The sequence below is a fragment of the Sporosarcina sp. P17b genome (assembly GCF_002743115.1).
Classification (GTDB): Bacteria; Bacillota; Bacilli; order Bacillales_A; family Planococcaceae; genus Sporosarcina; species Sporosarcina ureae_C.
Genome location: NZ_PDYP01000003.1, coordinates 171,572 through 229,242, shown reverse-complemented (window position 1 = coordinate 229,242; position 57,671 = coordinate 171,572). Strand labels below are relative to the sequence as shown.

Here is a 57,671-nt window from a genome sequence, read left to right as displayed (position 1 = left end):
CGTGCGAAGATCCAAGGAACGATCGATGTGTTTGTTGCACTAGCGGGTACAGTCGGTGGCTTGGTTTCGGGAATTATCGTTGCGTTCTCGGGCTTTTCCATGCTGAGCTTCCTAGGAACATATATCTCGTTACTGCTCATCCCACTTATTATTTGGATGCGTTACAAACAAAGAAACTCTTCAGCGCAAACCGCCTGACAAAAACGGATTGTTTCCTCGGAAATAATCCGTTTTTCTATCGTAAACGACATACGTAGTAGAGAAACACTTTCCCACTCTTTGGCATAGATTGATAGCGAAGAAGAAATGGGAGGGATCATCAATTGAATCAGCAAAATGAATATTGGATGAATCACTGGCAACATCCTCAATACCGTAGAATTTCCATGGAGCAGGCGAATGAAATTGCATTGCAAAGAGTACCGGGGCAAGTGGTGAAATCTGAGCTAGAGTTTGATGATGGTATATTAATCTATGAAGTAGATATCCGCACTATGGAAGGGCATAAGTATGAAGTTAAAATAGATGCCGTAACCGGAGAGGTATTGAAGGTGAAACTAGATTGATAAGAAGTATGTAATAAAGTTCGATTACTTTTCCCACAACGTAATTCTGTGTATGATAAAAGGTAGATCTATACACAGAAAGCAGGGAATCATATGTACACACCTATTGACTATTCCAACAATCTACAAGAGAAATATAAACAGCTTTCCACGCAATTAGACGCATTAGTGTCTGGAGAGCCAAATATGTACGCAAATTTAAGCAATGCATCTGCGCTACTTAATCAATTCTTTGATCGGATTAACTGGGTAGGTTTTTATTTGATGGATGGCGATGAACTAGTGCTGGGGCCATTCCAAGGCTTGCCTGCATGTATCCGCATTCCACTGGGCCGCGGAGTTTGCGGAACGGTTGCGAAGACGAAAGAAGGCCTTGTTGTAGCCGACGTCAACGCATTCCCGGGCCATATTGCATGCGACGCGGCATCCCGTTCCGAAGTTGTCGTGCCTATGATTAAAGATGGAGAAGTAATAGGTGTGCTCGATATCGACAGCCCTGAACTGGATCGTTTTTCTGAAGATGATTTGGCAGGACTAACGCTAGTGGTAGAAGCTCTTATGAAACATATCTGAGCTTGCTAAACACGATTGGCGTGAGTGAAGCGTTCCACTGTATTCCGGTCGGATGCGTTTGTTCCAAACTAGAACTTTTCTGACGTCACAGGCTCATTGATTCTCTCTGAGCGCTCTATCAGGAACTTTAAGTGCTCTATGACAGCTGTTGACCGCTCTATCGAGTACCGTCTCTGCTCATAGACACTGGATATCCGCTCATAGGCACCTTAAAACTGCTCATAGCCCACTGGCTTTCATAAGTATACACAAACTAAAAGCACGCCGGAGAGTTTCTCCAGCGTGCTTTTTACATGCCTAAAATCCAAGTGAAGAATATGATTACAATTGCAATCGGGGCGAAGTAGCGGACGATCACTTTCCAAAACGTGTGAAGAGCGCGATTCATGCCTAACTCTTCCGCCGTATCCTCTTTCGTCAGCACAAAGCCAGCAAATAAAGACACAGCCAACGCACCAAGCGGCATCGCAATTCTACTCGTCAGCAAATCAGCGAAGTCAAAAATGGAGTTACCGAAGATGCTCACGTCGGATAGTAAACCAAATGATAATGCGCTTGGGATTCCTACTAAAAAGATTAGTCCTCCGAATACCCAGGAAGCACGTTTTCGTCTGTCATGCTTTTTACGGATGCCTGTAGACACTACGATCTCGAGCATCGCAATGGCGGAAGTCAATGTCGCAAACAGCATGAGGAAAAAGAAGATAATCAAGAATACGCCACCGAACGGAATTTCATTGAAAATAGCCGGTAGGATGACGAAGATCAAACCAGGGCCTGCCTCAGGTGAGTGTCCTAACGCGAATACGGCTGGGAAAATCACAAGTCCTGCTAGTATAGAAATCGCGATATTTAGTATTGAGACATTAAATGCAGACTGTCCAAGCTTTTCCTCTTTTGAAAGGTAGGAAGCATACGTCATCATAGCCGTTACACCGACACTGAGGGAAAAGAATGCTTGTCCTAACGCAACAAGGAATGTTTTTCCGTTGAGATAACTCCAATCTGGCACGAATAAGAACCGAACACCTTCCATTGCGCCATCCAGTGTTAACGAACGAATCGCCAATACAATGAAAGACAAGAATAGTAGCGGCATAATCCAGCGACTTGCTCGCTCAATTCCACCACGAATTCCGCTTTGAACGATGAAGATCGTCAATGCCATAAACAAAGCTTGCGCTAGTAATACTTCCCACGGGTTGGCAATCGTAGTATTGAATAAATCACCATAATCTATTCCGCCTAGTTTAAATGTAAACGCTCGTGCTAAATAGGATAGAATCCATCCACCCACGACACTATAAAACGATAAGATGATGAAAGACGATGCAAGTCCCATCCATCCAACCCATCCCCAACTCCGTCCTGTTGAAAGTTTTTTCAAAGAAGTCACGGCATCTGCCTGTCCTCTTCGTCCAATGACAAACTCAGCCAATAAAATCGGTAGTCCGATCAATAATGTACAAATGATAAATAACAGCACAAACACGCTGCCGCCGTTTGTTCCGGCCATATAAGGAAACTTCCAGATTGCACCTAATCCGATAGCACTGCCAGCAGCAGCTAAGATAAAACCAATCTTGGATGTCCATTGTTCACGCTGTTTCATAGAAGTCCTCGTTTCTTATACTAAATCACAAAGTCAATAAATCTTATCATAATTTTACGAAAGAATCGATAGTTAGCGGGTTAACAGATAGTTTAGAAAATTCATTTGCGTTTTTAGTATGTGTGGTGTAATATTACACCAATAGATATTAAATGTAACTATGGGGTGATCTCGTGAATCAACAACAATTAATAGAACTGATTTCGTTAAAGTTACGAGTAGTCCGATTGGAGAGGGAATACTCCCAACAAAAGATGGCTGATGTACTAGGACTTTCAAAAAAGACATTAATTCAAATTGAAAAGGGTAGGGCAGCTGCCAGTTGGACTGCAGTGATAGGTGTTTGTGCATTGTTTCGAGAAAGTGATGTACTGCAGGCAGTAGTTGGCGGAGACCCGTTGGAAGTGCTTGAAACGATTGCCCATGATGGCATAGATCGCCGAATGGACCAGTCAATGGGTGGGAAAGTATGGTGGCGCGAGTTAGAAACGAAAGGCCGTTTCCGTTTACAGCAAAACTTGATCAGTCAACATTTCCGTATCTTGGATGAAGAACATTATCGCTGGTATAGTTCCTTTGATGAGGATGAGGCGTGGCATCGTTTGGATGAGTTGAGTGGCAAATAAAAGGAGGGAATGGTTATGATTGCACCCATGGCATTTTCGGTACTACTATTGATTGGTTTTCTATTTTTCACAGGCGTAGGTTTATTATATTTACTGTTTATGGGATTGATTCATTATATTCCGTTAGTCGTGATTGGTGTGGTTGTTCTATACATTTGGATTGTCATGATGATATTCCATTACTTCAATACGAAAAAACGGAAGAAGTGGTTCGGCATTATTGCAGGTATATTCGTGATGGGAGCTGCGGTATGGCCCATCATGCATCTGTATAAAGAAAGTATCTCGACTGTGGATGCAGAAGTAGATGTATTTTACTATGAGCCATTTTCTATGGGTCGAGAAACAAAGTTAGTGTCATTAGATGAAGCGGCTACATTAACGTTGGAAGACAATCTGCCGCGTATCGATGGGGCAACTGCATTATATCCCTTGTATGCTGCATTCGTTCATGCTGTCTATCCGGAAAAGGAATATAATCCGTACGATAGCGAAGTGATGGTCAATACTACGCCAGTTGCTTATGATAATTTGTTTAGCGGAGAAGTGGATATGATACTCGCGGCTGGACCTTCCGATGCACAATTGAAAACAGCTAAACAAAAGGGACTTGAGTTGAAATTAACACCGGTTGGTCGGGAAGCATTTGTTTTCTTCGTTAATCAAAAGAATCCCGTTACTAGTTTAGAGTTAAAGCAGATTCAAGATATCTATGCAGGTAAAATAACGGATTGGAAAGAGGTGGGCGGTAATAACGAACCGATTCGTGCATTCCAGCGACCGGAAGACAGTGGTAGTCAAACGGCTTTGGAAAGGTTGATGGGGGATATTCCGATTATGGATGCTCCGGAAGAAAATGTGCCTGAGGGTATGGGCGGGATAATTTCTGAAGTATCGAAGTATCGCAACTATAAAAATGCCATTGGCTATACGTTCCGCTATTACTCAACAGAAATGGTAGGGAATGATGAAATTAAATTGCTCGCAATCAATGGGGTCGAACCAAACAAAGAGACCATACGCAATGAGGAGTATCCAATTTCATCTGAATTTTACGTTGTGACGGCTGGTACGGAAAATCCGAATGTAGAGAAATTTATAGAATGGATGCTGTCACCTCAAGGGCAAGAGTTGGTTGAGAAAGTTGGATATGTACCGGTAAAAAAACCGTAGAACGTGTATGATTATCTATAGAATAGAAAGGGGATACGTGTGATGCAGGGAGAAAAGAAACAACTATTGTATACGATGCTCGCGTTTGTATGCGCTTCGGGTGTATTTTTAATGAGTATTTTATTTCAAAAAATGGCGTACTGGGGTGGAGGGTTAACCTGGTATTGGGTAGGGGTTGCAATTACTTTTGCAGTAGGAATCGCCGGTACTGCGTTCATTCTTCAAACATTAAAGATAAAAGGGCCTGAAGAAAAAACATTACTTACTACTTTACTTATTTCACTAAGAGCACTTGCGATTTTAGCCATTGGACTTGGGTTTTTATGGACTACATTCGTAATATCAGCAGGAATGTCGGGCTTTTAATAGTGAAGGTATGAAGCGGATTTATTGGTATGGTTAAGAGGGAGATAATGTTATGAACAAGCGACACATAAAGATCCTATGGTTTGTTACGAGTTTGATACCGGCACCGTTCTTCTTTCATTTTTATGAATATGGTCAGTATGTAAAGCGCGAAGAAGCCACTTATCTACTATTGGCTTGTATCGTATTCATTATTATAACTGGTATATTATCAAGTACAGTAAAAATCCGTCACGTATTGTTAATCAATATCATTACAGCTGTAATTTCGCTCGTGTTAGCTATGAACTTCATCAACGAAGACGGAGGATGGTTCAAGCCATTTGGTCGGGATATCGTTATACTTCTAACGGCTATTCTGTTTTTCATCGGCCAAGTGCTAGTAAGGATGATAGCTAAGCCCATTTTCATTCGAGAGAAAAAACGTCATGCTTAATTCGGTATGTCCACTTTACTGATTACTATCTTTATAATCTTAAAGCGGCACACCTCTAAATAGAGATGTACCGCTTTTACTTATTTCTTCAAATGATGTTTCTTGCCTGCCTGATCCGTCACAACTAGCTGCGTAGCCGTAACTTCCATGTCTTTCGCTAGTACATTTGAAACTTTACTAGTCTTCTTATCCAACAAATTATACTTATAAACACCTGTTTTATTGAAATAATACATTGTAGATAAATCATATGCTACTGATTTATTGTTTTGGCTGACTTGATTACTTTTCGAATTAGCCTCTACTTCATCGAATATCACACGAGCATCGAAGTTCAACAACGTTTTCTTGTTTTTGCCGTCCATAGTGACCGAATACAATGTCAACGGATCATCCATTGGCTTAGTAGGATAGAACTTGGAATCAAAAACACGATCCTTGTTCTTTTCAAGAGTATAGTAGATACGGTCATTCAAGATGAACATGTTACGAAACTTCTGGTCAAGTGGAATACTACCAATTGTGTAGCTCCAGTCATTCACGTTTAATTTTACTACATTGTAACCAGCAGGCATTTTACTACTTGCATTGATTAGGTTCCAATAGGGAATGAAGATTTCGTCATTATATAGAACCATCTGGTAACCGGACATTAAGAGCTCGCGATTTATACCGTTATCCGGCATTGTCGCACTATCCAAAATGGCTGAACGTGTTCCAGCCTTTTTGTTTTCTTTAAATAGCTTCGTAGACTCCTTGTCTTTGGCAATTGTATATAAGAAGCCATTCTGTTCAACTGTCTTTCCTTTAACACTAACATACGAATGGTAGTCTTTGAGTTTCATCGAGTCATCCAAAGCACGTACTAAAAATGCAGCAAATTGGGATCTTGTGACCGAGTCTGCAGGCATGTATTTACCTTCAGAACCGCCCGTAATTCCTTTTTTTGCAATTCCATTAATATCAGGGAATGACCAATGCGTTGGCGATACGTCAACAAATGTTGCTTGGTTGTCTGTGGGTATTTTAAACGAACGGCGTATAATCGCGGCCATGTGCGCGCGTGAAGTATCTTCACCAGGACGCATGAAACCATTGTCACCCTTCATAATTCCTTTTTCACTCACCGTTGCAAGGATCTGATAATATGCGGACTTTTTCGAGACGTCCTTAAACTGGCCAGTAGGATTTTTCACCAGAGGAATTTTCAATGCTTTAATGAGCATGGAAGATGCCTGAGCGCGTGTAATAGGATCATTTGGCTTAAACGTGCCATCTGGAAAACCGCCTATAATATTACGGTCAGCTAGATACATAATTTCTGTTTTCGCCCAATGCTTATCTACGTCAGAGAACTGTGTGGCAGCCTGCGCATGAAATGGTGTTGCTGCAAAAACTAATAAAACTGCTAGCAACCCAACTAATTTATTCTTCATATAGGTAGACCTCCTTTTAAATACTCTATTCATTATACAGGATTATTAATGGGAAAATAAGGTCCTTTAACCATCAAAACCGACAAAAGAGAGAACTCTCTTGTCGTTTCATTGGCACTTACTTAGTGGCAATCTTGTATGTTTTCACTACTTCAATACAACCATTTACAGATTGTAACATGGAGCAATTCTTCTCTGTAAGCTCCATGATCCGTGGCATTTTTTCTTCGGTAATAGTTGATCCGGTGATTGTGAAATGAAGATGAATCTTCAATAGACGACTTGCATCATCTTGTGAACGTACGACTTCTTTCACTTCCACGGCGATATCATCTGCAGGCAGACGCATTTTATCAAGAATCTTTCGCATAACGCCACCACCGCAAGCGGCAATCGACGCGACCATCAGCTGGTATGGGCGAAACCCTTTTTCTTCATTGGATGAAATGTGTAAAGTACCAAATTCGGTTTCGGTGTCAAAACCGTGCTCTGTCATATGGAATTTCATGTGATCAGCTCCTTATGCAGTTAGTATACGTGGTTTTAGTGAGAAAACCAAAGAACGATAACTGAATGCTGTGTTTAATTTCGTCTAATCGTGGCAGACTGAAAGTAAGACGGAAAGGAGTGTTGAGACTTGAGTGAGAACAAACAGCCCCATAAAACACTAACAGATAAGAATAATGGCCTTTCATCCGCACAGGAAGTATTGTACGCCAAAGAGTATAAACGAGCAGATAAGGCTACCGAGCAAGATAACAAAAAGAAGTAAAAGAAAAAATAGTGAACTAGAGGTGCCCCAGTAGTTGTTGTCCAACTACTGGGGCTTTTCTCATGAAATTGCTATAACGTAATTATAGATTTCACTGTATAATAAGAGAAAATGCTTAGACAAAGAGAACGAGGACATAGAGATGAGAAAAATAAGATGGAAAAAGGTTGTCTTTTTACTAGTGGCTATCTTTATTGTATTTCAGATAGCAGGAAGTCTTTTCTTCTATGACTTGGCTATCAAGCGTGGACCGAAGGATTTTTTGACAGGCAATGCGGATTTGAAAGTATCCGCTGAGACCATGGAAGTTTTTTTAAATGGAGATTGGCTTGACTGGGTAGATCAACAGGAATTTGAAGAAATTCATATGACATCAAAAGATGATCTGGACTTGATGGGTTATTTCTTGCCGGCAAAAAAACCGACTAACAAATTGGTGATTTTAACACACGGTTATTTAGGGAACGCAAAACAGATGGGGTTGTATGGTCAATTTTATTATGAGGAACTTGGCTATAATATTTTCATGCCAAATGCTAGGGGACATGGAAAAAGCGGTGGTGACTATTACGGTTTCGGTTGGCCAGATCGTTTAGATTTGATTGATTGGACAAAGTTGCTCAGCGAAAAGCTGGGGGCGGATACAGAAGTGATCTATCATGGGTTATCGATGGGTGCGGCTACAGTTTTAATGGCGAGTGGTGAGCAACTTCCCGAACAAGTGAAAGCAATTATTGCAGATAGTCCGTATCAATCCGTTTATCAATTATTTGCCTATCAACTGGACAGAATGTTTCATTTACCTGCATTTCCATTACTCGATAATATGAGTTTGTTGACGAATGCTAGAGCGGGGTATTCACTAAAAGAAGCAGACGCGTTGAGTGCAGTTAAACGCGCGACTGTACCAATCCTGTACATTCATGGCAAGGCAGATACATTCGTGCCAACAGAAATGACAAAAGAACTTTATGAAGAGACAAAGAGTGATGCGGCATTATTTTTAGTGGATGACGCAAATCACGGTGAAGCGTTTGTGATGGATCAGGAAGTATATAAAATGAAAATAAAAACCTTTCTTGAAAAGTATTGAGTAACATTGAACCTACAGATTGACCTCTCTCATTAACCGTCTTATACTAATTTTACACAATAGGGGAAGCGGTATTCTTCTCATTAAAGGTCGTGGTGCATTGGTAAAATCAACAGTAGAAAAACTTTGTAAACAGCATACTGAACTGACAGATCAAGACGTGAAAATTTTGGAGGAAATGGCGTTTAGCCTGCAGACGTATGCCGATTTGTCAGACTCCTATATGTTTATCGATTGCAAATTAAAACCAAGTAATCAGGCGATTGTTGTAGCGGAAGCTTTTCCAGTCGGTAGTACACCGCTATATAATAATTCGGTTGTTGGAAAGATTGTTTTTGAATCTTTTGAACCGGGTGTGTTTTATTCCTATCGCAATGGAAAGAAATCCATCATAAGACAAGCTATGACACAAGAAGGTATCGTAGTGGATCAGACCGTAGTGCCCATTAAGAATACAAATCATCAAGTGATTGGCGTACTTATCTCAGAGAAGCAGGTAGCGTCATCCACTTCAACAGATAATGCAAAGAGATTTTCGGTCATAACAGAAACAGCGGAGGACCAGATGACAAATTCAGGACTCGGCGTTGTTTCAGATTTACTGATGGAAATGCTTATTTTGACAGACGAAAGTAATCGGTTAGTCTATGCAAATCCTTCAGGCTTAAAACTAATTACGGAAATAAGTAACCAAGATGATGTGCTAAATCGTGATTTATTGGAATTATTACCTTTTTTACAAACAGTTTATACACAAGAAGATGATGTGTTCGTCTTTGAACTAACCATTGAGCGCAAAAACTTGATAGTGAAAAAGATAAGAATGCGTGAAAAAAATAAATCTCAAGAGACGTTATTAATTGTTCAAGATATTACCGAACTTCGCACAAAAGAAAAAGAGTTAATGATGAAATCGGTCGTAATCAAGGAAATACATCATCGCGTGAAAAACAATTTGCAAACAGTCGCAAGCCTTATAAGACTACAAATGCGTAGTGGAATGCCTGCGGAAAGTCGCTCCACTTTTGAAGAAACCCTTAATCGTATATATAGTATTTCATCGGTTTATGAAATTATTCTTACAAAGGAACATGCGGACGATGATGATGTAAATATCATAAATTTGACGAGAAAAATATGCTCAACCATGGTGCTAAATGAATATAATTTGAAAGTAGACTTGATTATTGAGCCGAATGGCAATAAAATAGTAACAACCTCTAAGAAAGCGGTTTCAATTGCGCTTATCATAAATGAGCTTATTCAAAACTCTTTAAAACATGCATTTCAAGGCAAAGAAGAGGGGATTATTGATGTGGAATTTACCGTAGATCAAGACTTTGTAGAACTTCACGTGTCCGACAACGGCGTTGGAATGAAGAATCCGCAAACATCACTTGGTACGGAAATCATCCACAATTTGGTGACCAATGACTTGAATGGTGAGTTTCTATATGTGCCCAGGGAAATCGGGACTCATGCAGTAGTCAACTTTCCAGTGGGTGCGGAGGTGGAAATTTTTGATGAGTAAACGAATCTTGATAGCCGAAGATGAATCGATCATTCGCATGGACCTAAAAATGACCTTGCAAGACCACGGCTATGAAGTAGTTGGAGAAGCGGGGGACGGAGACAGAGCGATTGAGATGGCCTTCTTGCATAAACCCGATTTGATTTTGATGGATATCAAAATGCCAAAGATGAATGGCCTGAAAGCAAGTCGCATCATTGGGGAACAGCTAGATATACCCATCCTCATTATAACCGCGTACAGCCAAAAGGAATTCGTAGAAAAAGCGCAACAAGATAATATAGTTGGCTATTTGGTCAAACCTATATCGGAATCTAATTTAATACCCGCTATTGAAGTAGCTCTTCACCAATCAAGTAAAGCCAAACGTCTGAAAAAAGACGTTCAACAGGCTAAGCAAGAAGTGGAAAAGCGAAAAGTCGTGGAGAAGGCAAAAGGCATTCTGATGAATATGGAACAATTAACGGAGCAACAAGCATTTAAAAAAATGCGTGATACGAGTATGTCACGGCAAATGACAATGGAGTCACTTGCCTTGGAAATTATAGATTCGCACAAGTAAATAGATCTAAGCAAAGACGCTTAAAGAGATACATTCTTTAAGCGTCTTTTTGTTTTAAATTTTCGCGGATTGGACATGAATTAAATCAAAGGGTGGTGTCTTGTTGGCTGGCGCGTAAGAAACAATATTACAATTAAATAGTAATAGGAGGAAACCTAAATGGAAATGATCGGTACAGTAATTGTATATATTATTATGGCCTGTGCAGTGGCAGGGGCATTTGCATCAATAAAGAATCCTGAAGAGGGATTAGGTAAAGAATTTATGTCTGGATTACACGCAGTAGGACATATCTTCGTTCCAGCAGCAGGAATCATGGCATCTATACCCTACTTAACATGGTTCATCAGTAAATTTATCGGACCGATCTTCAACTCAATCGGAGCAGATCCTGCAATTGCCGCAACTACTATACTGGCTTCGGATATGGGTGGTTATCAGTTAGCGGAAGCACTAAAAGTAACAAATGAAGGATGGATTATGGCGTTAATCGTCGGTTTCATGTCAGGAGCAACGATTGTTTTCTCTATTCCGATGGGACTTGCGATGCTTGATAAGCGAGATCATAAATACATGGCGCTTGGTATTATGTCGGGTGTTTTGACAATTCCGATTGGCGCATTTATTGCTTCTGTTTTAGTAGTAATATTCAACACGGACGTGCGTGATGTGATTAGCACGACAGCTACATCTAATTATGAATTTGCAATTAGTTATTTACAGATTTTCATCAATTTATTGCCATTATTAATTTTTGTAGTATTGATTGCGGTCGGACTGAAGTTCGTTCCTCGCATTATGATTAACGGTTTTATGATTTTTGGACGCGTGATGGACGCTGCCATTAAATTAGTGTTAGTGTTCTCTATCGTTGAAGTATTTACAGGTATTTTCACTAAGATATTTGGCGCGTGGGGCTTCGATCCAATTATGGCGGATGAAATAGACCAATTCCGTGCACTTGAAACAGCGGGATACATTGGTATTATGCTAGCGGGTGCGTTCCCGATGATTTATTTGATTAGAAAGTATATGGGCAAACCTTTAGAATCTGCTGGGAAAAAAATTGGACTTTCACCTGAAGGAAGTGCGGGTTTACTTGCGACTGTTGCGAATATCTTGGCGATGTTCTCATTGGTTCGTTACATGAGACCAAAAGACAAAGTCGTTAATATCGCATTCGCAGTTTGTGCGGCGTTCTTGTTGGGTGATCACTTATCGTTCACAGCGAACTTCCAGCCAAATATTATTTTACCGGTTATACTAGGTAAATTGAGTGCGGGTATCATCGCAATTATTATTGCGTACAAGCTTTCTGTTCCAACGGCATTAAAGCTGGAGAAGCAAGACCGTGAAGCTGGAATTATTAAAAAGGGCGAGTACGAAAATGAAAACGTTGAACCAGAAGCTCCTGCTGCTAAAGCATAAAACTATATAGGGAGTGTGTATAATGAGCGAAGAAAAGAAAAGGTTTATACAGGAATTCGTTCCGGGAAAACAGCTTACACTCAGTCATTTGATCGCTAATCCCGATCCCGATATGTTTCAGAAGTTAGGTATACAGGAAGCGGGTGCTTTAGGTATCCTTACATGTACACCGAGTGAAACGGTCATTATCGCAGGAGACTTGGCAACGAAAGCGGCTAATGTCCGCATTGGATTCCTCGATCGATTTACAGGCAGTCTGGTTATTGTGGGCAGTGTCTCAGAAGTGGAGATGGCAATGCTTGAGATCAACCGGTTTTTATCCGAAAAGTTGAACTATACGCCAGCGGAAATTACAAAATCATAAGGAGTGAGGATGATGCGAAACAAGGCGATGCTAGTCGGTGCGGTACGAGCGGGGAAGTCTACATTGACAAATGCTTTATTGGGCCGAAAAGTAGAAGCTTTCAAAACGCAGACGCTCAATTATTATGATTGGATTGTTGATACGCCGGGAGAGTATTCGGAAAATCCGATGTTCTATAAAAACATCATGGCCACTGCACTTGAAGTGACACATGTACTGTACTTGCAGGATGCAACAAGTGAGAAACTTATATTCCCGCCAGGTTTCAGCATGGGTATCCCGAAACTTCCGATTGGTGTCATTACCAAGTGTGATCTACCTGAAGCTGACCTAGAGCGTTCACTCGACATGCTAAAAACCGTTATGAACCAAGGGCCCATCGTCATGGTTTCATCCGTAACAGGCATGGGGGTCGAACATTTGAAAGAATTAACAAAGCTAAACAACCTCACTGCAATGCAACAATACGTAGAATCATCAGCCGATCCACACTTGATCTATCTCGGGTAATCTTCTTTACAGTCAGTAAGGAATTTGATATAGTAAATTGTATACAAGTGAATAAAAACGGCAAAGGTGCCTTTACATCCCGTGGGAAAATCCATGGGTTTGTAAAGGCGCCTTTTTTATATCAAAAGATCGAAACGACCCAAGGGGCTGGCGTCGGAAACTAGTTGCAATCAAAAGTGCAGGACGCCGTCGAGCACCGACAGGCGTTGAAATCTATAATCAGGAAGGGGTGTGGGAGTGAGCAATTTCAATAAGCACGAAACTATCATTAGTGCAGGCATTGATATTGGCACAAGCACGACGAAACTGATTATCAGTCGATTTTCGCTACGTAACGTGGCAGGCGCAACGCATGTGCCAAGAATAGAAATCACAAACAAAGAAATACTCTATAAAAGCCCTGTATTCCGGACGCCATTGCAAGACGCAGTGACGATCGATGTAGCGGGCGTCCAACAAATTATCCGCTCTGAATACGACAAAGCAGGAATTCAGCCTTCGCAGATTGAAACGGGTGCTGTTATTATCACCGGTGAAACCGCTACCAAGCGGAATGCCAGTGAAATGTTACATCAGTTGTCTAACGAAGCGGGCGATTTCCTCGTAGCAACTGCAGGACCTGATCTAGAAGGCATCATTGCGGCTAAAGGTTCAGGCAGCTATGAATCGTCCGGAAAAAGCGGGCAGGTCATCGCCAATATAGACATTGGTGGAGGAACAGCCAATATTGCAGTATTCAAGGATAAGCAGCTCCTTGGCACATGTACGATGCACATTGGAGGTAGATTAATCGAATTTGAAGGCGGCAAAGTACGTACCATCTCACCACCAGTCGAACGATTACTGCGAGAGCAAGGTTACACATTGCAAGTAGGGGATCCGCAAAATTCTTCAGCCGTAACATTTGTAACGACGTATATGGCGGAAGCAATGGGGCGAATCTTAAAAAAAGAAGTTCACGCACAAGATCAAGTACTACTACTCGGTCATGAACCGAATTGGTCGCCGGCAGTCGATACAATCGTCTTTTCAGGTGGAATTTCGGAATGCATGTATCATCATGAATCCGGTGAAGTACAAGAAGCACAATACGATGATATAGGTGTTCAGCTTGCGGAAGCCTTGTTGCGTAACACTTCACTACAGCATTTCACTTGGCAGGAGCCGATAGAAACTGTACGTGCAACCGTATTAGGTGCAGGAACCCAGACGACTGAAATTAGTGGAGCCACCATTCAAGTTGCACCGCATGAATTACCATTAAAAAATATTCCGATTCATCAATATGATTTTAAAGAAGATTTAGCAACAGGTTTAGCCCATTTTGAAGACGCAGTGAGGCAGGCGGTTACTTTATATGACTCAGCCAAAGAAGGGCAAAACTTCGCGCTCTACTTATGCAATCTGCCCTATCTTGGGTTTCGGGATGTGCAGAAGCTTGCAAAAGCAGTTGTCCAAATCATGAATCAGCGGCCACGTCCTGAACAGCCCATTATATTGGTGATCCAATCAGATCACGCCAAGGTGATTGGCCAGACACTCGCGGCATTACAAGTGAAACAAAGCATTATTTGTATAGATCAAATCAATGTGGAAACAGGCGATTACATCGATATCGGAAAAGCACTCACTTCAGGTGTAGTACCGGTTGTCGTAAAAACCTTAACTTTCCACACAACGTAAAGGAGGTCTCGTACGTGAATTTATCCACTACATTAGGCGGCGAACGATATGTGTTCCACGACTTAAAAGAAGTGCTAGCGAAAGCGAATGAAGAGAAATCCGGTGATCGCCTTGCAGGAATTGCGGCAGAAACCGTCCAGGAACGAATCGCTGCGAAAACAGTTGTCAGTGAGTTGCTAGTAAGCGATATCCGCAATAATCCACTCATTCCGATTGAAAGCGATGAAGTGTCACTTATTATCGAAAACGATATTAACGAGAAGGTTTACGGTGGAATCCAGAATTGGAGTATCGCAGAACTACGTGAATATATATTAAGTAATGAAGTAGGCGACCGCGAATTAAAGCGTCTCAGTAGAGGATTGACTTCTGAAGTCATCGCCGCGGTTACGAAATTGATGTCCAACTTGGACTTAGTGCACGCAGCAAATAAAATCGAAATTCTATCTACATGCAATATTACAATTGGCCAAAAAGGTACATTGTCTTCACGTTTGCAGCCGAACCACCCGACTGACAATATCGATGGAATTCTTACATCATTGAAAGAAGGCTTGTCTTACGGTATTGGTGATGCGGTGATTGGGATCAATCCTGTAGATGATTCTGTAGAAAGCGTAAAGCGTGTACTGAATGCAACGAAGGATTTCATAGATGAGTGGGAAATCCCTACGCAAAACTGTGTACTTGCACACGTTACAACGCAAATGAAAGCGATTGAACAAGGTGCTCCTGCCGACATGATTTTCCAAAGTATCGCAGGAACTGAAAAAGCTCATCGTTCATTCGGTATTTCAGCAGAGCTAATAGCAGAAGCGAAAGACTTGTCATTGAAAATGGGTACAGGCACTGGTCCACAAACGTTGTACTTTGAAACAGGACAAGGTTCGGAATTATCCGCCGAAGCACATTATGGTGTAGATCAAGTGACAATGGAAGCGCGTAACTACGGTTTTGCACGACATTACGATCCATATATCGTCAACACGGTGGTTGGATTTATTGGGCCTGAGTACTTGTACAACAGTAAACAAGTTATTCGTGCAGGACTTGAAGATCACTTCATGGGCAAGCTACACGGACTGCCGATGGGTGTAGATATTTGCTATACGAACCATATTAAAGCGGATCAAAATGATATTGAAGATTTAAGTATCTTATTATCGGCAGCAGGTGTGAATTTCATCATCGCAGCACCGATGGGTGATGACGTTATGCTGAATTACCAGTCCATGAGCTACCATGACGTGGCAACGGTTCTTCAGACGATGGGCAAAACGCCAGCACCTGAATATTTAAAATGGCTTGAAAAGATGGGGATTTATGAAAATGGCATGCTAAGCAAACGTGCCGGAGATCTCACACTCTTCAATCGATAGGAGGTGGATGAACTTGAATGAAGAACTGATTCAGCAAATCACAAAAATGGTCGTAGAGAAGCTAGAAGCTGCAAGCGGCAATCAAACGGTACCACAGAATTCCGACGAGCAAAAGGTAGAGTTGTTTTCACAACAGCCTATTGGACATTTGAACGCAGAAACTGTGAAAAAGTCACCTAGTGGATTGGTGACATTCCATAGTACAGCGGAAGAGCCAAAGCGGAATATCGCTACGGTAAAACCAAAGCCAACGACGGCATACGGTAATCCGAAACCGAAGGTAGAACCTGAAGCAGAGCCTGTAGAAGATAAATGGGCAGAGTATCGCAAGAAAACTCCGGCTAGAGTAGGAGTTGGACGCGCAGGTTCACGTCCGAAAACGAAGACATGGTTACAGTTTCGACTAGATCACGCGGCGGCAGTCGATGCGGTCTACGGTGAAGTGCCGGACGACTTGCTTGAGCAGCTAGGATTATTCCAAGTGCAATCCAAAGTGGTGGATAAAGAAGAATATATTCGACGTCCGGATCTTGGTAGAAAACTTTCAGATGAAGCGAAGTCTGTTATTCAAGAACGCTGTAAAAAGTCCCCTGTCGTACAGATCGTTGCGTCAAATGGTCTAAGTGCGAAAGCGATTGAAGAAAATCTGGAAGATGTCTACTTGTCACTGGAACAATCGTTAAACAACTTGAATATCGAAATGGGAACAACATTTTACGTTGACAAAGGCCGAGTTGCTGTGATGGATGATATCGGTGAGTTATTGCAACCGGATGTAGTAGTCATGCTGATCGGTGAACGTCCTGGTCTAGTATCTGCGGAATCACTAAGTGCTTACATGTGCTACAAACCAAGGCACGGTACGATTGAAGCAGATCGTATGGTCATTTCCAATATCCATAAAGGGGGAATTCCACCTGTTGAAGCGGGTGCATTCCTCGGTACGATCATTCAGAAAATCTTAAAATACGAAGCGAGTGGTGTATCGCTTGTTCAAAAAGAAGGTTGAGGAAGGGGGAGGACGAATGAAAATCCACGCGGACATCTTGTCGATGCAAGTCATTCCAAACGTTAGTCCTGAGCTGGCTGAGAAGTTTGATCTGAAGCCCTATCAACGCAGTCTTGGGTTGGTGACGACGACAATTGATGACATTGGTTATACAGCAATTGATGCAGCTACGAAGCATAGCGACGTGGAAGTGGTCTACGCGAAAAGTTTTTACGCAGGTGCTGCACATTCTTCCGGACCGCTGTCTGGTGAGTTTATCGGAATCATTGCTGGACCGTCACCGGAAGAAGTGAAAAGTGGTCTTGATTCGATTCGTATCACTATAGAGCATGAAGCGTATTTCGAAGCAATCAATGGAAATCCGGATCATGCGTTATATGCGCATACCATTTCTAGCTGTGGTAGTTACTTGGCTGACATGGCTAACATACCAGTTGGCCAATCAATCGCATACTTGATTGCACCACCTATTGAAGCAATTATCGGTTTGGATGCGGCCTTAAAAGCTGCAGATGTCACATTATGTGAACTCTATGCACCTCCCTCCGAAACAAACTTCGGTGGCGGTCTGCTCACGGGTAGTCAATCTTCTTGTGAAGCAGCAGCTGACGCGTTCCGTGAAGCCGTACAGAACATGGCGGATCATCCGTTAAGTTATTGATAGAGAAGCATGTAGAAAGGAGTGTTTTGATTTGGTTCAACTAGTGGATAAGGATTTATTGGCTTTGCAGCAAATGCGCTTGGCTGTTCAAACTGCAAAAGAAGCACAAGAGAAATTCATGGGCTATACGCAACAGCAAGTTGACAAAATAGTTAAAGCTGTAGCGGATGCCGCTTTTGAACAATCCGGCCGTCTAGCGCAATTAGCGGTAGATGAAACAGGTATGGGAGTAGCAGCTCATAAGAAGATCAAGAATGAAGTGGGTTCACGTGATGTCTATGAAAGCATCAAAGATTTGAAAACAGTGGGTGTTATCAAAGAAGATCATTTGAATAAAGTAGTGGAAATCGCTGCCCCGTTTGGTGTTGTAGCGGCAATCATTCCAACGACTAATCCAACGTCAACAGCGTTCTTCAAAACATTGATTTCATTGAAGACACGAAATTCCATTGTTGTGAGTCCACATCCTTATGCAGTGGAGTGTACACATGAAGCGTTAAAAGTATGTGATGCAGCAGCTGTTGCGGCAGGTGCTCCAGAAGGTTTGATCCAGTGTTTGACGTTGGCTTCAATGGAGGCAACACAGCAACTGATGTCCCATAAAGACGTCAATCTAATCATTGCAACAGGTGGTAGTGCACTAGTTAAAGCGGCATACAGCTCTGGAAAACCGGCTTATGGTGTAGGTCCTGGTAATGTCCCCGTTTATATCGAACGTTCTGCGAAGATAGAGAAAGCGGTAAAATATATTGTCGACAGTAAATCATTCGATTACGGTACGATTTGTGCAACGGAGCAAGCGATTGTCGTTGATAAGCATGTTGTAGACTTAGTTACACGTGAATTGAAGAAAAATGGCGCATACATTTTATCCGATGAAGAGAAGAAGATCATGGAAGGTGTCATCTCGCCGGTACCCGGCAAAGTGAATCCTAAAGTGGTCGGCAAGAGTCCACAGTTCATTGCCAAAATGGCTGGTATTTCTTTACCGGAAGGCACTCGCTTGATTATCGGGATGGAAACAAAGGTTGGAAAAAACATTCCGTTTTCATTGGAGAAATTATCACCGATCTTTGCGATGTATATTGTCGATGGTGTGAAGCATTCGAAAGAAGTATGCCTCGACTTGCTGAATCTTGGAGGACGTGGGCACAGCTTGGCGATTCACACGGAAATTGATGCAGTTGCACGTGAATTCGCCATGGAAATGCCTGTATCACGTATCTTAGTCAACACGATGGCTTCCATTGGTGCAGTGGGTGGAACGACAGGCTTGATGCCGTCGCTCACGTTAGGATGCGGAACTTTCGGTGGCAATATCACATCGGACAATGTTACAGCTAAGCACTTGCTAAACATTAAGCGAATGGCATACGGTACAAAAGAAGTTCAATTGCCGAAGCATTCAGAGCCTGTTGAAAGCTCAAATGATCAGCTTGTATCTAGTGTAATGAACAACGTTACAGCAGCAACAAACAGCAAGGTCGATCCGGCATTAGTGCAAAGTTTAGTCAGTGAAATCGTTAAACAACTTACAAAATAAAACATTATTAGGAGGAAACAATTATGAACAGAGAAGGTACAGCATTAGGAATGGTAGAAACTAAAGGGTTAATCGGTGCAATCGAGGCAGCAGACGCAATGGTGAAAGCAGCGAGTGTAAACTTAGTTGGTAAAGTACATGTTGGCGGCGGAATTGTAACTGTCATGGTACGTGGCGATGTAGGCGCAGTAAAAGCGGCAACAGACGCAGGCGCGGCTTCTGCACAACGCGTAGGCGAATTGCTTTCTGTTCACGTAATTCCAAGACCACATAATGAATTAGAAATGATGTTACCAAAAAGCGAATAATCACTGCTGACACAGTAGAAAGGCGTGAACTAAATGAATCAGCAATTGATTGAGCAAATTGTCGGAGAGATTCTTGGACAACTGGGAAAATCCCCCGTTCAATTGCCGGAACGAGCGGTGCCCATTGCGGTTTCCGCCCGTCACGCACATTTACAGCCTGAACATGTGGAAGTATTGTTTGGCGCAGGGTATGAATTGACACAACGGTCCGAGCTATCGCAGCCGGGCCAATTCGCCGCCAATGAAACGGTGATGATTGCGGGACCTAAAAGTAGCATTGAACGTGTGCGGATTTTAGGTCCTGTCCGAAAAGCGACTCAAGTTGAGGTCAGCTTTACGGATGCCATGAAGCTCGGCGTCAAGCCCCCACTTCGGGAATCCGGCAATATTGAAGGATCCGCACCGATTACATTAATTGGACCAAAGGGTAGTGTGCATATAGACCAAGGTCTGATTATCGCACAGTCACATATCCACATGGCTCCCACGGACGCTTCACGCTTTGGCGTGGTAGATGGGGAGTACGTGACGGTCGAAGCAGATGGAATCCGTCCTATTGCATTCCGCAATGTGCGGATACGGGTGAATGAACGCTATCGTCTTGAAATGCATATCGATACGGATGAAGCCAATGGTGGTTTCATTACACAAGGGTCGATTGGCCGTCTAGTGAAACCGAATGACGCAAATAATACGACAGTAGGACAAGTTGCGGGAGTAACAGAAACCGTTATAACGCCTGAACCAGTAAGTGTGCCACAGTCATTTGAATTTACTAAAAGACTATTGTCAGCTGAAGATATCGCTTTGATTTCTGAGCGGGAGATTTTAGTGAATAAAGGCACGATTGTTACAGCACTTGCAAGAGATACAGCACGGGAACTCGGTAAAACGATAACCAATAGAAAGTAGAAAAAGGTGATTACGCATGCGAATGGGTAGAGTAATTGGTAATGTGTGGGCAACCCGCAAAGAAGATGGACTATCAGGGCTTAAACTGCTGATCATCCAGCCGATTGATGCACACGGCAATAGTATACAGTCGCATATGGTCGCGGCAGATCGAATCGGGGCAGGAGTCGGCGACGAGGTACTTATTACGAGTGGCGGTTCCTCACGCTTCATTTTACCGAAAGAAAACCCGATCCCAATCGACGCGGTCATTATCGGTATTATCGATTCAACAGAAGTAAAGAGAGGTGATATACATGAGTCAAGCGATCGGAATGATTGAAACAAAAGGATTGATTGGATCGATTGAAGCAGCAGATGCTATGGTGAAAGCATCTAACGTGGAATTGGTATCACAAGAGATGGTCGATGGTGGAATTGTCACGGTCATCGTTCAAGGTGATGTCGGAGCAGTACAGGCAGCTGTCGATGCAGGTCGCGACGCAGCAGCGCGTGTTGGCGAGTTACTAGGTGCACATGTGATACCGCGTCCCGATGATTCAGTATACGGCATGGTGAAACCCTTAGTGTCGCCCACTCCAGAAATTCCGCAAATAAAGAAGTCTGCAGAGGCTAAGAAGGCACCGAAGAAAGACTGACGGTTGCTTATTAGCATATTTTCCATAATGAAATCTATAGAAAGGAGTGGTTTCCATGGCTTTCAAACGACATAAAATAGCAGTCATAGGAGCTGGCCACACCGGCTCAACCGTAGCATTGATGGCAGCGCAGAGGGAATTAGGCGATATCGTGTTGGTTGATATTCCAGACCTCTCCAATCCGACTAAAGGTAAAGCGTTAGATCTTCTTCAGACAAGTCCTGTGCAACAATTCAATTCCCGTATTACGGGTACATCCAATTATGAGGAGATTGAAGGCGCTGCAATGGTCATCATTACAGCAGGCGTTGCGCGTAAACCAGGTATGAGTCGTGATGATCTAGTGACAACGAATGCTAAGATTATGCGTTCCGTTTCCGAACAAGTGAAGCGTTATGCGCCAGACAGCACTGTGTTGATTTTAAGTAATCCGGTAGATGCGATGACGTATGTATGTTACAAAACAACAGGCTTTCCTAAAAACCGTGTAATTGGACAATCGGGTGTACTTGATACGGCGCGTTTCAATACCTTCGTTTCTGAAGAACTGAATATTTCTGTAGAAGATATTTCGGGCTTTGTACTAGGTGGACACGGAGATGATATGGTTCCACTTGTGCGTTATTCATATGCTGGCGGCATTCCGTTGGATAAAATTATCTCGAGCGAAAGACTAGAAGCAATTGTCGAACGCACTCGAAAAGGCGGTGGCGAGATCGTCTCTTTGCTAGGTAATGGCAGCGCGTATTATGCACCAGCAGCAGCTTTGGTGGAGATGGCTGAAGCGATAATTAAAGATAAAAAACGTATCATGCCATCCATTGCGTACTTAGAGGGCGAATACGGCTATCAAAACATCTATTTAGGTGTGCCAACTGTTTTGGGAGGTAATGGTATCGAGAGTGTAATTGAACTTCCATTAACAGAAGAAGAACAAACTGCGCTCGATCATTCAGCAGACTCTGTCAAAGCAGTCATCGCGATTTGCGAAAAGCAACTGTCTTAACCACTACAAATCTCTCTAAGTCGTAATCAGGACTTAGGGGGATATTTTTATATGTTGGGAAGTTCTCTTAGTCATTGAATGAGTGGGAAGTCATGCATATGCATTTAATAACTAACAAAAGTTAATGAAAAATGACAATTATAGTTTACTTTTATTTATGGAAATGATACAATAAACAGAATTCATTGAATTAAAAAACATGCGTTTAGTACACGCACCTGGGAATATATGTGAATTCATTTCTTCCTGCTTTCTAAATGTAAGCGCTTCCAATTAGCCTTTTATCAATAAAAGCGAAGAAAGTGTTCTTTTATTTCCTAACAAGACATATACTATGAAAAATACAAAATCCAGGAGGTAATTTTTATGAAAAACAATAACTATCAAAACAATTCAGCGTTACCAGAGCAAAATGAGACATACTATTTGATCACAGACTACACGGAGAATGGTTTCATCCATGGAATCACTTGGGAAGAAGCATATGTCCAAGGATTGGCGGAGTGCGGCTGTCTATGCGAACAACAACTAATGTAAGTAATGAAGAAAGCTCAATACAGGGTGCCTAGCAAAAAACGATTGTGGATGTGATCCCAGTGGTTTTATGCATAGGCACCCTGTTTAATTTTGTCTTCGTACATACCCAAAACAAACGCTACCACCCTCTACGATATCCATGATAAAATGAATGTAATCAAATACATGAGTTTGCACGATATATAGGTACCTATCGAGGTGTAAAAGGGAATCCGTAAACCGGAGCTGTCCCCGCAACTGTATACACGGACGACTGCCAAATCAGCCACTATGGAGACATGGGAAGGCGTGGTGGAAGGATGAAGTGGAGCCAGGAGACCTGCCTACGTATCGTCAAAGCTACACTTTCTTCGGGGGTTGAGAGGTGGGGGCAAAAAGGTCTCTCCTATCCATGCGTGTTCATGGGTTATGTTTGAGCTGCCTATTTTTGTTTCCTCATTCACAACTATTGCAATCATCTTGCCGAAGGGGCGGAATGATTGTTTTTTGTTGTTTACGAAAGGAGACGGCGATATGAGAAATCTTCAACAAACAGATGAACGAACGCATCAACATGCATTACTCCATGTATTATACAATCAAGCAGAACAACTACGTGGCAAGCCGATTTACCAAGGCTTTCATCAATTGGTTCGTAAGCTAATGCAGGATGGATTATATGGACAATGGATCCATAGCTATTCGGCAAATGAAATTAAGTGGTTAGGTTTGCAGATTAAAGCTGAACGGGATCAACTATTGTCGATTGAGCAACTTCAACAATATATGAGTGAGTTTATAACGTCTGATTACTCAGATCAGCGTATTGGGTTACCACAGGAACGACTTATGCTCATTGCAATGGCTGCTATGCAGAATGAAGAGATAGCTCGTCTGAAGAAAGTGCATGACGCCTATTGGATTCTTAGTCAAGGTTATATCACCTTGCCTGACGATGTCATGACGTTCTTTGGCAAGACATTTCATCAACGACATGCCAAAGTACCACCCCATACGATGCACCTAACAGATAGTAGGATACCCGCCTTTTTATCCAGCAAAGTAAAGGAGAAGCATATATTCGTCCCGGATCAGTTCATGGAACAGGTAAAGGCGTGCGGTTCTTGGCTTTTATTTGACCGTTCTCCTCATCAAGTTTCAACACACTCTCTAGTGAAGAAAAAGGTCTCTGCGATAGGTTTGATGAAGCAGTTGCTAGCTAGTGAAGGGGTTGTCTTGCATTTTAGCCAAGTTGTACATGCTAGGGCTGACGCATTGGATTCTCACATTCAACTAGATCGAGTCGTACAAAGAACAGATTTGGCAAGTGTTTGTACTATACTTATACGTTTGCTGAGTGGTATTGAAGATGTGTGGAATTACAGTTGTAGAATTAAAGTGGCGGGGTGGGAAGCGACAATAGCTCATCAACGAATTGGTTTACATTCGGAAGCTGCAGTGGATTATATTGAAAAAGCATCGAATGAAATAAATTCGCATCTAGAGACGGCTGCTTTTCAAAGTGGAAAAAAGATTCCTTTGCGTAAAGCGTCAGACGTGATGAACCGGTCCGCGTACCCAGCGACAAAGCATCAACAATTCTCAATGATTGATCGAGTAATGGCTGAACAACGTTATACCGATCTAGGCGGCTCTGTCACATTGGAAAAGTCCCTTCTTATCGAAACGGCTGAATTGTCCCAGTTGCTCATGAAAGCGTGGAGCTGTGGGGTTCTAGAAGTTCAGCTTGTCTAACTCTCCTCTGTTGTAGTGAAAACTGAAGTGGCGTAAGATATGAGTAACTAGCAGTTTTCAGCCGAGGTGAGACAGATGTTTCAATTTGATAAATTAGGACATGAAATCGTAACGGAGTTATCTAACTTGATACAACAACAGGTGATTTTAACTGATCGCCGGGGCTTCATTCAAGCGAGCACAGAACCTGGCCGGATCAATCAGTTCCATGAAGGAGCTTTATTGAGCATGCGTCAAAAATCTGTGCTGCGCATGGGAGAGAAAGAAGCAGGGCATCTGCACGGTGTTCGTGAGGGAATCGTGTTACCTATCATTATTGAAGGGGAACCGATTGCCGTGCTTGGTGTTACGGGTAATCCTGACGTGATCCATCCCCAAGCCCAACTAATTTTACGGGTAGTAGAGCTCTTTATACAAGATTCGTTAAAGCGTAAGCAAAAGGATGAAAGAGTTCGTGATGTAGAATTTTTCGTTTTTGATTGGTTGACTGGTTCTAAGAAAGATGAACGGTTCGTGGAAAGAGGAACCCTACTTGGAATGGACGTGACGCATTACCATCAAGTAGCGGTTCTTGAAGTGTTGGATTTGCTAGAACAGTTTTCGGTTGAGGAAATGGAGATATTCGCCTCGATTCAAAATATCCATTCATCCATGAAGATGATTCGCTGGGCGCAGAATAAAATTTTGTTGCTGTTGCCTGAAATGAATCAGGACACGTTAAAAAGTGAGTTGGAATTTCTTTTGTTGCATATCAAACGACGTAAAAAGGTACGAGTCGTTGCGGGTATAGGTGCACCGGTGCGATACTTCGATTTAGCGAAGTCCTTTGCACAGGCAGAGCGTGCGGTAAGCGCTGCTAAGGTGTCGGGTGATATTGTCTTTGAGCATGAGTTAAAGCTAGAGATTGTTTTGCAGAGCATTCCGGACGCGGTCAAGAAAGATTTTCTGAAGCGCACGGTTGCGCCGCTTGCAGATCATGAGGACTTGCTGAATAATCTAGCGGTGTGGTTCGAGGAGAATCAGTCGATGCAGAATACGGCGCAGCGTTTACATATACATAAGAATACGTTGTCCTATCGTTTGCAAAAGGTCGAGCAGTTAACGGGATTGTCCGTCTCCAGTACACATGATGTGTTTCTGTTGTACTTGGCATTGAGTTTGTTGGATGGACAAGTGCCTGGTAAGGAATGAAATAATAGTTTCAAATGGTGAGGATGGCAAGGGTGTTGGGGGAGGGGATTTCCGTTCCGAGCGGACGCTTTCCTGCGGGCATGGCTTGAGCCTCCTCGCTTCGCTGTGGGGTCTCAAGACTCATGCTATTCCCGCGGGAGTCGCCGCTCTGCACTCCAATCCCTAACTTGTAAGTGAAATACACTTATTGTTGTGCATTGAAGTTAGGATTGTAATCGATATTGAGCTTTTGTACTTGAACTTAAATAAGTTAAGACAAAATAATCACTCATAAACTACCTACAGTGAGTGATCTAAGTACCTGCACTATCAACGTAGGATGGAAGCGGAAGTTGGTGGCGACTCCCGATGGCTCACCGCAGGCCCATGGGAAAGCGTCCGCCAGCTGGAGCTTTCATCCGATCATACTCACAAACTCACTTACTATTCCTAAGTTTTTGCTTTTTAATACGAGTGGCAAGGAGGAGGATTTCGTTTTGAATAGAATTACACATGTACTTAAAAACACGGCAGCTTCAAAATGGGTTGTGTACTCCATCCTGGCTATTTGTTTTGTTTCTTCTATCCTACTCGTCAATAACAACCACTCCTTTTACGATCGTACCATCGCCCAAGTGACGAAAAATGAAGTGGTCGAGACAACCGATGTGACCGATATGCATGGGAACGAAGATACGCTCTTTACCCAGAAGCTTGAGGCTAATGTCAAGAACGGTAAAGAAAAAGGCAAGACGATATTGTTGAACAACGAATATTCCTCTTCAGGTGCCTATGATCAGCAATATAACGTAGGTAACGAACTGTTTGTCTCTATCGATTCTACGATGGGAAATGAACTGGTAGGCAGTATCACGGACGTGAAACGCGATAAATATGTACTAATTGTAGCCTGGATTTTTGTCTTCGTATTATTGATCGTCGGCCATAAGCAAGGATTGCTTGCGATTGTTAGTTTTGCCATCAATGTGATGATATTGTCACTCGCTTTGGACATCTATGTAAAATATTATGACGTCAGTTTATTGGTCGTCTGTGGGGTTTGTATTTTGTTATTCACTGCCATTTCGCTTCTGCTAGTCAGTGGGCGCAGTGAAAAGACCTACGCCGCAATAGCAGCTACGTTGATTGCGACGGTAGTATCACTCTCCATTGTATCCTTCGTCATTTGGATCACAGCAGGAGATGGTCTGCGCTATGAAGAAATGCAGTTTTTGACGCGACCTTATCACACTATATTCATGGCTGGATTATTCATTGGATCGCTGGGCGCCATTATGGATGTGGCGATTACGATGTCTTCCTCTTTGTTTGCGCTGTATGAGAGAGATCGGACAATATCTGTGAAAGCGCTGAGGAAGTCGGGCATTGATATAGGCAAGGACATAATGGGGACCATCACAAGTATTTTATTCTTTGCATATATCAGTGGTTCGATTCCGATGCTAATTCTTTATTTGAAAAATGCCTCGCCAGTAGGGTTTGCGCTTTCGATGAACTTGTCGCTCGAGTTAGCCCGTGCGTTGGCTGGAGGAATCGGGATTGTGTTGACGATTCCGATTGGCCTATACATTACAATATTCTTCATTGAGCGAAAGAGGGCGAGAGCATGAATGTATTAGTATGGCTCGCGATTATTTTACTCGTCTTAATGGTGTGGGTTGGTGGAAAGAGTGGAGTCAGATCATTCTTTTCATTATTTTTAAACTTTGGTGTAGTCTTCTTCACAATGTTTTTTATGCTTGATCCGAATACGAATCCAATTGTCATTACGTTCATTGCAAGTAGTGTAATTGGATGCATCAGCCTTTTTTATATTAATGAAGTAAATAGTAAAACGGTGCTAGCGTTCATTTCTACGATGATTACAATCAGCATCTTATTATTTTTCATTGTATTTGTTTCACAGAAACTGATGATTCAAGGGTTCGGCGAAGAGGGGGAGGAAGCGATTGCTGGGTTGTCACTTTATATTGGAGTGGACTTCGTGAAAATTGGAGCATCGGTCATTATTATGAGTACGATCGGTGCAATCATGGACGTTGCGATTTCCATTGCCTCAACTGTGCATGAAGTTTTCAAGCATACGCCTACCCTCAGCAAGAGAGAGTTATTCAAGTCAGGTGTCAGTATTGGGCGCGATATCCTCGGAACGGATACGAATACTTTATTCTTCGCGTTCTTTGGAGGATACTTGGCGCTACTTATTTGGTTTAAGGATTTACACTATTCAATTGGTGATATCATCAACTCGAAAATATTCAGTTCTGAAATGATTTTAATACTTTGTGCAGGTCTTGGGATTGCGTTAGTCATTCCCATTGCTTCTTGGATGAATGCATATTATTTAGTGCGTACTAGAGAAAAAATTGAAAAGATGTGAGAAGAGGGGAGCTACCGTTAGCTCCTCTTTTTTTATATATATTTACACGAAAGTAGAGAACTTCCACTTTATTAGTAGAACAGGTTCTTATAAAACCCCTATAACATATAATTTGGATGTTATCACAACATTCAAGTGGTTTATGTGTATGAATATTGTGCTAAAGTCTATATGAAATAAATTATTAGACTATTACAATTATAGTCACTAATCAAACGTTTCGAATAGATAATTTACTTTCTTTGTTTTCACATCATGTAATCTATTGTTCGTTGATAAAAAACTGGGGGTAAGGACAAATGAGAATGAAGAAAAAGAGTGTACTAGGAGCAATCGGCTTATCTGCCATGCTGATGCTGGCGGCTTGTTCATCGGATAAGGAAGAATCCAAGGACAGTGGCGGAGACGCGGAAGCAAAATCATACGACCTGAAAATGTCTGTCACAGTAAATGATTCATCCACTTGGTATCAGGCGGCGGACAAGTTAGCGCAAGACTTAAAAGAACAAACGGATGGTCGTATCAACATTGAAGTATTCCCGAACGAGCAATTATCAAACGGTGATCAAGGTAAAGGTGTCGAGCTTTTAACAAAAGGACAAACTGACCTAAGTCTTCACTCGACGATTATCTACTCAATCTTGGATGATCGGTTTGGTGTAGCAAGTGCGCCATTCCTATTTAAAGACAAGGATGGAGTAGATAAAGTATTCGATGGGGCAGGAGGAGAAGCAATCGCAGAAATACTCAATGAAAAGAACGTTGAATTACTTGGTTTCGGAGAGAACGGTTTCCGACAGATCACGAATAGTAAAAAAGAAATTAAATCACCAGCAGATATGAAAGGCTTGAAAGTGCGTATTCCAGGAATCACAATGTACACGGATCTTTACCGTGCTTTAGGCGCTGATCCGACTACAATGGCATTCTCGGAAGTCTTTACATCACTTCAACAAGGAACAATCGACGGTCAAGAAAACCCAATCGACGTAATCCACTCGTCTAAGCTAAATGAGGTGCAGGATTACTTGACGACTTGGAACTATTCGTATGACCCGCTAGTACTCGGAATTAATAAGAAGTTATTTGATTCCATGAGTGATGAAGATCAGGAGCTTGTGAAGAAGTTAGGTAAAGAAGCAGCAGAATTCCAAGTGGAAATGGCACGTGAAAAAGAAGAGAAGCAAATCGCTGAATTGAAGGATGCGGGAATGCAATTCTACGCACCGACAGATGAAGAACTAGCTGAGTTTACAGAAGCAGTACAACCGGTTTACGAAAAGTATGAAGATATTTGGGGTAAAGATTTGCTAGACAAGTTCCAAGATCAATAAGGACTGGAGGGTGGATGTATGGGAAAAATATTCAATAGATTAGAAGAATGGATTGTCGTAATTGTACTGTCCATCATGTCCACCATCGCATTCGTCAATGTGCTATCCAGAGGGTTTGCCAACTATTCATTTTCTTTCACGGAAGAAATTACAGTCAATTTGTTCGTTATGTTAACATTTGTCGGAACAGCCATTGGTGTGCGCAAGTATGCACACCTTGGCTTTACTTTGATTTATGACAAAGGTAATTTGCTGTTAAAGAATATTATTACGATTTTGGTTGGATTGATGATGGTGCTATTATTTTTTATTCTTTTATATTACGGTGTGAAGATGGTGCAATATCAGATGGAAATGGGACAGAAGACGCCTTCACTTGGTTGGCCGCAATGGTGGTTCTCCATGTCGATGCCAATTGGTGCGCTGTTTTGTTTGATCCGTTCCATTCAAGTAACTATTACTGAATTCCGTCAGCAAAATGGGAAGGGAGAGCAGCCAGTATGACAGCGATTATATTATTCGGCGTATTTTTCCTTCTAGTTATGCTTCGTATGCCAATTGCTGTAGCCTTGGCAATCTCCTCCATCGTGGTGCTATTTACGGGCAGTGGATTGTTCGGTTTGGAATTGGTTGCGGACATTATGTATACGAGTGTAGCAAAGTTCACATTGCTCGCCATTCCGTTTTTCATCTTGGCAGGTGTCATTATGGAGCATGCGGGCATTTCGAAGCGACTGATTGATTTTGCGCAAGCATTAGTAGGTCATCGCAAAGGTGGAATTATCTTTGTAACGGTTATGACAGCTATATTTTTTGCAGCAATATCGGGATCAGGCCCTGCTACCGTTGCAGCTATCGGGGGTATTTTGATTCCAGGGATGGTTAAGAACGGTTATAAAACAGAAACAGCGGCTGGACTTGTTGCGAGTTCAGGTGCGATTGGTATTATCATTCCGCCAAGTATTGCTTTTATTGTCTTTGCCGTAGTGGCGGGCGATCAGATTCCGGTATCAATTGGACGTATGTTTATGGCAGGAGTGATTCCCGGTTTACTACTCGGTGTTGGATTTATTGTCGCGGCTATGTTCGTTAGACATCGACAGGAAAAGCGTGAAGGTCCAATATCGGAACAGTACATAATGCAACCAGCAACAAGTGCTGAACGTTTTAAAGCCTTCGGTAAAGCGATCTGGGGCTTATTAATTCCCGTTATTATTTTAGGTGGTATTTACGGTGGGTTCTTTACGCCGACAGAAGCAGCGGTAGTAGCCGTATTTTATAGTTTGTTCATCGGATTCTTCATTCATCGTGAACTAACATTGAAAAAGCTGTATGACATTTTAGTAGCTGCGGGTATTCAGACGGCAGTCGTGATGTTCATCGTCAGTGCAGCGAGTGTGTATGCATATATCATCACAACGGAGCAAATTGCCACACAGATTTCCGATGTGATGCTAAATATTTCAAGCAATAAAATAATTATCTTATTATTGATCAATATCATTTTATTAATTGCGGGCATGTTCATTGATGCCATATCTGCATACTATATTTTCATTCCGATCTTGTTACCAATTGTACTGTTGTTCGATGTGGATCCGACAGTGTTCGGTGTCTTCATGACAGTCAACTTGGCGATTGGGCTTTTCACACCACCAGTCGGTCTCAATTTATTTGTAGCCGCCGGTATATCAAATACTTCCATAGGACAAATATCAAGAGGGGTCTTTCCTTTCGTTGTCTCGTCGGTTATTATCCTATTACTCATTACGTATATACCGCAGATTTCCACATTTTTGCCGGACTTATTAAACATCAAGTAGGTTGGGAGGGGTGCTTGTGAAACTGAAAGGGCAGACGGCAATCGTCACAGGGGCTGCTAGTGGCATTGGCGCCCAAACGGCTCTCCTACTTTCACAGGAAGGTGCCAATGTCGTTTTGGTAGATTCGACGAGCTGCGCACAGACGTTGCAAGCAATTCAAACGAACAGAGGCAAAGCGGTGTATTTGGAATGTTTAGGAGAAGTGCATGACGTAGAGTTTGTGAATGCAGTAGTCGCGAAAGCGTCAGATGTATTTGGGGAATTGCATGTATTAGTGAATAATGTGTGCATATGCAGTACTCGTAATGAAAACAAGCCTAGCCTTGATCAATGGGAGCTTGAGGCAGACAGCAATGCACAAGCTACTGCGTTATTTATTCACGCTGTGTCACAGTACATGATTGAACAGCAGTATGGACGCATTATCAATATTAGTTCTGTTTCAAGTTGTACTAATGAACAAACGTTTAAGGCTTCTAAAAACTCAATTCGTACACTGACGAAGCAAGTAGCTAAAGAACTGAGTGAGTCCAGAATTACATGTAATTCAGTTGCACCTGTATGCACGGCAAATTTAGATGAAGCGACAATCAATCAAACGGGCACAGCGATTAGCATCGCGCAAGCCGTTCTGTACTTCGCCTCATCGGAATCCAGTTATACGACAGGACAAATCTTAAAAGTGGATGGAGGGTATTGTATTGAACCACCAAATTCAAGCGGTGTATGACGAGAAATCGAATCGAATCATCGGTCGTTTGAAGAAGGACATCGATTTGTTTGAAGGAATTCTTGCGGTATGTGCGCAATATGGCGTGGAGGCGGCTCAATTTCAGTGTATCGGCTCGCTCGCGTACGCAACGATTGTGCAACCACAGCAAAATCCCGATAAAAGCTTACAGTATTCTGAACGCATCGTAACCAACACGCCTGTCGAACTGCTTTCAGGTACAGGCTTTATTGGCTTCGACGAAGAGGGGAAGCTGGATATCCACTTTCACGGACTATATGTAGATTGTGATAAACAACTAAATGGTGGTCATTTTCTCAGAGGTGAAAACCCTGTAGCGATTACAGTGGAATTTATTATATTCCCAGTGGCAGATACAGATGTTCAACGGAAGCCGGATAATTTTTCGGGCATTCCACTATTCCACTTTACAAATAAGGAGTGATGGACTTTGGAGACAATTGGAAAACTGGCAATGAAATCAGCGGCGGCCTATCCAAATAAGATTGCTGTGAAAGATGATCGACGCTCTTTTACATTTAAAGAAGTGATGGAACGGGCACTCGCGTTAACTGCATACTTTGAAAAAGCCGGTCTTCGAAAAGGGGACCGTTTTGCTATTTTACTATCCAATCGTCTGGAGCATATTGAAATGGACGTGGCGGCAGCAATTTCAGGAGTCATCAAAGTGCCATTGAATTATCGACTTCATCCGAAAGAGCATGAATATATGCTAGAAGATGCAAGCGTTCAGTTGATCATTGGCGAATCGGAATTGATTGACCCAATTGATACAACGATTCAAGCTTTGATGATCGGTGAAAACTATGAGCGAGCCATTGAACAAGAAATTGGCGCTACATGTACAACAGAAGTGAATGAGGATGATTTATTCGCGATTATGTATACATCCGGTACGACGGGTAATCCGAAAGGCGTCATGCTCAGCCATCGCAATATCATCTCAGGCGCATTATCTCTTGCGCTTGCTTGTGAAACGGATTATGACGACATCATTGGGCATGTGGCACCGTTGACGCACGGCAGTAATTTCCTCTCACACGTAGCATGGTTATATGGTTTAACACAAGTCGTGTTCAATACATTTGAACCAGAAGAATTCGTTCATGATCTCACACGAGAAAAGGTCACAGTGATCTTCCTAGTGCCGACGATGGTTAACTTAATGATCCAGCATCCGAAGTTTGATCCGAAGAATCTATCTACGATTAAGAGTATTAATATGGCTGGTTCACCGATTGCCGCGAGCAAACTTGAGCAAGCACTCGCACTGACAGGACCCATTTATGCGCAGACATTCGGTCAAGTTGAAGCACCAATGTGTATTACGATGATGCCCAAGCGGGAGCTCGGTGATCATCTCGAATCATGCGGACGTGTCGGACCTTTCGTTGACGTGAAAATCGTGAATGAACGAGGTGTAGAATTAACTGCTGGAGAAGTGGGGGAAATTGTCTGTAAAGGTTCACTTGTCATGCAAGGCTATTGGAATAATGAGCAAGCAACGAATGAAACATTACAAGACGGTTGGCTGCAAACGGGCGATCTCGGTTGGAAGAGTGAAACTGGATATGTGCATATCGTAGATCGTAAAAAAGACGTCATCATCTCGGGAGGGGTTAATATTTATCCGAGAGAAGTCGAGGAAGTCCTCAATAAGCATGAGGGAGTTAAAGAAACTTGTGTAATAGGCGTTCCCGATGATAAGTGGGGCGAGAACGTCATTGCGTATGTCGTACCAAATGGTGTTGTGCCTATAACAAATGAAGAACTATTGCAATTATGCCTCGATCATATGGCGAGCTTCAAAAAACCGAAGGAGATTCATATTGTCGACGAATTGCCGAAAAGTTCGTACGGTAAAATATTAAAACGTGAACTACGTAATCAGCACGGGGAGGTGCATTCATGACAAACGTCTATATAGAAGGAGTCGGCATGACGAAGTTCGGGAAATTCATAAATAAATCAATGAAGCAACTGTTGGTTGAAGCATCTATAGAAGCGCTTGAAGACGCAGGGAATCCGAAGGTCGATGCAGTCTTTGTCGGAAATTTCATGGGTGGATCCATTGGAAATCAAGAAATTCTCGGTGCGCTAGTAGCGAATGAACTGGGTCTAGGCTATATCCCTACTGCGAAAGTCGAAGGTGCTTGTGCGTCAGGTGGCATAGCACTTCGACAAGGTATTATGGGGATTGTAAGTGGAGAATACGATACGGTGCTAATAGCAGGTGTGGAAAAGATGAAACATGCTTCGACCGCGGATATAACGCAAGCCATTAATGCTGCCATGGACAACGATTCCAATGAAAAGCAGGCAGGTTTGACATTTCCAGGATTCTTTGGTGTATTGGCAAATCGCTATTTTCATGAAACAGATGCTACGAAAGAACATTTAGCCATGATTGCATTGAAGAACCGTGAGCATGCATTGCATAATCCACTCGCCCAATTCCAGAAGCCGACAACGATGGAAGAAATCATGGACGCACGAATCATTACTTCTCCACTCGGCTTATTTGATTGTTCCCCGACGACAGACGGGGCAGCAGCACTGGTCATCACACGAAAAAAGGGAGCTATTCATATCCGCTCCTCTGCACAAAGTTCAGGCCCTACGCAAATGCAAGACGCGGACGATTTACTTTCATTACCCGCAGTGCGGGAGTCAGGTCGCTTGGCCTATGAAAAAGCGGGCGTCGGTCCTGAAGATATCGATGTCGTGGAAATCCATGACTGTTTCTCGATGACAGAAATGCTTGCAATCGAGGAGCTTGGATTTTTCAACAAACGAGAAGGCTGGTTAGCTGTGGAACAAGGGAGAACGAAAGTGACGGGTGATAAACCAGTAAACACAAGTGGCGGATTACTGTCGCGAGGACATCCAATTGGTGCAACAGGCGTTGCGCAAATTTATCAGCTTGTACGGCAACTGCGCGGCACAGCACCGAACCAAATAGAAAATGCTCGTCTTGCTTTGGCACAAAACTTAGGTGGAACAGGTTCATACTCTACTGTTCATATTCTGGAAAGGTTGTGAAGAGATGAAAGTCTATCAATGCGATCAATGTGAATATGCCAGTGTTTCCAATAAATATCGCTGCCCTAACTGTGGAACTGGGAAATTACAGGAGCAAGATGTTTCCACGAAGGGAACAGTCTACAGTTATACCGACATTCATATCGCGCCCGCTGAATTTGCGCATCTTGCACCTTATACCGTGGCGCTCATACAGTTAAATGAGTCTAAAGCCAAGGTCACTGTTAGAATGGATGCAGTTGTTGAGATCGGGGATGCTGCGGAACTTCATCATATAGAGGATGGAGCGTATATTTACCGTAAGTGCTGAGTAGCAAGTGTAGGTGTATGCGGTAGTCATGGGAATGCTCATTGATTCGCGTTAAGTGCTCATAGTTACAACTTAACCGCTCTATTGCATACCCCAAGCGATCATACTCGGCTTCTATCCGCTCATAGGCATTCGATAATCGCTCTTAGCAATAATGAAACCGCTCATAGAAAATACATACGGACTTCCTCGTAAGGAGGAGAAACACGTGAAAGCTATACAAACTATATCTAAAATTATTTCAAAGTATTTACCGCTTTGGATCGTTCTCTTATCTATCATTGCCTATGTCATTCCGGATACGTTTATTTCGATCCGCCAATTAACAGGCTTCGGATTAGGCACGATCTTCTTTCTGATGGGGCTATCACTTTCATCGGAAAAATTGCTTGAAGTGATTAAAAATCCAAAACACGCTTTACTCGGCGTTTTTTTGAAATGGACAATCATGGTGGGTGTATCCATAGGAGTTGCTTATCTATTCTTCAGCAACCAAGCAGAGATTGCAACCGGGATTATTTTAGCGGGGACAGTACCAAGCGGAACGTCTGCAAATATTTACACATTCATAGCCGGTGGAGAAGTCGCGCTCAGTATTACAATGGCGACATTGGATACATTCATTTCACCTGTACTGACGCCAGTTCTACTGCAGACATTCGCGGGACGCTTTATACCGATTGAATTCTGGCCTTTATTTCTAAATATTATTTACATCGTCTTCTTCCCATTAGTTGCGGGTTTATTGATCCAGTGGAAATTTCAGCGCCAAGTTGAGAAGGTCAAACCATATACGAGTGTCTTGTCTCAACTTGCGTTATTTCTAGTCATCTTATCGGTTATCTCGAATGCTCAACAAGCACTATCTGAGAACTTATCCGTTCTACCGCTTGTATTCGTGGCGGTTACACTACAAGTCAGTATACCAATGGGCGCCGGCTACTTTATCTCGAGATGGCTAGGCGTACCAGAACGCAATGCTCGTGCAATTTTATTCCATACAGGCATTTGCAATACTGCACTCGCTGCAACACTTGCAATGGAACACTTCGGATCACTCGCCGCAGTACCTGCAGTTGCTAATATGGTGATGAATTTGACTATTGGCGCGTTGATGGCAAGTCTATTTGAAAATAAATTTAGGTTAGATAACGAGGAAGTACAGATGGTAAGTGAGGGGTAAAGTGTCGTTTGTCAACATCAGTTCAATGTAAACAGTCTAAAAAACTAGAGATGAATTCCGTAATACACGGTAGTCATCTCTAGTTTTAGTATGGTCTTTATTATAAATAATCACTGTAAGTTTATACGTTGACGTTATTCGTTTTGGGTTCTACCAATAATCCACCGTCACCGGTCATGTATTTATCGATTCCTTCTGAGGCGCGGTACGAAAAAGCACCTACAGTTGCTGTTTGCTGAGGAATTTTTTGTGGAAGGGCGGAGGCACCGACAACGAACAAGTTTTCCATGTCCCACGACTGGAAATAGTTATTGACAGCTGATATGGATGGGTCATCCCCCATCAAGACACCACCACCTGCTTCACCACCGCCTTGTGTATAATTCCAATCTTCCGGTATATCATCCACCTCGACTATATCGGCACCCATTTCTTCCATAACTTCCGCTAACTTTTCTCTTCCGAACTTTCTCAATTCCTTTTCATGGTCCGTAAGAGTCATCGTTACACGTAAAAGAGGGTCCCCAAAACTATCTTTGTAAGTAGGATCGAGATCCATATAGTTAAATGACCAACCGTAATTAGGTGGCTTAAAGTGAAGAGAAAGATTTCTATTTGTATAATGCAACGACTTCTCCTTGAATTCTTTACCCCATCTAGGTGTACCTTTAGGGACTGCATTATAGCCAATCGCATCTTCACCATGTAACCTAAATTCAACGATTCCTCCACCAATGAAGTTTAGATCAGTCGTATCTAGATTATCACTGTCAAAATCACTGAAAGTACCTCCAAGTGCACCTGCACCCATCGCCAAGTTAAATTTTTTGTTTTCAAAGAAACCTGTGGCTACACCGCTACTTGAACCAGTAAATCCACCAGCATTTTTACCGATGACCCCTGTTTTAGTTTTAGGATCGTACGGAGTTCCGATTTCCGATAGAAGCATTAATTTATTGTTGGAAAGTGTGTACCCTGCAAGCACTACAACGTCAGCAGGTTGTTCATACTCTTTTCGTGTTTTCATATTTACATAAACAACGCCTGTAGCTTTCCCGTTCTCATGAAGTACTCGGCGAACATACGCATTCGGTCTGAGATCGTAGTTTCCAGTTTCTCTTGCTGTAGGTATTACAGTGACTAATGGATCGGATTTTGCACCAAAATCACATCCATACCTCATGCAATATGAACAGTATTGACAAGCATTGATTGTTTGTCCATCTGGATTTTCGTATCGTTCCGTAACGTTACCAGACGGGATCTGAAAAGGATGGTACCCTAGATTTCTTGCTGCTTCTTTAAATAGTTTGATTGCGGGTACTTCTTTTGTAGGCGGTGTAGGATAATCTGAGCTCCGCGGGGCGCCAATCGGATCTTTTTCACCAGATGTTCCTGCCATCTTTTCAAATTGATCATAATATTTTTCCATCTCGTCGTAAGTAATTCCCCAATCTTGCAAGAACATCTCTGCTGGAATTTTATCTTCTCCATATTTTTCTATCGTTTTAGTCCGTGCTTCAAAATCAAACTGAGTAGCACGATGTGTCACACCTGACCAATGAGAACCACTGCCGCCGACATTGGTACCTTCGTAGTTTTCTTTTTGAGTTCGTAGAGGAGAGGCTTCCTCATTTTCATTTCTACGGCCGGTGATAGTCTGTATAGTATGGTCTTCCATCATGTCGTATCTAGCATCATAGCGTAATGCATCCTTTGAACCAACGAAGTCGCTAATAGACTGTTCTTTACCACGTTCTAGACCCACTACATTGTATCCTTTTTTAGTTAGTTCGGCAGCGACTATTCCGCCAGCCCAACCAGCGCCTACGACTACGACATCTACTTTCTTCATTTTTTCAGCCACTAGATCTCCCCCTTTAAACAGTTATGACTTTCCTTGTTTTGATGATGGTTGATAGTCTGTTAAACTCACTGGGTCAAGTTTTTGGAATTCTTCAGAATCAATTAAATCTACATAGCTCGCGCGAATGCCTGGATGTTCCTTCATTTTCCACCCCTGCATATCTTTATTGCCTCCGTACACAGGATCGGAATAAGCACCTTCTATTGTCATTTGAAGTAATAGATTAAAGAATATCCGCGAGCGGACCCCTTCCATTTCTATTTTATCGTCTTCGAAGTCTTGTAAAATGGCATCTTGCTGTTCTCCGTCAATATTCTCGAATCTCTCGCCATGACGATCTTCACTCTCAGAATTTATTTTTCGAAGACCTTCAATAAATACTTCGCCTCGATTCATGAGTGTTTGATACGTATCGACATTCGATACTGGTCGCAGGGGACCGTCCATATAATCTTTTCTATTCGAGCCGTAGTCCCCAGCGAGTTGTTTATCGATAAAGTAAGGCACATCTAGTCCAATGGCACCCGGTCCGTTATCATTCTCTGGATAAATACGTTCCGTTGCTTGTTCTAAAACTACGAAATCCGAAAACCTAGTAAAGTACAATCTTGCTCTTGCGGGGGAGGGGCTTTTCGCTTCACTCGAAGGCGCATTTGAGTTATTAGATTGATTAGATCCAAATTCTCTTGTAAATAAACCGCCAAGAATTGACCCACCTGCAACACCACCCACGACCATGCCAGTATTTTTCATAAACCGGCGTCTACTAGGATCTTTTGCAGCGCTTACATTTTCAGGTGACTCTGTGCTATTGCGTTTCTCATCAGACACTGTATCTCCTCCTTCGAAAAATGCTATATGCAAAGTATTCAGTCTATTAGTCTCATTTACCCTAATATTTATGTTATAAACTATAATGTTTTTACACTTCTGCTGTGATATTGTGAGTATTGAAATATAATTCGACTAACAATATCGCCTGCCTTATATGAAAACATAGGTATACTAATATGTATTTGAGCATGCGATTCTTTTGACGGTAATCAAAAAGTCGCTTTAACCCCTTGTCTCCAAGTAACTCTTCATCTGACCATAGGTGAGTTAATGGTCAATATACTCAAAACACAACAAATTCCCACTTAATACTGAGTAATGAATGCTAGCACCCTTTATCAAGTTTTATAACTTGGAAAATTAATGACAAATTTGTGTTTTCATATATGGAAATAATATACTTACTGTACAAACATTAATAATTAGAATAGAGTCATTGGTAAGTAGAATGGTTAATTTTATGTAACTTGTCGTGGGGTAGGACGTATAGATAAGTGAAGTAGGCTATTCAACAATCTGGGCCAGATTGTTGTACAAATAACAAGTTAAATAAATGTGTGATTTTGGAAAAGAGGTGTGATGTTGATGAGTGGTTCTTCAATAGCAAAGGAGATAGTGCTTGATGAAAATATATCTAAAGCAGATTTTATTGGAATAATTTCTTCTTTTTATACTCAAGAATGTTTTATATATGCCATTATCCCTGACTGGGAAAAAGAGTTAATTAATGAGCTTTCAAACCATTTTATCAAAGTTAGAGAAGTTAAATTGCCGCACGTATTCCCAAAAACTACAGGTTATATTGGTTTTGTAAAAGACAGAGAAAAACATTTTATTTATGAATTTTATTTAAGGTCAGCCGTGATCGATATAGTTTTTTCAAATATCGATATATCTGATAATTTATTTAAGGAAAACAAGAAGAGCAATAATCTTTTTAAGATATTTGAATCGAATAAGATTCCTCATGTAACTATCGGTCCCGATGGTCAATGGTTAAATATTATTGAATATTAATGGTAGTATTTTGTTCATCAATCGGGCGCAGTTGTTGAATAGATCATCTTCAGGCGATGGGGCTGCCTTAAAGGCAACCATATAAAACAATCGGGCCAGATCACGTTAGAGTTATTCTTTAGGTTAGGAGGGAAAACTTGACCGATTTTATCTTGATTTTTTTACTTATATTACTAGTTACACGTATTTTTATAAAAAACAAAGAAACATTAAGAGAGTTTAAAAAGCTGAATAAAAGCCAACTTCTAGGCGTTTTTTTAACTCTTATTTTTGATATTATCGTTGTCACCACTCTCATTTATTACGGTCGAAATTGGATTATGGAACAGTTTACAAATATCTTTTTACAAGCTCTTAGCTTTCTTGTTATTGTTTTCCTTGTACTTATTCTTATTGGAAAATTATCAGACAAAGTGGTGAATAAGATAACGAATGGTATTCTCCCGAAAAATTAAGTGGTTATTCCGTTAACGGGCGCGATTGTGGAAGAAGCTTATTAGTAGTCGCTTAGTTGATCGGAGCGGAAGCCGGCTCCGGGAGGATCAGTGGGACAGGTGAAACACTCATCGAAGCATAGCGAAGAGGTGTGGTTCACCGCCCACCCATAGGACACGCGTCCGGCTGGAGCGCAGATCAACGTTCTCAAAAGCTAATTAACCGACTCCAAGTAAAAATGCTATCTTTCATTACGAAAGATAGCATTTTTACATGGTATAAAGAATTTACACCCACTCCACTACATCCTCCAACGAATGTCGTGTTTTCGGACGCGCAGGATCCGCTTGACGATAACCAAACGCTGCCAATACAGACGGCGTAAACTCTCCATCTCCAAGCAACCCTTCATCTGCCAGCACCTTCTCAAGCCCAACAGGACTAAATCCTTCCATTGGCGTGGAATCTATACCGATCATTGCAGCTGCTGTCAACATATTACCAAGCGCAATATACGTCTGCTTAGATGACCAATCCAACAATGAACGTTCAGTATCTAAAATATTATTAAGCTCTTGGAAATTCTTATAGTGGCCAGACACCGTTTCAATCATTCCAGCCGGCATCTGCTGAATGTCTTTCATTTGGCTGATTAAGTACTCAGAGTCATAGCGCACACCTTTACGAGCAAGCAAAATGATGAAATGGCTCGCAGTTCTTAACTTTTCAACTGCGCCAGGGCAGACAGGCATTAACTTATCACGCATTTCAGGACTCTGTACGACTAGAAACTTCCAAGGCTCTGAACCTAATGAACTGGGTGATAGTCTGCCTGCTTCGAGAATATAAGCGAAGTCTTCATCCGAAATTACTTTTGTTTCATCATATAACTTTGTCGCATGACGAAATTGAAATGCATCGAGTACTTGTTTCTTGATCTGTTCAGTCTGTGTTCTCAATTAAATCACGCCCTCAGTAAATACATATTCTTCTATCTTACGAATAGGGGAGAGTAAACTCAACTTACTAGACTACAGACGAAAAAACCGATTGGAGTAAAATATCCAATCGGTTGAAATAAATTAAAATACTTTATCGCCATTGAAAATAGAATTCTTTACAATCACATAGTCAACAGTGCGGATCGAGCTTAATGTCTTGCCGCCTGAATAGGAAATAGCAGACTGAAGATCTTGCTCCATTTCAATCAATGTGTCTTTCAATGGTCCCTTATATTCCACGAACATTTTTTTGCCCTCAACATTCTTCTTTTCGCCTTTTTGGAATTCAGAAGCCGAACCAAAATATTCCTTATATAATTGACCATCTTGCTCCACAGTCTGTCCGGGAGATTCCTCGTGACCTGCGAATAATGAGCCAACCATGACCATGCTTGCGCCAAAACGTACAGATTTAGCGATGTCGCCATGTGTGCGAATTCCGCCGTCTGCGATAATTGGTTTAGATGCAGCTTTTGCACATAAGCGAACAGCCGCTAGTTGCCAACCGCCTGTGCCAAATCCTGTCTTGATTTTCGTAATGCATACTTTCCCTGGCCCGATACCGACTTTCGTTGCGTCAGCACCTGCATTCTCCAATTCACGTACAGCTTCAGGTGTGCCAACGTTACCTGCAATGACAAAGCTCATCGGCAAATGCTTTTTGATATGCTGGATCATGCGGATGACTTGATTGGAATGACCGTGTGCGATATCGATGGTGATGAATTCAGGAACTTGTGCATCAATCGCCAATTGCTCAACGAATCCGTACTCTTCTTCTTTAACACCGACACTGATCGACGCAATTAAACCGCGAGCGTGCATATCTTTGATGAAATCTACTCGTGTTTCAGGATTGAAACGATGCATTATATAGAAATAGCCTTCCTCTGCTAATTGAATCGCAATTTTTTCGTCAATAATCGTTTGCATGTTAGCGGGAACGACCGGTAAACGAAACGTGTGACCACCTAACATAACGGATGTATCACATTCTGAGCGGCTTTCTACCACACATTTTGCTGGAACTAGCTGTATATCTTCATAGTCAAATACGGTTTCCATTACAATCACCTCTATAAACGAATGTTTTTATAAAATCATGTTGGATTGTTCGTCCTTTTGTAATTTACATGATTTTCAATTCGATGTCAACGCTCTCATAGCAATTTCCTCTTGAAATGTGACACAGTCAGTAAGACGACTAGGGTTGCGATAAACAAAGTAATAGCGTAAGGAATCCATAAGTCTAATGGTGTCAGTTCACCAGTTAATAGTTTGTGCGAAGCCGTCAGTAGTTCAAGGGGATTCCATTTAGCTGAATTCGGAAATATAGCTACAATAAATAAGAAAATCACGACAAGTAATGTGACGAGTGTTCCGCCATAAGGCGTCGCGAATAAAGTGTTGCCCCATAATGTAACCGCTAGTAAAAGTATGCCGAATACATAAAGACAACTAGCTGCAAATAGTAGATGGTGCAGTTGACTTTGATCCCAGTAATAAGCGGTATAAGCGTATGTGATAGTGAATGCCAGCGCGATAGCTAGCGTCCAATAACAAAGTGCCATAAAGAACTTTGTCGTAATGACGGTGCTGCGGCGTAATCCTTTCGTCAGCAAAATCACTAGCGTACCTTTCTCCAGCTCCTTCGACATCATCGTACTGAATAATAGAATAAACACGATCAATCCCATTTGTGGAACGTTTTTATAGAATTGCATCCAAGAGTCAAGTGCGCTAGGTTCAGGCAGATTGACGAATGCACCTTCAGGCATGAATTGTTCAAACAGAAGGGGAGTGATTTTTGCCGTGAAAGGGTTCAATATACCAAGAATCGAGAAAATGACTATAATCAGCAATAGCTTATACGACTTTACACTTTCGAACCATTCTTTCTTTAAAAAGCCGAGCCACTGGTTCATTCCAGCACCTCCAATACTAGTTGCTCAAGTAAACGTGTTCGAGGATGCATCGATTGGATGAGGATATTTTGGTTGATGAGTGCTTGCATGAAAGCCATCTGTGAACTATCGTCATGTAAACTTACAATTAATTGGTTGTTCTCTACCTTCATGTCAAAGGCAGTGTGTTGCAAGCGTTCCATCACTTCGTCTGCACATATGGAAAAAGTAAAGACGAATTGTCCTGTGGATTGTTGTTTCAGATGAGCCAACTCATCTTGGAATATAATAGTACCTTCATGTAACATGGCGACGTGATCACAGATTTGTTCTGCGTCAGAAACGATATGCGTGGAGAAGAAAACCGTTGTTTCCGCTTTCGCCTTTTGTAGAATAGAAAGAATTTGCGCACGACCAGCTGGGTCCAGGGCGGAAGTCGGTTCATCGCAAATAAGAAGTTTCGGTTTGTTTAGTAATGCTTGTGCGATTCCCAGTCGTTGTTTCATTCCTCTTGAATACGTGCTAATTAAAGAATGAGTTCCTGCTAACCCTACCAATTCAAGTAATTCAGCAATTCTTTCTTGGCGTTCTATTTCAGCTATATTTGTAATGACTGCACATAACTCTAAATACTGCGTTGCGGTATAGAATGGATAAAATTCAGGAACGTCCGGCAAGTAGCCAACATATTGATTGGACTTGGTTTCCCCGAACGTCACGGGTTCACCTGCAATCGTGATAGACCCAGCATTGAGCGGTAACAAACCGAGCATACATTTCATCAGTGTCGTCTTGCCCGAGCCATTGGCACCGACAAATCCAAAAATAGTATGTTCGGGGATATTGAGATGGATATCTCGTAACACTTCATGGTTCCCAAATCTCTTCGTTACTCCATTAATTTGTACGACCATCGTGATCACCTCTTCCGAAAACGAAATATATCAACGGTCCGATAAATTGCACTAATAGAACGATCAACAACCACATTACTAGATTTCCGAAGCGGTAATGCGGATGACGAACGACGTGGATCGCTGAAAAGATAGCTAGACCTAGTTGTAAAATAATGAGTGGAATTAAAAATGGCAAGTATTCTATTAGTAAAGCCATATCTGTATTCATGAACACCCCTCCAATCCAAAGCGTAGTCTTTGTTGTAACTCCTGCATTTCATCGTCTTGTTTAAATGACTCAAAGAATGGCGCATCCATCGACTCTAGTATGGATTGCTTGATAATTTCGGTATTGCGTGGTGCGTTTGTGCCTAAATCCAATTGTTTTAACCAACTTTCCAGCAAGTCGAAGTATTCATCACCGCGTAATGAAAAAGGAAATAGATCATGAACACATACATCTACATACTTCTTTAAGTATAGATAGAGTAACGTTCGGTTGGATGAAAGGGCTGCACATTGTGCTACGCTAAAATAAAATTGCAAGCACACATTTGGATGGAGTGTCCGCATCGAATATAGCTCAATTAATCCTTCTATTCGGTGGATGGTTTCATTAAATAGTTGTTCATTTGAAGCGGAAAGTCGTAAATAGAGAGGACTGCTGCCAACAAGTTGAATTACGTTTTGATACATCATGACTTGAATGACACGCATCGCTTCCTCTTGGTCGCCCAGTTGTTCATGGGCGGTAGCTAGCAGAATTTCATCACCAATACTCGGCTTGATGACGCCGTCCAATAATTCCAATGTCGTTTCAGGACGCGCCTGCATCAATGCGACAGTTGCACGCAAAGAATTTGCTTGTCGCAATACCCAGACATCTTCACTCAGTTGACCAATCCGTTCCAGCCAGCAATCAGTTTTTTGCAACACAGAATGACTATCTTCGCTCAGCATATGATGGTTGAGCAATAAAATACTCATTTGCAGCAGGAATGCAGGATCGTGATAGTAGATTTTGACTTGTGATTCTACTTCCGTATAGACATGCGAAAACGGTTCTTTACCAAAGCGGGCAGCGAATTCGTAATAGTGAGTTTGAATGGCTTCTTTAGAAAGTTGCCGTTCATAGCCAAGTAATTCATCAACCGTAAGTTCAAAATAAGAAGCAATTTGAGGTAGCAATGTAATATCCGGATAGCTCAATCCCTTTTCCCATTTAGAAACGGAGGCTTTCGATACCAGACAGTGAGCAGCTAGTGTATCTTGAGTAATCTTAAGTCGCTTTCGTTCCTGTAAAATAACAGCGCCTATTCGTAGCATGGATTCACACCTTTCTCTTCTATTTCAGTTTACGGTAAAGCGACTGTTGATTCAATCAACTGTTAGATGATTTACGAAGCGAAGAGTCAACTGAGTAGAGTTATGTAGAAGAACACAAAAAAGCCGGTCTATGAAAGACCGGCTTCTCGTCATACGCTTATTGATTCGAAAGCTTCTAAAATATTCTTTTTTGGTTTTGCTTGATATTGAAGAACCTTATCAGTCGCATCGTATGAATCTCCATAGAAATCTTGGTCTTTGTAGGTGTGAATTTCTTCGTAGGTTGTTTTCATCGCGCTGAATACTTCTTTTTCATCCGCTTTTGAAGACTGCGGGGGTGCCCAGTATAGAATTTCGAGGATTGTTTGTTCACCAGTTGCCAATGAACGACGGTTATAACCAATATTCCGTGCGTGCGTGAAGTCTTCACGTGCATAGAACTTCAGTCGTTTCTCAGTATCTGGTTCTGATTCGTCTACTGGTTCAACTTCCAGTAAAATAGGTTTGTTCTTGGTTTTCAACGAATCCAATAGTTTTTTTCCTAACCCTTCACCACGTGCGGCTGAAGATACGAAAAGATAGTCAACGAAAACGAAGTCTTCCGTCTCAACGTACATTAATACGTGCTTCGGACCTTCCTCTTTATAGTAGACATTGCTCTTGTCATTCAGTAATGTCTCCATATGTTCCTGTGACTTCATCTCTTCAATCGGAAAATACTCTTTTAATTTGTTGTACCAATGCATGTGTTAAATTCTCCTCCGTAGGTAATCTAGTGTACCAGGAGCTTTTTGTTTGGGGTTCAAACAATAGTGAGGAAAAAAGTGGTCAGAAAAAAATCCTCTTACCTTAGTATACTCTTTTATGGGAGAAAATAAACCTTTTTTTATAAATAAATTTAACTTTTTTATTATAATAATAAAACCAGATGGAAGATCTAGATCTCCCGTCTGGTAAGTTTGTGCTTTATCTACGCCCTTTAGCGCCTGAATAAGCCTCTTTCTTTTTCTTTTCATTCATCACTGTTTTTACTACAGGATATAACACCATTCCCCATTTTACTAACTTTTTAATTACTCTAATCATATGCTTTTCTTCCTCTCGGTTTTGGAGTTGTTATAAGTAACTTCCCCCGTTAACTCGCTCGTTAAACTTTTATTCAAGGGATTTCGGCACGGAAGTGGGGTGTTCTATTTCTGTAAATAGAGTGGAACTCTCAATGATCGGCTTAGTCTCTTTGGTAATGGGATGATCGAGATTCAGTTGGCTACTCATTTCTTCTAACGTCAGCTGAAGTCTTGCAATGTCTTCTTTCGTTGCGTATTGCTTGCGGTCGACTAAAACATAGCCGAGCTGTCCACTCATTTCTATAGTCGCCCATTTTACATCGTCAATTCTTTCGATGCTATTTTGCCGTAAATGCATTTCTAATTCATCCACAGTTAAACGGAGTTTTTTCATCGTAGATACTTTAAGAATCCCATTTTCGATCACGACTTTTGATCTTCCTCGTAAAAGCCCTTCGAAAGAATTCCACTTCAATGCCAATAGTTCAAAGAAAAAAAGTGTCAGCACTAAAATAAATGAAAGCAAAAGAGTTTGCCATAAATTTTTGCTTGCTACAGGTTGAATTAGCAATGTACCAACCGCGATCATCAATACGGTTTGCCCAATCGTCATTTGAGATATAGACTTGCGTCCGGAAATATGCAAAAGCAGTATTCCCGTCACGATAATGAGTACCGCTTTCCAAATTGAATCGAAATCCATTATGCACACGCCTTTTCGTGAGTTTTCTTTAGTATGAGAAAATCTCTACGGAGTATGCGTGAAGATTGTGAATCCTTATTCAATGTATCTCCGTATAACAATAAAGGAGTGATGGATATGAGACAAGATATTCATGAAAGACAATATACCTTGCAAGAAAAAAGAATGAATCATAGACGACTGCTCAAACGTTTGGAGCAGACAAGTGAAAAACTACTTGCTATGAAGAAAACGCGTGATCAACTTCACCGCCAACTGACAAAAGAGCAACAAGATGTTGTGAAGCTGGGTAAATTTTCATTTGCCAATAAAATCAGTGAATGGACAGGTACGTGGGATGAAAAAATGAAAAAGGAAATTGAAGAAGCTGCTCAAGCAGAATTGAAGTTTAACGAAGCAGAAAAGAACGTCATAGACTTGTCAGAAGAAGAGCAAGACTTACGAAAGAAGCTAGAACATCCTGACTTCATGTACATTGTGGAAGACTGGGAGGATTTACTGAGAGAAAAAGAGTCGTGGATCCGTATGAATGATTCAGTGGCCAATCAAACATTACAGAAAATAGCGGATGGTCGGGTGCGAGTATTCGCGATGGTGCGTGAAATTGACGAAGCACTGGAAGCCGGAGAAAAAGCAAAACGTGCACTGGATGGTGCGATGAAAAAATTAGATTCAGCAGAAGGTATATCGATGTGGGATACTTTTTTAGGTGGAGGAATATTCGTCTCCGCACTCAAGTACTCTGAAATCAATAGCTCTGATGATCTGGTACAACAAGCTCAGCGTGCACTGCGTCATTACGAAACGGAGCTTATGGATGTTCAAGATGCGGCGACCGATTCATTCCAAGTGAATCAAAATGACATCTTTACATTTACAGATGTGTTTTTTGATAACATCTTCTCTGATTGGATGGTTCATACACGTATTACGGATGCAAAAAAGAAGCTGCACGCCGTCCTGCAAGATGTCCGACGTATACAGGACCAACTAACAAGAAAGCGTGCAGCTTCTGAAGAGGAAATACGGCAGCTTGATCAACAACAAGATGATATTATCATGTCGTAATTGTTAAATACGTGTCAGTGTCTTGCCCAAGTAGCCGAATAATACAGTCAATACGGGACTCAATAAACAGAAGAACGCAAAAGGTAAGTACGCAATGGTCGGTACATCGAGTACGGTCGTGATGAAAATCCCTGCCACGCTCCATGGCACAAGGGGATTGATGACCGTTCCCGCGTCTTCCATTACACGGCTCAAGTTTTTATTCGCCAATCCGACCTTCTCGTAACTGGATTGGAAGGCCTGACCAGTTAATAAGATAGATAAATACTGCTCACCGATCAAAACGTTGATACCGATTGCAGTAAGTGCAGACGTCAAAATAACGGACGACACTTTACGTAATGCACTTTCAATTTTCGCAAGTAAGCACTGGACAATTCCTAATGTGAACAGCATGCCGCCCATACTAAGTGACAGTAACACAAGCGAAATCGTGAACATCATGCCTTCCATTCCGTCACTGCGAGACAATAATTCATCCACGACTGCAACGCCTGTAGATCCTTCATAACCACTAAATAGAATACTTAATACTTCGGATGCTCCATAAAAGGTATGGATGTAGGCAACAATAATAGCAGACAATGCACTAACAGCCAGCGTCAAAATTGCTGGTACTTTGACGAATGTCAAAATGATCAGCACGGCTACAGGGATCAACGTATACCAATGTATTAAGTTAGTGCCAATTAATGCATCACTGTATTTCTCGATTGTCGTAAAATCACTTGATGTTACATTGGGCGATAACACACCAAATAAGATCAGTGAGATGAAGAACGCGGGAAATGTTGTCCATCCCATATTGCGTATATGTTCAAATAAGTCTACACCGACAATCGAAGAGGCCAAGTTGGTTGTATCAGACAACGGTGACATCTTATCTCCAAAAAATGCGCCCGAGACAATCGCACCTGCCGCAATAGGCAAAGAAAGCTCTAAAATATGTGCCATACTGATAAATGCTACACCGATCGTAGCGACAGTTGTCAATGAACTACCGACAGATAAGCCGATAATGGCCGTGACGATGAACACGATGGCATAGAAAAACGTTGGCGTAATGATTTGGAGTCCAGCGTAGATCAGGGTTGGAATCGTACCACCCATCATCCAGCTACTCACGAGAACTCCGATGAAGAAGAACAAGAACACTGCGCTCATTCCAGAACTTGCTCCTTCCACCAAACCACGTTCCAACTCTTTGTAGGAAATCTTCTTCCATAATCCGTAGCCAAATAATAAAAGAATAGCAAATAAAATAGGTACATGTGGTACAGAATCAAATACTATGATGCTAGCACTGATCATCGCCACGATTAGCACAGTCAGGATGACCGACGCTTTAAAGGTTGGCGAATGAATCGCCTTAATTGGAAACATACTCATGACCTCCTGTAAATGTAGAAAAACTCCTTTCATCCCCTTAAAGGACGAAGGAGTACTTCGCTCTGTCTATTTGCTGTTGCGAATAAAACATGGAAGATATGGATTCATTATATAATAGATTGCTCTTTATCTATATAGATAGTTAACGTTTTGAATTTTATCACGTCGGAAAGATAAGTCAATAGAGGGATAGACCGATTATCTTCACGCTGGAAAATGTAAAGCAATAGAAAGCATTATAAGTATTCAGCTGTTGTGAGAAGTGATCCACTTCTAATAACAGTCTTTTTAGTGTATAAAACCTGTGTTCTGAACCATACCACATGTTATTTTATTGCCTTTTTTCAACATATTTCGCGAAGGCAGTTAGTGGTGAAATATTTAGGGTAATAATAAGTAGTAACTATATATAGAAAGGAATGAGTATTTGTGACAACTGCACAAGAAGTTGCTCCTCATCCAGAGAAGCAGAAACGTAATCTAAAGGGATTGTGGATACTCTTGGCATTCGCCGCACTCATAACCATCGTTTTACTTCCTAACCCGGCAGATCTACCTGTTGTTGGACAAAGAGCACTAGCTATCCTAGCCTTCGCAGTAATCTTATGGGTGACGGAAGCCGTGCCGTATCCTGTTAGCGCAGCCATGATACTCGGCTTAGCTGCAGTACTTCTTGGCCTCGCGCCAAATATGGAAAACCCCGAGGAGCTACTTGGGACGAAAAACGCCTTGAGAATGGCATTGGCCGGATTCTCGAGTCCTGCTGTTGCATTAGTGGCGGCCGCATTGTTCCTCGCAACCGCCATGCAGACGACCAACTTGCATAAAAGATTAGCACTTTTCATTCTATCGAAAGTTGGCGTTAAGACGGGTGCTATTATCTTTGGTTCCATCGTCGTATCAATCGTCTTGGCGTTCTTCGTACCAAGTGCAACGGCACGTGCTGGTGCTGTCGTGCCGATTTTGCTTGGGATGGTCGCAGCATTCGGATTGCCAACAAACAGTCGATTGGGAGCATTGCTCGTCATCACGGCTGTTCAATCCGTTTCAATCTGGAACGTCGGTATTAAAACCGGTGCTGCACAAAATATGGTGGCACTCGGATTTATTGAGAAAGAGTTCGGTGTATCCGTCGCGTGGAGTTCTTGGTTCTTGTATGCAGCTCCATGGTCTATTCTGATGTCGATCGCTTTATTCTTCATCATGAAATTAGTTATTAAGCCGGAAACACAAGTAGTAGAAGGTGGTAAGGAATTGATTGAGGGCCAATTAAAAGAATTGGGCAAAATCAAAGCTTCCGAACTACGCTTAATTGTCGTTGCAGTTGCTTTACTTTTCTTATGGGCTACAGAAGAAAAATTGCATCCATTTGATACAACGACTGTCACCATTGTTGCCATTGCGATATTACTGACACCGAAGATCGGTGTATTCGACTGGAAAACTGTTCAGCAAATGATTCCGTGGGGAACGATTGTCGTTTTCGCAGTAGGGATCTCATTGGGTACACTATTACTAGATACAACTGGTGCACAGTGGTTGTCTGATAAAGTGTTCGGCGCGATGGGCTTAGACACTATGCCATTACTCGCAACGATTGCTTTGTTGTCACTGTTTAATATTTTGATTCACCTCGGGTTTGCCAGTGCGACGAGCTTGTCCTCTGCACTGATCCCGATATTTATTGCATTAGCAACAACGATTTCCCTAGATGTCAATCAAGTCGGATTCGTTTTGATTCAACAGTTCGTCATCAGTTTCGGATTCTTGCTTCCAGTCAGTGCGCCACAGAACATGTTGGCATATGGGACAGGGGCCTTCTCAGTAAAGGATTTCCTGAAGACAGGCGTTCCGCTTACGATCATTGGGTACTTGCTCATCTTGTTACTCAGTGCGACTTACTGGCAGTGGATTGGACTTTTATAAGACTAGGCGTAATGAAAGCAGAGACTGAGTATGTCTCTGCTTTTTTACGTAGATGAAACGCAGCATAGCGCCCAAAACAATCCTTCCCTTACAAAAACAACCGCCACAGGACAAAACTTTGTAGCGGTTGTTTTATTACATACACTTCTATGAACGAGTAGGTGCTGGAACAGGCAAGTCTGTATCGGGTTCTACAGTTGCAGCTTCCATTACTTCAGACTCGATGGACTTACCTAACACATAATACTCGGTTTCTTCTTGTGTCAAACTGTTATAGCGCTTGCGGATGACCACATAGAAGATCACACCGACAATTGACCAAGCGAGTAATAGTAAGTAAGAAGGTGTTGTAAGTGCTGCAGGTGAAGTTGGTACAAGTAGCAATGCCAAGAATGCTGCACTTGCAACCATACCTAGTAATGCTAAAAACTTTTTCAAAGGTTCGATCTCGCGTCCCATTTCTTCTTTGCCCCACGCCAACACTTTAAACGCCGCAAGACAAGTGAAGAAGTAGGCTACAGATACACCTGTTGATGACATATCTACGATCCATGTCAATGCTTGACGACCAAACCATGGAGTCGGCAATGTGATTAAGGCCACGAACCAAATACCCCATTTCGGTGTTTGGTTTTTAGTCATCCCACGGAAGAAGTTAGGTAATGCACGTGCACGCGCCATAGAAAACAATAGGCGGCTTGATGACATGAAGAATCCATTCAAACCTGTAAAGATTCCCATGACAATCGCAACTGCCATAACAGCTAATCCTCCAATACCGAGTGCAGAACGAACGACTTCTCCTGTTGCCCATAAATCACCGCTACCGATATTCGCTGATGCAGGGAATGTCCAGCTAGTCAAACCAATCATGATTGCATAAATCAAAAATGAAGTGAACAGAGATGCAATAATTAGCATAGTTGCTTTGCGAGGTGAGAAATTGAATTCTTCCGCTGCTTGCGGCACATTATCAAATCCGACGTATGCCCAAGGCGCAATGGCCAATACTACAAGTATAGAAGTAATTATCGACTGGTTACCTTTAAACAGTGGTTGCAAATTCTCAAGTGGTTGATCGGCCCCAGCGAATGTGAAGATACCGAGTACTACGACACCGGCAACGAGCAAGACACTGAAATAAAATTGAATTTGTCCTGAAATACTTGTTCCTGTTGTGTTGATGAAGGCGAAAGCTAGAATGAGCAAACTGGCAATGATGATTTCAGGTATGTATACGTCCCATCCCGCAACGCTATAAAGAAATCCTTGTTTCATAAAACCCGGCGCTAAAAACTTAAGTAATAAAGTAAGTGCAGAAGCATTCAAGGCGACGATAGATATATATCCAAGTGACAAGAACCAGCCACAGATAAATGCCCACACTTTGCCTGCTGCTATAAAAGCATATGTAAATCCGCCTCCGGAAACCGGAAACTTTTTAATCATTACACCATAACTTGAAGCGATGATCATCATAACTAGAGCACCAATTCCCAAACCGATGATTGCTCCGAGTGGCCCTGAAGATCGAATCCAGTCTCCTGGTAGGATAAATGCTCCCCAACCGACTGATGAGCCAAGTGCGATGGCAAACACCCATGATGGCTTCAATGTTTTATTTAATTTCCTTCGTGCATTCTCAGATCCTTGATCCATGTGATCCAACCCCTAATTAATAGTATAGCGATTGTATGCCCTTTCTTTATTGATTCAAAACGTATTCAATCGATATTGTTATATCAATATCCTATAGGCAAACTATTTAGTTTTATTAGTTAATTCTGTATAGTGTAATAGTGAGTGTTGCAAGCTCTACATGTTGACAGAGTCTATCAAATCTTTTATGATTCTAAACAACAAATACTTATAAGAATAGTGGGGTTTTATAAATGAAAAAAGTACTTTTACCATTTATGCTCGTTTTATTGGCCGCTGTTTTAGTTGCCTGTGGCGGTAAAGAAGAAAGTAAGCCCAATGACTCCGCTGAAAAACCGGCAGGGCAAGACGGTCTGCTAGAAGAAGTTCTCGCAAACGGTGTACTCAATGTAGGAACAGAAGGAACTTATGCACCTTTTTCTTTTCACGATGAATCGGGGAAGTTAACAGGATATGATGTAGAAGTCACACAAGAAATTGCAAAACGATTAGGCGTGGAAGTAAAGTTTTTTGAAACACAATGGGATGCTGTTTTCGCAGGCCTAGACGCTAAGCGATTTGACATGATTGCCAACCAAGTCGGCATCAATGAAGAGCGCAAGGAAAAGTACGAGTTTTCCCAAGCTTATACACATTCAAACTCTGTTTTGGTTGTTCGTGCAGACGAGGATATTGCGTTTGACGGTATGGAAGGTAAGAAAGCTGCTCAGACACTGACTAGTAACTATGGGCAATTAGCGAAAGCAAATGGCGCAGAAATTATCAAAATCGATGGGTTTAATCAAGGTGTCGACTTAGTAATTTCCAAACGTGTGGACGGCACATATAACGATAAACTATCTGCACTCGATTATTTAAAACAAAAACCGGATGCTCCAATTAAAATTGTTGAGGAAGAAGAAATTTCCGAAGACAATCAATCGGAAAGTGCTTTTGTATTTAGACAAGGAAACGAAGATCTAATAGAAGAAATAAACAAAGCGTTGGATGCGATGCGTGAAGACGGTACATTGAAGACGATCTCCGAAAAATGGTTCGGCGAAGATGTATCTTAATACGATTGCACTAAGTCCCGAACGGATACAGAGATTCCAAGAAATCGCATCAACGTCCATCGGGCCTTTGATTGAAGGGGCTATTAAGTATACAATTCCTTTGGCAATCATCGCATTTAGTATTGGACTGATTATCGCCATCTTTACTGCATTGGCGAGGATCTCTTCTAACAAACTCTTAGAAGCAATAGCGCGGGTGTATGTATCGATTATCCGTGGAACACCTTTGCTTGTACAATTATTCATTATCTTTTACGGTTTGCCGACGATTGGTATCACAATTGATCCATTCCCATCAGCTGTCATAGGATTTTCATTGAACGTCGGTGCGTATGCATCGGAAATTATTCGTGCGGCTATTTTATCTATCCCAAAAGGGCAATGGGAAGCGGCCTATTCAATTGGAATGAATTATTCTCAAGCGTTGCGTAAGATTGTCTTACCTCAAGCAGCTCGTGTATCGGTTCCACCACTTTCTAACTCTTTTATCGGATTAGTAAAAGATACTTCACTTGCTGCGACGATTTTAGTAGCCGAGACATTCAGAAGAGCCCAGGAAATTGCCTCCATGAATTATGAATTCCTATTCGTTTATATTATGGCCGCTCTTGTCTACTGGGTGATTTGTTTCATTCTGTCTATATTCCAAGGGAGAATTGAAAAACGTTTGGATCGCGTTGTCGGTAAGTCAGGAGGGTTATCATGATTTCGATACAAGGACTGAAAAAGTCATTTGGAGATTTAGAAGTTATTAAAAACGTGGACTTGGAGATAGAACAGGGTAAAGTGGTCGTTATTATTGGACCATCTGGATCCGGTAAGTCCACGTTGCTACGTTGTTTAAATGTACTTGAAACACCGAACGGCGGAATACTTTCGATAGACGGTCAAAAATTGGACTTCAATTCCTCTGTTTCTAAAAAGTCGATCAGTGCATTTCGTCAGCTAACGGGAATGGTATTTCAAAGTTATAATCTATTCCCGCATCTGACGGCAACAGGCAATGTGACGGAAGGACTTACTACAGTCAAAAGGTTGTCACACAAAGAAGCCATTCTAAAGGCAGAATCGCTGCTAGATAAAGTGGGACTGGCTGATCATAAAGAGAAGTATCCTTTCCAACTCTCTGGCGGTCAGCAACAGCGTGTGGCCATTGCCCGAGCACTTGCGATGGACCCGAAAGTTATGTTGTTCGACGAACCAACTTCTGCCCTTGACCCCGAGCTCGTTGGAGAAGTACTTCGTGTCATGAAGGATTTGGCCCATGAAGGCATGACGATGGCTGTGGTCACACATGAAATGAGATTCGCTAAAGAGGTTGCTGATGAAGTGATCTTCATTGATGACGGTATCATTGTAGAACGTGGTGCGCCTGCTGAAATCTTCACGAATCCACAACATCAACGAACGAAGAAGTTTTTGAGTTTATTACAAGTATAACTAGAGAAAACGCTTGGCTCCTAAAGGGGAGTCAAGCGTTTTTTTGCGCGCTGAATAAGTGACGGTGTAATTTGAGTGCATGCTCATAGAAATCGCGTAAGTGATCATAGATTCCCCGCGAGCGCTCTATTACGCGTGGTGACCGCTCTATCAAAGCCCGTAGTCGCTCTATCACATCGCGAAACCGATCATAGAACAGCTACGAGCGCTCATAAAGCTTTTATTCAGGGTGCCAGCGATACGTATCAAGCGAGATCCGTCCGTTTTCGTTGAATTGAACGCCTTCCGAAATTAATCGCTCTCGCTGTGTGTTTCCTTTATCCTCTGCATGATCTGGAGTGGAGATTCCTCCTTGGGCATTGATGATGCGGTGCCACGGAAGGTCATATTTGGCGCTCATAGAATGTAAAATACGTGAGATTTGTCTTGCGCCACGGGGATTACCGGCTTCCGAGGCTACTTGACCATACGTCATGACATGGCCTGGCGGAATCGCTTTAATAATCGCTACGGCCTGTTCAGTAAAAGCTTCCATAGCTATGAAAACCTCCTTTTTACTAAAGTTTAGCATAGAACTTAGTGAAGGTCATATCATCATTCAGATGACATCGAATGGCATTATGGTATTATTTATGTACAGACAGAAAGGAGAATATAAATGAGCTCCAATACACTTGAATATGCAATAACACTAGATCAACAAGATTCATTAGCCCCGTACCGGAAGGAATTTTATTTGTTGCAAGATAAAATTTACATGGATGGAAATTCACTGGGCTTGCTGTCCACGCGTGCAGAGAAGAAACTATTCGAATTGCTAGAATCCTGGAAGACTTTAGGGATTGACGGCTGGACCGAAGGAAAGCACCCATGGTATTTCATGGCAGAACAACTAGGGGATAGAATGGCGCCGTTAGTTGGAGGGGAAAAGTCGGAAGTGATCGCGACAGGATCTACTACAACGAACTTGCATCAAATGGTCTCTACCTTTTATCGACCTTCAGGAAAGCGCACGAAAATATTGGCGGATGAATTAAACTTCCCATCAGATATTTATGCACTGCAAAGTCAGATTCGAGTACACGGTCTCGATCCGGAAGAGCATCTAGTTCGTGTGAAAAGTGAAGACGGGCTCACGCTTGATGAAAATCGAATTATCGATGCAATGACAGATGACATCGCATTGATTGTGCTTCCTTCTGTCCTATATCGCAGTGGTCAAGTGTTGGATATGAAAACGCTTACTCAGGCAGCAAGGGAAAAAGGAATTGTAATCGGATTTGATTTGTCCCATTCAATCGGTGCGGTGACTCATGAACTGCATAACTGGGATGTGGATTTCGCTTTTTGGTGTACATATAAACACTTAAACGGCGGTCCCGGAGCAGTAGGCGGGCTATTCATCAATGAACGTCATTTCGGCAAAGAGGCAGGTCTTGCTGGATGGTTCGGCTCGGATAAAACAAAGCAATTTGATATGGATCACACGATGACAGCAGCACCAGACGCAGGGGCATACCAAATCGGTACTCCGCATGTATTGAGTCTAGCTCCTTTACTCGGCTCGCTTGAAATGTTTGAGGAACTTGGAATGGATAAAGTCCGCGAGAAG

62 protein-coding genes and 1 riboswitch (2 of these 63 running past the window's edge) are annotated in these 57,671 nt (G+C 42.0%); of the genes, 46 read left to right on the top strand and 16 right to left on the bottom strand.

The genetic code is table 11. From position 1 onward, the window contains the following. The 3 genes from CSV76_RS05165 to CSV76_RS05155 all read left to right on the top strand — a co-directional run. On the top strand, positions 1 to 198 hold the end of the coding sequence (locus CSV76_RS05165) for an MFS transporter (protein ID WP_085427600.1). It extends 1,095 nt beyond the left edge of the window; 198 of the gene's 1,293 nt are visible here — the last part of the coding sequence; its start codon lies beyond the left edge, outside the window; it ends in the stop codon at positions 196 to 198. Positions 199 to 323: 125 nt separating this feature from the next. Next, positions 324 to 566 carry a PepSY domain-containing protein gene (locus CSV76_RS05160; RefSeq protein ID WP_232319502.1) on the top strand — a complete coding sequence of 81 codons (243 nt, stop codon included), beginning with the start codon at positions 324 to 326 and terminating at the stop codon, positions 564 to 566. A 93-nt stretch (positions 567 to 659) separates the two neighbouring features. Beyond that, positions 660 to 1,139, top strand: a complete 480-nt coding sequence (locus CSV76_RS05155) for a GAF domain-containing protein (protein ID WP_085427599.1) — start codon at positions 660 to 662, stop codon at positions 1,137 to 1,139. 289 nt (positions 1,140 to 1,428) lie between these two features. Here CSV76_RS05155 and CSV76_RS05150 read toward each other — a convergent pair whose 3' ends face one another. Next, positions 1,429 to 2,751: a sodium-dependent transporter gene (locus CSV76_RS05150; RefSeq protein WP_099624894.1), complete on the bottom strand. Its 1,323-nt coding sequence runs from the start codon at positions 2,749 to 2,751 to the stop codon at positions 1,429 to 1,431. A 173-nt stretch (positions 2,752 to 2,924) separates the two neighbouring features. Here CSV76_RS05150 and CSV76_RS05145 point away from each other — a divergent pair, with 173 nt between their 5' ends. Genes CSV76_RS05145 through CSV76_RS05130 form a run of 4 tightly spaced genes read left to right on the top strand, consistent with a single transcriptional unit; the run spans position 2,925 to position 5,352 of the window. After that, on the top strand, positions 2,925 to 3,377 hold the full coding sequence (locus CSV76_RS05145) for a helix-turn-helix transcriptional regulator (protein ID WP_085427597.1): 453 nt from the start codon (positions 2,925 to 2,927) through the stop codon (positions 3,375 to 3,377). A gap of 15 nt (positions 3,378 to 3,392) precedes the next feature. Beyond that, positions 3,393 to 4,550 (top strand): substrate-binding domain-containing protein, encoded by a 1,158-nt coding sequence (locus CSV76_RS05140; RefSeq protein WP_099624893.1) that lies wholly within the window; start codon positions 3,393 to 3,395, stop codon positions 4,548 to 4,550. Positions 4,551 to 4,592: 42 nt separating this feature from the next. Continuing rightward, positions 4,593 to 4,916 (top strand): hypothetical protein, encoded by a 324-nt coding sequence (locus CSV76_RS05135; protein WP_099624892.1) that lies wholly within the window; start codon positions 4,593 to 4,595, stop codon positions 4,914 to 4,916. 52 nt (positions 4,917 to 4,968) lie between these two features. Continuing rightward, complete coding sequence (locus CSV76_RS05130) at positions 4,969 to 5,352, top strand: hypothetical protein (RefSeq protein WP_099624891.1); 384 nt, start codon at positions 4,969 to 4,971, stop codon at positions 5,350 to 5,352. Between the two features lie 80 nt (positions 5,353 to 5,432). Here CSV76_RS05130 and CSV76_RS05125 read toward each other — a convergent pair whose 3' ends face one another. Both CSV76_RS05125 and CSV76_RS05120 read right to left on the bottom strand, forming a co-directional pair. Beyond that, entirely contained in the window at positions 5,433 to 6,788 is a 1,356-nt protein-coding gene (locus CSV76_RS05125; protein ID WP_158232738.1) for an S-layer homology domain-containing protein, read from the bottom strand. 118 nt (positions 6,789 to 6,906) lie between these two features. After that, the gene (locus CSV76_RS05120; protein WP_085427592.1) at positions 6,907 to 7,296 is read right to left on the bottom strand and encodes an OsmC family protein; all 390 of its coding nucleotides are present in this window, start codon (positions 7,294 to 7,296) and stop codon (positions 6,907 to 6,909) included. Between the two features lie 129 nt (positions 7,297 to 7,425). Here CSV76_RS05120 and CSV76_RS05115 point away from each other — a divergent pair, with 129 nt between their 5' ends. The 31 genes from CSV76_RS05115 (at position 7,426) to CSV76_RS04970 (ending at position 36,472) form a co-directional block, all read left to right on the top strand. Beyond that, complete coding sequence (locus CSV76_RS05115) at positions 7,426 to 7,560, top strand: YfhE family protein (RefSeq protein ID WP_085132148.1); 135 nt, start codon at positions 7,426 to 7,428, stop codon at positions 7,558 to 7,560. A gap of 142 nt (positions 7,561 to 7,702) precedes the next feature. Beyond that, positions 7,703 to 8,653, top strand: coding sequence for an alpha/beta hydrolase (locus CSV76_RS05110; protein WP_198166138.1), 951 nt, complete (start codon positions 7,703 to 7,705; stop codon positions 8,651 to 8,653). A gap of 100 nt (positions 8,654 to 8,753) precedes the next feature. Beyond that, the gene (locus CSV76_RS05105) at positions 8,754 to 10,184 is read left to right on the top strand and encodes a sensor histidine kinase (protein ID WP_099624889.1); all 1,431 of its coding nucleotides are present in this window, start codon (positions 8,754 to 8,756) and stop codon (positions 10,182 to 10,184) included. After that, positions 10,177 to 10,746 (top strand): ANTAR domain-containing response regulator, encoded by a 570-nt coding sequence (locus CSV76_RS05100; RefSeq protein WP_085427590.1) that lies wholly within the window; start codon positions 10,177 to 10,179, stop codon positions 10,744 to 10,746. Before CSV76_RS05105 ends, CSV76_RS05100 begins: the two co-directional genes overlap by 8 nt. A gap of 159 nt (positions 10,747 to 10,905) precedes the next feature. Next, a complete protein-coding gene (gene eutH, locus CSV76_RS05095; RefSeq protein ID WP_085427589.1) occupies positions 10,906 to 12,174 on the top strand; it encodes an ethanolamine utilization protein EutH in 1,269 nt (422 codons plus the stop codon). A 22-nt stretch (positions 12,175 to 12,196) separates the two neighbouring features. Continuing rightward, the gene (gene eutS / locus CSV76_RS05090) at positions 12,197 to 12,538 is read left to right on the top strand and encodes an ethanolamine utilization microcompartment protein EutS (RefSeq protein ID WP_085427588.1); all 342 of its coding nucleotides are present in this window, start codon (positions 12,197 to 12,199) and stop codon (positions 12,536 to 12,538) included. Positions 12,539 to 12,550: 12 nt separating this feature from the next. Beyond that, positions 12,551 to 13,048 (top strand): EutP/PduV family microcompartment system protein, encoded by a 498-nt coding sequence (locus CSV76_RS05085; protein ID WP_085427587.1) that lies wholly within the window; start codon positions 12,551 to 12,553, stop codon positions 13,046 to 13,048. Positions 13,049 to 13,285: 237 nt separating this feature from the next. Then, positions 13,286 to 14,731 carry an ethanolamine ammonia-lyase reactivating factor EutA gene (locus tag CSV76_RS05080; protein ID WP_085427586.1) on the top strand — a complete coding sequence of 482 codons (1,446 nt, stop codon included), beginning with the start codon at positions 13,286 to 13,288 and terminating at the stop codon, positions 14,729 to 14,731. A gap of 14 nt (positions 14,732 to 14,745) precedes the next feature. Then, entirely contained in the window at positions 14,746 to 16,110 is a 1,365-nt protein-coding gene (locus CSV76_RS05075; RefSeq protein WP_085427585.1) for an ethanolamine ammonia-lyase subunit EutB, read from the top strand. A gap of 7 nt (positions 16,111 to 16,117) precedes the next feature. After that, positions 16,118 to 17,119 carry an ethanolamine ammonia-lyase subunit EutC gene (gene eutC, locus CSV76_RS05070; RefSeq protein WP_369823286.1) on the top strand — a complete coding sequence of 334 codons (1,002 nt, stop codon included), beginning with the start codon at positions 16,118 to 16,120 and terminating at the stop codon, positions 17,117 to 17,119. 16 nt (positions 17,120 to 17,135) lie between these two features. Next, the gene (eutL, locus tag CSV76_RS05065; RefSeq protein ID WP_085427583.1) at positions 17,136 to 17,780 is read left to right on the top strand and encodes an ethanolamine utilization microcompartment protein EutL; all 645 of its coding nucleotides are present in this window, start codon (positions 17,136 to 17,138) and stop codon (positions 17,778 to 17,780) included. Between the two features lie 73 nt (positions 17,781 to 17,853). Then, the gene (locus tag CSV76_RS05060) at positions 17,854 to 19,323 is read left to right on the top strand and encodes an aldehyde dehydrogenase family protein (protein WP_232319639.1); all 1,470 of its coding nucleotides are present in this window, start codon (positions 17,854 to 17,856) and stop codon (positions 19,321 to 19,323) included. A gap of 23 nt (positions 19,324 to 19,346) precedes the next feature. Further along, entirely contained in the window at positions 19,347 to 19,631 is a 285-nt protein-coding gene (locus CSV76_RS05055; protein WP_085132129.1) for a BMC domain-containing protein, read from the top strand. A 33-nt stretch (positions 19,632 to 19,664) separates the two neighbouring features. Continuing rightward, the gene (gene pduL / locus CSV76_RS05050; protein ID WP_085427581.1) at positions 19,665 to 20,543 is read left to right on the top strand and encodes a phosphate propanoyltransferase; all 879 of its coding nucleotides are present in this window, start codon (positions 19,665 to 19,667) and stop codon (positions 20,541 to 20,543) included. Between the two features lie 16 nt (positions 20,544 to 20,559). Continuing rightward, positions 20,560 to 20,865 (top strand): EutN/CcmL family microcompartment protein, encoded by a 306-nt coding sequence (locus CSV76_RS05045; protein ID WP_085427580.1) that lies wholly within the window; start codon positions 20,560 to 20,562, stop codon positions 20,863 to 20,865. Then, positions 20,840 to 21,181: a BMC domain-containing protein gene (locus tag CSV76_RS05040; RefSeq protein WP_085427579.1), complete on the top strand. Its 342-nt coding sequence runs from the start codon at positions 20,840 to 20,842 to the stop codon at positions 21,179 to 21,181. The genes CSV76_RS05045 and CSV76_RS05040 overlap by 26 nt, the downstream gene beginning before the upstream one ends. 55 nt (positions 21,182 to 21,236) lie before the next feature. After that, positions 21,237 to 22,187: a malate dehydrogenase gene (gene mdh, locus CSV76_RS05035; RefSeq protein ID WP_085427578.1), complete on the top strand. Its 951-nt coding sequence runs from the start codon at positions 21,237 to 21,239 to the stop codon at positions 22,185 to 22,187. A 366-nt stretch (positions 22,188 to 22,553) separates the two neighbouring features. Continuing rightward, the gene (locus tag CSV76_RS17195; RefSeq protein WP_157129955.1) at positions 22,554 to 22,724 is read left to right on the top strand and encodes a hypothetical protein; all 171 of its coding nucleotides are present in this window, start codon (positions 22,554 to 22,556) and stop codon (positions 22,722 to 22,724) included. A 167-nt stretch (positions 22,725 to 22,891) separates the two neighbouring features. Then, a riboswitch (cobalamin riboswitch) is annotated at positions 22,892 to 23,065 on the top strand. Positions 23,066 to 23,237: 172 nt separating this feature from the next. Beyond that, positions 23,238 to 24,458, top strand: coding sequence for a hypothetical protein (locus CSV76_RS05030; protein ID WP_085427577.1), 1,221 nt, complete (start codon positions 23,238 to 23,240; stop codon positions 24,456 to 24,458). Between the two features lie 75 nt (positions 24,459 to 24,533). Further along, the gene (locus CSV76_RS05025; RefSeq protein ID WP_099624887.1) at positions 24,534 to 25,649 is read left to right on the top strand and encodes a CdaR family transcriptional regulator; all 1,116 of its coding nucleotides are present in this window, start codon (positions 24,534 to 24,536) and stop codon (positions 25,647 to 25,649) included. A gap of 476 nt (positions 25,650 to 26,125) precedes the next feature. Then, the gene (locus tag CSV76_RS05020) at positions 26,126 to 27,259 is read left to right on the top strand and encodes a YibE/F family protein (RefSeq protein ID WP_199173035.1); all 1,134 of its coding nucleotides are present in this window, start codon (positions 26,126 to 26,128) and stop codon (positions 27,257 to 27,259) included. Next, positions 27,256 to 28,029 (top strand): YibE/F family protein, encoded by a 774-nt coding sequence (locus CSV76_RS05015; RefSeq protein ID WP_085427574.1) that lies wholly within the window; start codon positions 27,256 to 27,258, stop codon positions 28,027 to 28,029. Before CSV76_RS05020 ends, CSV76_RS05015 begins: the two co-directional genes overlap by 4 nt. A gap of 299 nt (positions 28,030 to 28,328) precedes the next feature. After that, complete coding sequence (locus tag CSV76_RS05010; protein ID WP_099624886.1) at positions 28,329 to 29,363, top strand: DctP family TRAP transporter solute-binding subunit; 1,035 nt, start codon at positions 28,329 to 28,331, stop codon at positions 29,361 to 29,363. 18 nt (positions 29,364 to 29,381) lie between these two features. Beyond that, positions 29,382 to 29,867, top strand: coding sequence for a TRAP transporter small permease (locus CSV76_RS05005; protein WP_085427572.1), 486 nt, complete (start codon positions 29,382 to 29,384; stop codon positions 29,865 to 29,867). Then, positions 29,864 to 31,186, top strand: a complete 1,323-nt coding sequence (locus CSV76_RS05000) for a TRAP transporter large permease (RefSeq protein WP_085427571.1) — start codon at positions 29,864 to 29,866, stop codon at positions 31,184 to 31,186. The genes CSV76_RS05005 and CSV76_RS05000 overlap by 4 nt, the downstream gene beginning before the upstream one ends. 16 nt (positions 31,187 to 31,202) lie before the next feature. Next, positions 31,203 to 31,916 (top strand): SDR family NAD(P)-dependent oxidoreductase, encoded by a 714-nt coding sequence (locus CSV76_RS04995; protein ID WP_232319501.1) that lies wholly within the window; start codon positions 31,203 to 31,205, stop codon positions 31,914 to 31,916. Beyond that, complete coding sequence (locus tag CSV76_RS04990) at positions 31,888 to 32,361, top strand: PPC domain-containing DNA-binding protein (protein WP_085427569.1); 474 nt, start codon at positions 31,888 to 31,890, stop codon at positions 32,359 to 32,361. Before CSV76_RS04995 ends, CSV76_RS04990 begins: the two co-directional genes overlap by 29 nt. Before the next feature lie 6 nt (positions 32,362 to 32,367). Continuing rightward, positions 32,368 to 33,849, top strand: a complete 1,482-nt coding sequence (locus CSV76_RS04985; RefSeq protein ID WP_099624885.1) for a class I adenylate-forming enzyme family protein — start codon at positions 32,368 to 32,370, stop codon at positions 33,847 to 33,849. Then, entirely contained in the window at positions 33,846 to 34,979 is a 1,134-nt protein-coding gene (locus CSV76_RS04980; RefSeq protein ID WP_085427567.1) for a thiolase C-terminal domain-containing protein, read from the top strand. Before CSV76_RS04985 ends, CSV76_RS04980 begins: the two co-directional genes overlap by 4 nt. 4 nt (positions 34,980 to 34,983) lie before the next feature. Next, on the top strand, positions 34,984 to 35,289 hold the full coding sequence (locus tag CSV76_RS04975; RefSeq protein ID WP_085427566.1) for a Zn-ribbon domain-containing OB-fold protein: 306 nt from the start codon (positions 34,984 to 34,986) through the stop codon (positions 35,287 to 35,289). Between the two features lie 208 nt (positions 35,290 to 35,497). Further along, entirely contained in the window at positions 35,498 to 36,472 is a 975-nt protein-coding gene (locus CSV76_RS04970) for a bile acid:sodium symporter family protein (protein WP_085427565.1), read from the top strand. A 121-nt stretch (positions 36,473 to 36,593) separates the two neighbouring features. On the opposite strand, the gene CSV76_RS04965 is transcribed toward CSV76_RS04970, so the two are convergent. Together CSV76_RS04965 and CSV76_RS04960 are read right to left on the bottom strand one after the other, a co-directional pair. Further along, a complete protein-coding gene (locus tag CSV76_RS04965; protein WP_085427564.1) occupies positions 36,594 to 38,339 on the bottom strand; it encodes a GMC family oxidoreductase in 1,746 nt (581 codons plus the stop codon). A 21-nt stretch (positions 38,340 to 38,360) separates the two neighbouring features. Next, positions 38,361 to 39,170, bottom strand: coding sequence for a gluconate 2-dehydrogenase subunit 3 family protein (locus CSV76_RS04960; RefSeq protein ID WP_232319500.1), 810 nt, complete (start codon positions 39,168 to 39,170; stop codon positions 38,361 to 38,363). A gap of 588 nt (positions 39,171 to 39,758) precedes the next feature. On the opposite strand from CSV76_RS04960, the gene CSV76_RS04955 reads away from it, so the two are divergent. Continuing rightward, positions 39,759 to 40,190, top strand: a complete 432-nt coding sequence (locus tag CSV76_RS04955) for a hypothetical protein (RefSeq protein WP_099624884.1) — start codon at positions 39,759 to 39,761, stop codon at positions 40,188 to 40,190. Positions 40,191 to 40,327: 137 nt separating this feature from the next. Then, positions 40,328 to 40,645, top strand: coding sequence for a hypothetical protein (locus CSV76_RS04950; RefSeq protein ID WP_099624883.1), 318 nt, complete (start codon positions 40,328 to 40,330; stop codon positions 40,643 to 40,645). 267 nt (positions 40,646 to 40,912) lie between these two features. On the opposite strand, the gene CSV76_RS04945 is transcribed toward CSV76_RS04950, so the two are convergent. The 8 genes from CSV76_RS04945 to CSV76_RS04910 all read right to left on the bottom strand — a co-directional run bounded on the left by CSV76_RS04945 (position 40,913) and on the right by CSV76_RS04910 (position 47,522). Continuing rightward, the gene (locus CSV76_RS04945) at positions 40,913 to 41,584 is read right to left on the bottom strand and encodes an NAD(P)H-dependent oxidoreductase (protein ID WP_099624882.1); all 672 of its coding nucleotides are present in this window, start codon (positions 41,582 to 41,584) and stop codon (positions 40,913 to 40,915) included. A gap of 123 nt (positions 41,585 to 41,707) precedes the next feature. Beyond that, positions 41,708 to 42,691: a GMP reductase gene (gene guaC, locus CSV76_RS04940; protein WP_085132109.1), complete on the bottom strand. Its 984-nt coding sequence runs from the start codon at positions 42,689 to 42,691 to the stop codon at positions 41,708 to 41,710. Between the two features lie 95 nt (positions 42,692 to 42,786). Next, a complete protein-coding gene (locus CSV76_RS04935) occupies positions 42,787 to 43,551 on the bottom strand; it encodes an ABC transporter permease (protein ID WP_099624881.1) in 765 nt (254 codons plus the stop codon). Then, the gene (locus CSV76_RS04930) at positions 43,548 to 44,444 is read right to left on the bottom strand and encodes an ABC transporter ATP-binding protein (RefSeq protein WP_099624880.1); all 897 of its coding nucleotides are present in this window, start codon (positions 44,442 to 44,444) and stop codon (positions 43,548 to 43,550) included. Before CSV76_RS04930 ends, CSV76_RS04935 begins: the two co-directional genes overlap by 4 nt. Further along, positions 44,428 to 44,655, bottom strand: coding sequence for a PLDc N-terminal domain-containing protein (locus CSV76_RS04925; protein ID WP_099624879.1), 228 nt, complete (start codon positions 44,653 to 44,655; stop codon positions 44,428 to 44,430). The genes CSV76_RS04930 and CSV76_RS04925 overlap by 17 nt, the downstream gene beginning before the upstream one ends. Continuing rightward, positions 44,652 to 45,752: a helix-turn-helix domain-containing protein gene (locus CSV76_RS04920; RefSeq protein ID WP_085427560.1), complete on the bottom strand. Its 1,101-nt coding sequence runs from the start codon at positions 45,750 to 45,752 to the stop codon at positions 44,652 to 44,654. The genes CSV76_RS04925 and CSV76_RS04920 overlap by 4 nt, the downstream gene beginning before the upstream one ends. A 149-nt stretch (positions 45,753 to 45,901) precedes the next feature. Next, positions 45,902 to 46,498, bottom strand: coding sequence for an N-acetyltransferase (locus CSV76_RS04915; RefSeq protein ID WP_099624878.1), 597 nt, complete (start codon positions 46,496 to 46,498; stop codon positions 45,902 to 45,904). 409 nt (positions 46,499 to 46,907) lie between these two features. After that, positions 46,908 to 47,522, bottom strand: a complete 615-nt coding sequence (locus CSV76_RS04910; protein ID WP_085427558.1) for a DUF421 domain-containing protein — start codon at positions 47,520 to 47,522, stop codon at positions 46,908 to 46,910. A gap of 117 nt (positions 47,523 to 47,639) precedes the next feature. Here CSV76_RS04910 and CSV76_RS04905 point away from each other — a divergent pair, with 117 nt between their 5' ends. Beyond that, complete coding sequence (locus CSV76_RS04905; RefSeq protein ID WP_099624877.1) at positions 47,640 to 48,590, top strand: hypothetical protein; 951 nt, start codon at positions 47,640 to 47,642, stop codon at positions 48,588 to 48,590. Between the two features lie 3 nt (positions 48,591 to 48,593). Here the strand turns inward: CSV76_RS04905 and nhaC are convergent, their stop codons facing one another. Continuing rightward, positions 48,594 to 49,973 carry a Na+/H+ antiporter NhaC gene (gene nhaC, locus CSV76_RS04900; protein ID WP_099624876.1) on the bottom strand — a complete coding sequence of 460 codons (1,380 nt, stop codon included), beginning with the start codon at positions 49,971 to 49,973 and terminating at the stop codon, positions 48,594 to 48,596. 435 nt (positions 49,974 to 50,408) lie between these two features. On the opposite strand from nhaC, the gene CSV76_RS04895 reads away from it, so the two are divergent. After that, the gene (locus CSV76_RS04895; protein ID WP_099624875.1) at positions 50,409 to 51,905 is read left to right on the top strand and encodes a DASS family sodium-coupled anion symporter; all 1,497 of its coding nucleotides are present in this window, start codon (positions 50,409 to 50,411) and stop codon (positions 51,903 to 51,905) included. A gap of 147 nt (positions 51,906 to 52,052) precedes the next feature. Here the strand turns inward: CSV76_RS04895 and CSV76_RS04890 are convergent, their stop codons facing one another. After that, positions 52,053 to 53,564: an APC family permease gene (locus CSV76_RS04890; RefSeq protein WP_099624874.1), complete on the bottom strand. Its 1,512-nt coding sequence runs from the start codon at positions 53,562 to 53,564 to the stop codon at positions 52,053 to 52,055. A 233-nt stretch (positions 53,565 to 53,797) separates the two neighbouring features. Between CSV76_RS04890 and CSV76_RS04885 the strand changes: the two genes are divergently transcribed. Genes CSV76_RS04885 through CSV76_RS04875 form a run of 3 tightly spaced genes read left to right on the top strand, consistent with a single transcriptional unit; the run spans position 53,798 to position 56,059 of the window. After that, a complete protein-coding gene (locus CSV76_RS04885; protein ID WP_085427553.1) occupies positions 53,798 to 54,619 on the top strand; it encodes an amino acid ABC transporter substrate-binding protein in 822 nt (273 codons plus the stop codon). Beyond that, positions 54,609 to 55,325 carry an amino acid ABC transporter permease gene (locus CSV76_RS04880; protein ID WP_085427552.1) on the top strand — a complete coding sequence of 239 codons (717 nt, stop codon included), beginning with the start codon at positions 54,609 to 54,611 and terminating at the stop codon, positions 55,323 to 55,325. The genes CSV76_RS04885 and CSV76_RS04880 overlap by 11 nt, the downstream gene beginning before the upstream one ends. Beyond that, a complete protein-coding gene (locus CSV76_RS04875) occupies positions 55,322 to 56,059 on the top strand; it encodes an amino acid ABC transporter ATP-binding protein (protein WP_085427551.1) in 738 nt (245 codons plus the stop codon). Before CSV76_RS04880 ends, CSV76_RS04875 begins: the two co-directional genes overlap by 4 nt. A 220-nt stretch (positions 56,060 to 56,279) precedes the next feature. Here the strand turns inward: CSV76_RS04875 and CSV76_RS04870 are convergent, their stop codons facing one another. Then, the gene (locus CSV76_RS04870) at positions 56,280 to 56,594 is read right to left on the bottom strand and encodes an MGMT family protein (protein WP_085427550.1); all 315 of its coding nucleotides are present in this window, start codon (positions 56,592 to 56,594) and stop codon (positions 56,280 to 56,282) included. A gap of 123 nt (positions 56,595 to 56,717) precedes the next feature. Here CSV76_RS04870 and kynU point away from each other — a divergent pair, with 123 nt between their 5' ends. Further along, positions 56,718 to 57,671, top strand: partial view of a kynureninase gene (kynU, locus tag CSV76_RS04865; protein ID WP_099624873.1) — the 5' portion only. The gene runs 318 nt beyond the window's last position; 954 of the gene's 1,272 nt are visible here — the first part of the coding sequence; the start codon lies at positions 56,718 to 56,720; the stop codon falls past the right edge of the window.

Bases quoted from the DNA above. Each gene is read 5' to 3' on its own strand.
- CSV76_RS05155 (WP_085427599.1), top strand. From the start codon at position 660: ATGTACACACCTATTGACTATTCCAACAATCTACAAGAGAAATATAAA.
- CSV76_RS05150 (WP_099624894.1), bottom strand. From the start codon at position 2,751: ATGAAACAGCGTGAACAATGGACATCCAAGATTGGTTTTATCTTAGCT.
- CSV76_RS05140 (WP_099624893.1), top strand. From the start codon at position 3,393: ATGATTGCACCCATGGCATTTTCGGTACTACTATTGATTGGTTTTCTA.
- CSV76_RS05135 (WP_099624892.1), top strand. From the start codon at position 4,593: ATGCAGGGAGAAAAGAAACAACTATTGTATACGATGCTCGCGTTTGTA.
- CSV76_RS05130 (WP_099624891.1), top strand. From the start codon at position 4,969: ATGAACAAGCGACACATAAAGATCCTATGGTTTGTTACGAGTTTGATA.
- CSV76_RS05125 (WP_158232738.1), bottom strand. From the start codon at position 6,788: ATGAAGAATAAATTAGTTGGGTTGCTAGCAGTTTTATTAGTTTTTGCA.
- CSV76_RS05120 (WP_085427592.1), bottom strand. From the start codon at position 7,296: ATGAAATTCCATATGACAGAGCACGGTTTTGACACCGAAACCGAATTT.
- CSV76_RS05110 (WP_198166138.1), top strand. From the start codon at position 7,703: ATGAGAAAAATAAGATGGAAAAAGGTTGTCTTTTTACTAGTGGCTATC.
- CSV76_RS05100 (WP_085427590.1), top strand. From the start codon at position 10,177: ATGAGTAAACGAATCTTGATAGCCGAAGATGAATCGATCATTCGCATG.
- eutH (WP_085427589.1), top strand. From the start codon at position 10,906: ATGGAAATGATCGGTACAGTAATTGTATATATTATTATGGCCTGTGCA.
- eutS (WP_085427588.1), top strand. From the start codon at position 12,197: ATGAGCGAAGAAAAGAAAAGGTTTATACAGGAATTCGTTCCGGGAAAA.
- CSV76_RS05085 (WP_085427587.1), top strand. From the start codon at position 12,551: ATGCGAAACAAGGCGATGCTAGTCGGTGCGGTACGAGCGGGGAAGTCT.
- eutC (WP_369823286.1), top strand. From the start codon at position 16,118: ATGAACTTGAATGAAGAACTGATTCAGCAAATCACAAAAATGGTCGTA.
- eutL (WP_085427583.1), top strand. From the start codon at position 17,136: ATGAAAATCCACGCGGACATCTTGTCGATGCAAGTCATTCCAAACGTT.
- CSV76_RS05060 (WP_232319639.1), top strand. From the start codon at position 17,854: ATGCGCTTGGCTGTTCAAACTGCAAAAGAAGCACAAGAGAAATTCATG.
- CSV76_RS05055 (WP_085132129.1), top strand. From the start codon at position 19,347: ATGAACAGAGAAGGTACAGCATTAGGAATGGTAGAAACTAAAGGGTTA.
- pduL (WP_085427581.1), top strand. From the start codon at position 19,665: ATGAATCAGCAATTGATTGAGCAAATTGTCGGAGAGATTCTTGGACAA.
- CSV76_RS05045 (WP_085427580.1), top strand. From the start codon at position 20,560: ATGCGAATGGGTAGAGTAATTGGTAATGTGTGGGCAACCCGCAAAGAA.
- CSV76_RS05040 (WP_085427579.1), top strand. From the start codon at position 20,840: ATGAGTCAAGCGATCGGAATGATTGAAACAAAAGGATTGATTGGATCG.
- mdh (WP_085427578.1), top strand. From the start codon at position 21,237: ATGGCTTTCAAACGACATAAAATAGCAGTCATAGGAGCTGGCCACACC.
- CSV76_RS17195 (WP_157129955.1), top strand. From the start codon at position 22,554: ATGAAAAACAATAACTATCAAAACAATTCAGCGTTACCAGAGCAAAAT.
- CSV76_RS05030 (WP_085427577.1), top strand. From the start codon at position 23,238: ATGAGAAATCTTCAACAAACAGATGAACGAACGCATCAACATGCATTA.
- CSV76_RS05025 (WP_099624887.1), top strand. From the start codon at position 24,534: ATGTTTCAATTTGATAAATTAGGACATGAAATCGTAACGGAGTTATCT.
- CSV76_RS05015 (WP_085427574.1), top strand. From the start codon at position 27,256: ATGAATGTATTAGTATGGCTCGCGATTATTTTACTCGTCTTAATGGTG.
- CSV76_RS05010 (WP_099624886.1), top strand. From the start codon at position 28,329: ATGAGAATGAAGAAAAAGAGTGTACTAGGAGCAATCGGCTTATCTGCC.
- CSV76_RS05005 (WP_085427572.1), top strand. From the start codon at position 29,382: ATGGGAAAAATATTCAATAGATTAGAAGAATGGATTGTCGTAATTGTA.
- CSV76_RS05000 (WP_085427571.1), top strand. From the start codon at position 29,864: ATGACAGCGATTATATTATTCGGCGTATTTTTCCTTCTAGTTATGCTT.
- CSV76_RS04980 (WP_085427567.1), top strand. From the start codon at position 33,846: ATGACAAACGTCTATATAGAAGGAGTCGGCATGACGAAGTTCGGGAAA.
- CSV76_RS04975 (WP_085427566.1), top strand. From the start codon at position 34,984: ATGAAAGTCTATCAATGCGATCAATGTGAATATGCCAGTGTTTCCAAT.
- CSV76_RS04955 (WP_099624884.1), top strand. From the start codon at position 39,759: ATGAGTGGTTCTTCAATAGCAAAGGAGATAGTGCTTGATGAAAATATA.
- guaC (WP_085132109.1), bottom strand. From the start codon at position 42,691: ATGGAAACCGTATTTGACTATGAAGATATACAGCTAGTTCCAGCAAAA.
- CSV76_RS04935 (WP_099624881.1), bottom strand. From the start codon at position 43,551: ATGAACCAGTGGCTCGGCTTTTTAAAGAAAGAATGGTTCGAAAGTGTA.
- CSV76_RS04930 (WP_099624880.1), bottom strand. From the start codon at position 44,444: ATGGTCGTACAAATTAATGGAGTAACGAAGAGATTTGGGAACCATGAA.
- CSV76_RS04925 (WP_099624879.1), bottom strand. From the start codon at position 44,655: ATGAATACAGATATGGCTTTACTAATAGAATACTTGCCATTTTTAATT.
- CSV76_RS04920 (WP_085427560.1), bottom strand. From the start codon at position 45,752: ATGCTACGAATAGGCGCTGTTATTTTACAGGAACGAAAGCGACTTAAG.
- CSV76_RS04915 (WP_099624878.1), bottom strand. From the start codon at position 46,498: ATGCATTGGTACAACAAATTAAAAGAGTATTTTCCGATTGAAGAGATG.
- CSV76_RS04910 (WP_085427558.1), bottom strand. From the start codon at position 47,522: ATGGATTTCGATTCAATTTGGAAAGCGGTACTCATTATCGTGACGGGA.
- CSV76_RS04905 (WP_099624877.1), top strand. From the start codon at position 47,640: ATGAGACAAGATATTCATGAAAGACAATATACCTTGCAAGAAAAAAGA.
- nhaC (WP_099624876.1), bottom strand. From the start codon at position 49,973: ATGTTTCCAATTAAGGCGATTCATTCGCCAACCTTTAAAGCGTCGGTC.
- CSV76_RS04890 (WP_099624874.1), bottom strand. From the start codon at position 53,564: ATGGATCAAGGATCTGAGAATGCACGAAGGAAATTAAATAAAACATTG.
- CSV76_RS04885 (WP_085427553.1), top strand. From the start codon at position 53,798: ATGAAAAAAGTACTTTTACCATTTATGCTCGTTTTATTGGCCGCTGTT.
- CSV76_RS04880 (WP_085427552.1), top strand. From the start codon at position 54,609: ATGTATCTTAATACGATTGCACTAAGTCCCGAACGGATACAGAGATTC.
- CSV76_RS04875 (WP_085427551.1), top strand. From the start codon at position 55,322: ATGATTTCGATACAAGGACTGAAAAAGTCATTTGGAGATTTAGAAGTT.
- CSV76_RS04870 (WP_085427550.1), bottom strand. From the start codon at position 56,594: ATGGAAGCTTTTACTGAACAGGCCGTAGCGATTATTAAAGCGATTCCG.